At 72.1% G+C, this 55,833-nt stretch carries 58 protein-coding genes (1 of these 58 only partly in view); 37 read left to right on the top strand and 21 right to left on the bottom strand.

All coding sequences use genetic code 11. The annotated features are described in order from the left end of the window. The 8 genes from tpg to ABT354_RS34270 form a co-directional block, all read right to left on the bottom strand. Positions 1 to 263, bottom strand: partial view of a telomere-protecting terminal protein Tpg gene (tpg, locus tag ABT354_RS34305; protein ID WP_351501197.1) — the start only. 295 nt of this gene lie to the left of the window's left edge; 263 of the gene's 558 nt are visible here — the first part of the coding sequence; it begins with the start codon at positions 261 to 263; its stop codon lies off the left edge, out of view. 3 nt (positions 264 to 266) lie between these two features. Continuing rightward, positions 267 to 2,453 (bottom strand): telomere-associated protein Tap, encoded by a 2,187-nt coding sequence (tap, locus tag ABT354_RS34300; RefSeq protein WP_351501195.1) that lies wholly within the window; start codon positions 2,451 to 2,453, stop codon positions 267 to 269. 1,187 nt (positions 2,454 to 3,640) lie between these two features. Further along, entirely contained in the window at positions 3,641 to 3,895 is a 255-nt protein-coding gene (locus tag ABT354_RS34295) for a hypothetical protein (RefSeq protein WP_351501193.1), read from the bottom strand. After that, positions 3,892 to 4,236, bottom strand: a complete 345-nt coding sequence (locus ABT354_RS34290; RefSeq protein ID WP_351501191.1) for a hypothetical protein — start codon at positions 4,234 to 4,236, stop codon at positions 3,892 to 3,894. The genes ABT354_RS34295 and ABT354_RS34290 overlap by 4 nt, the downstream gene beginning before the upstream one ends. Positions 4,237 to 4,485: 249 nt before the next feature. Continuing rightward, positions 4,486 to 6,000, bottom strand: coding sequence for a hypothetical protein (locus ABT354_RS34285; RefSeq protein WP_351501189.1), 1,515 nt, complete (start codon positions 5,998 to 6,000; stop codon positions 4,486 to 4,488). 228 nt (positions 6,001 to 6,228) lie between these two features. Continuing rightward, positions 6,229 to 6,585, bottom strand: coding sequence for a hypothetical protein (locus tag ABT354_RS34280; RefSeq protein ID WP_351501187.1), 357 nt, complete (start codon positions 6,583 to 6,585; stop codon positions 6,229 to 6,231). Between the two features lie 140 nt (positions 6,586 to 6,725). Then, positions 6,726 to 7,316 carry a GNAT family N-acetyltransferase gene (locus ABT354_RS34275; RefSeq protein WP_351501185.1) on the bottom strand — a complete coding sequence of 197 codons (591 nt, stop codon included), beginning with the start codon at positions 7,314 to 7,316 and terminating at the stop codon, positions 6,726 to 6,728. A 10-nt stretch (positions 7,317 to 7,326) separates the two neighbouring features. After that, the gene (locus tag ABT354_RS34270) at positions 7,327 to 8,613 is read right to left on the bottom strand and encodes an NsdA family TPR-like regulatory protein (RefSeq protein ID WP_351501183.1); all 1,287 of its coding nucleotides are present in this window, start codon (positions 8,611 to 8,613) and stop codon (positions 7,327 to 7,329) included. A gap of 177 nt (positions 8,614 to 8,790) precedes the next feature. Between ABT354_RS34270 and ABT354_RS34265 the strand changes: the two genes are divergently transcribed. The 3 genes from ABT354_RS34265 to ABT354_RS34255 all read left to right on the top strand — a co-directional run bounded on the left by ABT354_RS34265 (position 8,791) and on the right by ABT354_RS34255 (position 10,266). Then, entirely contained in the window at positions 8,791 to 9,294 is a 504-nt protein-coding gene (locus ABT354_RS34265; protein ID WP_351501181.1) for a hypothetical protein, read from the top strand. Further along, positions 9,291 to 9,677, top strand: a complete 387-nt coding sequence (locus ABT354_RS34260; RefSeq protein WP_351501179.1) for a DUF6415 family natural product biosynthesis protein — start codon at positions 9,291 to 9,293, stop codon at positions 9,675 to 9,677. Before ABT354_RS34265 ends, ABT354_RS34260 begins: the two co-directional genes overlap by 4 nt. Before the next feature lie 130 nt (positions 9,678 to 9,807). Then, positions 9,808 to 10,266, top strand: a complete 459-nt coding sequence (locus ABT354_RS34255) for a hypothetical protein (protein ID WP_351501177.1) — start codon at positions 9,808 to 9,810, stop codon at positions 10,264 to 10,266. A gap of 7 nt (positions 10,267 to 10,273) precedes the next feature. Here ABT354_RS34255 and ABT354_RS34250 read toward each other — a convergent pair whose 3' ends face one another. The 7 genes from ABT354_RS34250 to ABT354_RS34220 form a co-directional block, all read right to left on the bottom strand. Beyond that, positions 10,274 to 10,615, bottom strand: a complete 342-nt coding sequence (locus ABT354_RS34250; RefSeq protein WP_351501176.1) for a hypothetical protein — start codon at positions 10,613 to 10,615, stop codon at positions 10,274 to 10,276. 139 nt (positions 10,616 to 10,754) lie between these two features. After that, a complete protein-coding gene (locus ABT354_RS34245) occupies positions 10,755 to 11,468 on the bottom strand; it encodes a DciA family protein (protein WP_351501174.1) in 714 nt (237 codons plus the stop codon). Continuing rightward, positions 11,465 to 13,663, bottom strand: a complete 2,199-nt coding sequence (locus ABT354_RS34240; protein ID WP_351501172.1) for a hypothetical protein — start codon at positions 13,661 to 13,663, stop codon at positions 11,465 to 11,467. The genes ABT354_RS34245 and ABT354_RS34240 overlap by 4 nt, the downstream gene beginning before the upstream one ends. A 1,041-nt stretch (positions 13,664 to 14,704) precedes the next feature. Continuing rightward, positions 14,705 to 15,172, bottom strand: coding sequence for a cytidine/deoxycytidylate deaminase family protein (locus ABT354_RS34235; RefSeq protein WP_351501169.1), 468 nt, complete (start codon positions 15,170 to 15,172; stop codon positions 14,705 to 14,707). Continuing rightward, positions 15,172 to 15,852: a RibD family protein gene (locus tag ABT354_RS34230; protein WP_351501167.1), complete on the bottom strand. Its 681-nt coding sequence runs from the start codon at positions 15,850 to 15,852 to the stop codon at positions 15,172 to 15,174. The genes ABT354_RS34235 and ABT354_RS34230 overlap by 1 nt, the downstream gene beginning before the upstream one ends. A gap of 4 nt (positions 15,853 to 15,856) precedes the next feature. Next, positions 15,857 to 17,290, bottom strand: a complete 1,434-nt coding sequence (locus ABT354_RS34225; RefSeq protein ID WP_351501165.1) for a helix-turn-helix domain-containing protein — start codon at positions 17,288 to 17,290, stop codon at positions 15,857 to 15,859. A 122-nt stretch (positions 17,291 to 17,412) separates the two neighbouring features. Continuing rightward, positions 17,413 to 18,732: a GNAT family N-acetyltransferase gene (locus ABT354_RS34220; protein ID WP_351501163.1), complete on the bottom strand. Its 1,320-nt coding sequence runs from the start codon at positions 18,730 to 18,732 to the stop codon at positions 17,413 to 17,415. A gap of 337 nt (positions 18,733 to 19,069) precedes the next feature. On the opposite strand from ABT354_RS34220, the gene ABT354_RS34215 reads away from it, so the two are divergent. The 28 genes from ABT354_RS34215 to ABT354_RS34080 all read left to right on the top strand — a co-directional run bounded on the left by ABT354_RS34215 (position 19,070) and on the right by ABT354_RS34080 (position 40,605). Next, positions 19,070 to 19,690, top strand: a complete 621-nt coding sequence (locus ABT354_RS34215; RefSeq protein WP_351501161.1) for a hypothetical protein — start codon at positions 19,070 to 19,072, stop codon at positions 19,688 to 19,690. Between the two features lie 84 nt (positions 19,691 to 19,774). Then, the gene (locus tag ABT354_RS34210; protein WP_351501159.1) at positions 19,775 to 20,119 is read left to right on the top strand and encodes a hypothetical protein; all 345 of its coding nucleotides are present in this window, start codon (positions 19,775 to 19,777) and stop codon (positions 20,117 to 20,119) included. A gap of 235 nt (positions 20,120 to 20,354) precedes the next feature. Then, positions 20,355 to 20,606: a hypothetical protein gene (locus ABT354_RS34205; protein ID WP_351501157.1), complete on the top strand. Its 252-nt coding sequence runs from the start codon at positions 20,355 to 20,357 to the stop codon at positions 20,604 to 20,606. Between the two features lie 455 nt (positions 20,607 to 21,061). After that, positions 21,062 to 21,235, top strand: a complete 174-nt coding sequence (locus tag ABT354_RS34200; protein WP_351501155.1) for a hypothetical protein — start codon at positions 21,062 to 21,064, stop codon at positions 21,233 to 21,235. 144 nt (positions 21,236 to 21,379) lie between these two features. Then, positions 21,380 to 21,634 carry a WhiB family transcriptional regulator gene (locus ABT354_RS34195; protein WP_351501153.1) on the top strand — a complete coding sequence of 85 codons (255 nt, stop codon included), beginning with the start codon at positions 21,380 to 21,382 and terminating at the stop codon, positions 21,632 to 21,634. A 113-nt stretch (positions 21,635 to 21,747) separates the two neighbouring features. Then, complete coding sequence (locus ABT354_RS34190; protein ID WP_351501151.1) at positions 21,748 to 21,942, top strand: hypothetical protein; 195 nt, start codon at positions 21,748 to 21,750, stop codon at positions 21,940 to 21,942. A gap of 103 nt (positions 21,943 to 22,045) precedes the next feature. Next, positions 22,046 to 22,297: a hypothetical protein gene (locus ABT354_RS34185; protein WP_351501149.1), complete on the top strand. Its 252-nt coding sequence runs from the start codon at positions 22,046 to 22,048 to the stop codon at positions 22,295 to 22,297. Between the two features lie 161 nt (positions 22,298 to 22,458). Beyond that, positions 22,459 to 23,223, top strand: coding sequence for a hypothetical protein (locus tag ABT354_RS34180; RefSeq protein WP_351501147.1), 765 nt, complete (start codon positions 22,459 to 22,461; stop codon positions 23,221 to 23,223). A gap of 92 nt (positions 23,224 to 23,315) precedes the next feature. After that, complete coding sequence (locus ABT354_RS34175) at positions 23,316 to 24,014, top strand: NUDIX domain-containing protein (protein ID WP_351501145.1); 699 nt, start codon at positions 23,316 to 23,318, stop codon at positions 24,012 to 24,014. 37 nt (positions 24,015 to 24,051) lie between these two features. Then, the gene (locus tag ABT354_RS34170) at positions 24,052 to 24,252 is read left to right on the top strand and encodes a hypothetical protein (RefSeq protein WP_351501143.1); all 201 of its coding nucleotides are present in this window, start codon (positions 24,052 to 24,054) and stop codon (positions 24,250 to 24,252) included. A gap of 209 nt (positions 24,253 to 24,461) precedes the next feature. Beyond that, positions 24,462 to 24,734 carry a hypothetical protein gene (locus ABT354_RS34165; protein ID WP_351501140.1) on the top strand — a complete coding sequence of 91 codons (273 nt, stop codon included), beginning with the start codon at positions 24,462 to 24,464 and terminating at the stop codon, positions 24,732 to 24,734. Next, positions 24,731 to 26,509 (top strand): DUF2637 domain-containing protein, encoded by a 1,779-nt coding sequence (locus tag ABT354_RS34160; RefSeq protein ID WP_351501138.1) that lies wholly within the window; start codon positions 24,731 to 24,733, stop codon positions 26,507 to 26,509. The genes ABT354_RS34165 and ABT354_RS34160 overlap by 4 nt, the downstream gene beginning before the upstream one ends. 364 nt (positions 26,510 to 26,873) lie before the next feature. After that, positions 26,874 to 29,042 (top strand): hypothetical protein, encoded by a 2,169-nt coding sequence (locus ABT354_RS34155; RefSeq protein WP_351501136.1) that lies wholly within the window; start codon positions 26,874 to 26,876, stop codon positions 29,040 to 29,042. A gap of 115 nt (positions 29,043 to 29,157) precedes the next feature. Beyond that, positions 29,158 to 31,662, top strand: coding sequence for a DNA translocase FtsK (locus tag ABT354_RS34150; protein WP_351501134.1), 2,505 nt, complete (start codon positions 29,158 to 29,160; stop codon positions 31,660 to 31,662). Positions 31,663 to 31,668: 6 nt separating this feature from the next. Then, positions 31,669 to 31,971: a hypothetical protein gene (locus ABT354_RS34145; RefSeq protein ID WP_351501131.1), complete on the top strand. Its 303-nt coding sequence runs from the start codon at positions 31,669 to 31,671 to the stop codon at positions 31,969 to 31,971. Between the two features lie 83 nt (positions 31,972 to 32,054). Further along, complete coding sequence (locus ABT354_RS34140; RefSeq protein WP_351501129.1) at positions 32,055 to 32,702, top strand: hypothetical protein; 648 nt, start codon at positions 32,055 to 32,057, stop codon at positions 32,700 to 32,702. Positions 32,703 to 32,801: 99 nt separating this feature from the next. Then, positions 32,802 to 33,509, top strand: a complete 708-nt coding sequence (locus ABT354_RS34135) for a hypothetical protein (RefSeq protein ID WP_351501127.1) — start codon at positions 32,802 to 32,804, stop codon at positions 33,507 to 33,509. A gap of 89 nt (positions 33,510 to 33,598) precedes the next feature. Next, complete coding sequence (locus ABT354_RS34130) at positions 33,599 to 34,228, top strand: DUF6919 domain-containing protein (RefSeq protein ID WP_351501125.1); 630 nt, start codon at positions 33,599 to 33,601, stop codon at positions 34,226 to 34,228. After that, on the top strand, positions 34,228 to 34,713 hold the full coding sequence (locus ABT354_RS34125; protein WP_351501123.1) for an RRQRL motif-containing zinc-binding protein: 486 nt from the start codon (positions 34,228 to 34,230) through the stop codon (positions 34,711 to 34,713). The genes ABT354_RS34130 and ABT354_RS34125 overlap by 1 nt, the downstream gene beginning before the upstream one ends. Continuing rightward, entirely contained in the window at positions 34,679 to 35,380 is a 702-nt protein-coding gene (locus tag ABT354_RS34120) for a hypothetical protein (protein WP_351501121.1), read from the top strand. The genes ABT354_RS34125 and ABT354_RS34120 overlap by 35 nt, the downstream gene beginning before the upstream one ends. A gap of 1 nt (position 35,381) precedes the next feature. Further along, positions 35,382 to 35,681 carry a hypothetical protein gene (locus ABT354_RS34115; RefSeq protein ID WP_351501119.1) on the top strand — a complete coding sequence of 100 codons (300 nt, stop codon included), beginning with the start codon at positions 35,382 to 35,384 and terminating at the stop codon, positions 35,679 to 35,681. A gap of 112 nt (positions 35,682 to 35,793) precedes the next feature. Beyond that, positions 35,794 to 36,375, top strand: coding sequence for a hypothetical protein (locus ABT354_RS34110; protein WP_351501116.1), 582 nt, complete (start codon positions 35,794 to 35,796; stop codon positions 36,373 to 36,375). Positions 36,376 to 36,482: 107 nt separating this feature from the next. After that, the gene (locus ABT354_RS34105; protein ID WP_351501114.1) at positions 36,483 to 37,253 is read left to right on the top strand and encodes a hypothetical protein; all 771 of its coding nucleotides are present in this window, start codon (positions 36,483 to 36,485) and stop codon (positions 37,251 to 37,253) included. A gap of 97 nt (positions 37,254 to 37,350) precedes the next feature. Further along, positions 37,351 to 38,214 carry an AAA family ATPase gene (locus tag ABT354_RS34100; RefSeq protein WP_351501112.1) on the top strand — a complete coding sequence of 288 codons (864 nt, stop codon included), beginning with the start codon at positions 37,351 to 37,353 and terminating at the stop codon, positions 38,212 to 38,214. Positions 38,215 to 38,266: 52 nt separating this feature from the next. Next, positions 38,267 to 38,974, top strand: coding sequence for a PP2C family serine/threonine-protein phosphatase (locus ABT354_RS34095; RefSeq protein WP_351501110.1), 708 nt, complete (start codon positions 38,267 to 38,269; stop codon positions 38,972 to 38,974). A 150-nt stretch (positions 38,975 to 39,124) separates the two neighbouring features. Then, the gene (locus ABT354_RS34090) at positions 39,125 to 39,790 is read left to right on the top strand and encodes a GGDEF domain-containing protein (protein WP_351501108.1); all 666 of its coding nucleotides are present in this window, start codon (positions 39,125 to 39,127) and stop codon (positions 39,788 to 39,790) included. Continuing rightward, positions 39,787 to 40,230 (top strand): ASCH domain-containing protein, encoded by a 444-nt coding sequence (locus ABT354_RS34085; RefSeq protein WP_351501106.1) that lies wholly within the window; start codon positions 39,787 to 39,789, stop codon positions 40,228 to 40,230. The genes ABT354_RS34090 and ABT354_RS34085 overlap by 4 nt, the downstream gene beginning before the upstream one ends. A gap of 60 nt (positions 40,231 to 40,290) precedes the next feature. Next, positions 40,291 to 40,605: a hypothetical protein gene (locus ABT354_RS34080; RefSeq protein ID WP_351501103.1), complete on the top strand. Its 315-nt coding sequence runs from the start codon at positions 40,291 to 40,293 to the stop codon at positions 40,603 to 40,605. Positions 40,606 to 40,679: 74 nt separating this feature from the next. On the opposite strand, the gene ABT354_RS34075 is transcribed toward ABT354_RS34080, so the two are convergent. From ABT354_RS34075 to ABT354_RS34065, 3 genes are all read right to left on the bottom strand, one after another. After that, positions 40,680 to 41,678, bottom strand: a complete 999-nt coding sequence (locus ABT354_RS34075) for a hypothetical protein (RefSeq protein WP_351501101.1) — start codon at positions 41,676 to 41,678, stop codon at positions 40,680 to 40,682. Then, entirely contained in the window at positions 41,675 to 42,316 is a 642-nt protein-coding gene (locus ABT354_RS34070; RefSeq protein ID WP_351501099.1) for a nucleotide-binding protein, read from the bottom strand. The genes ABT354_RS34075 and ABT354_RS34070 overlap by 4 nt, the downstream gene beginning before the upstream one ends. A gap of 258 nt (positions 42,317 to 42,574) precedes the next feature. After that, complete coding sequence (locus ABT354_RS34065; protein WP_351501097.1) at positions 42,575 to 42,880, bottom strand: hypothetical protein; 306 nt, start codon at positions 42,878 to 42,880, stop codon at positions 42,575 to 42,577. 346 nt (positions 42,881 to 43,226) lie between these two features. Between ABT354_RS34065 and mobF the strand changes: the two genes are divergently transcribed. The 5 genes from mobF to ABT354_RS34040 all read left to right on the top strand — a co-directional run bounded on the left by mobF (position 43,227) and on the right by ABT354_RS34040 (position 49,366). Beyond that, positions 43,227 to 45,182 carry a MobF family relaxase gene (gene mobF, locus ABT354_RS34060; RefSeq protein ID WP_351501095.1) on the top strand — a complete coding sequence of 652 codons (1,956 nt, stop codon included), beginning with the start codon at positions 43,227 to 43,229 and terminating at the stop codon, positions 45,180 to 45,182. Between the two features lie 140 nt (positions 45,183 to 45,322). Further along, positions 45,323 to 45,529 (top strand): hypothetical protein, encoded by a 207-nt coding sequence (locus tag ABT354_RS34055; RefSeq protein ID WP_351501093.1) that lies wholly within the window; start codon positions 45,323 to 45,325, stop codon positions 45,527 to 45,529. A 783-nt stretch (positions 45,530 to 46,312) separates the two neighbouring features. Further along, positions 46,313 to 46,738, top strand: coding sequence for a hypothetical protein (locus ABT354_RS34050; protein WP_351501091.1), 426 nt, complete (start codon positions 46,313 to 46,315; stop codon positions 46,736 to 46,738). 727 nt (positions 46,739 to 47,465) lie between these two features. After that, entirely contained in the window at positions 47,466 to 48,842 is a 1,377-nt protein-coding gene (locus ABT354_RS34045; protein WP_351501089.1) for a replication-relaxation family protein, read from the top strand. A gap of 74 nt (positions 48,843 to 48,916) precedes the next feature. Then, positions 48,917 to 49,366, top strand: a complete 450-nt coding sequence (locus ABT354_RS34040; RefSeq protein ID WP_351501087.1) for a hypothetical protein — start codon at positions 48,917 to 48,919, stop codon at positions 49,364 to 49,366. Between the two features lie 21 nt (positions 49,367 to 49,387). Here ABT354_RS34040 and ABT354_RS34035 read toward each other — a convergent pair whose 3' ends face one another. Next, a complete protein-coding gene (locus ABT354_RS34035) occupies positions 49,388 to 49,930 on the bottom strand; it encodes a hypothetical protein (RefSeq protein WP_351501084.1) in 543 nt (180 codons plus the stop codon). Positions 49,931 to 50,126: 196 nt separating this feature from the next. On the opposite strand from ABT354_RS34035, the gene ABT354_RS34030 reads away from it, so the two are divergent. Next, positions 50,127 to 52,052 carry a helicase HerA domain-containing protein gene (locus ABT354_RS34030; RefSeq protein WP_351501082.1) on the top strand — a complete coding sequence of 642 codons (1,926 nt, stop codon included), beginning with the start codon at positions 50,127 to 50,129 and terminating at the stop codon, positions 52,050 to 52,052. Between the two features lie 384 nt (positions 52,053 to 52,436). On the opposite strand, the gene ABT354_RS34025 is transcribed toward ABT354_RS34030, so the two are convergent. Together ABT354_RS34025 and ABT354_RS34020 are read right to left on the bottom strand one after the other, a co-directional pair. After that, a complete protein-coding gene (locus ABT354_RS34025) occupies positions 52,437 to 52,835 on the bottom strand; it encodes a hypothetical protein (protein ID WP_351501080.1) in 399 nt (132 codons plus the stop codon). Then, the gene (locus tag ABT354_RS34020; protein ID WP_351501078.1) at positions 52,835 to 55,252 is read right to left on the bottom strand and encodes a DEAD/DEAH box helicase; all 2,418 of its coding nucleotides are present in this window, start codon (positions 55,250 to 55,252) and stop codon (positions 52,835 to 52,837) included. Before ABT354_RS34020 ends, ABT354_RS34025 begins: the two co-directional genes overlap by 1 nt. Between the last annotated feature and the right edge of the window lie 581 nt (positions 55,253 to 55,833).

Here is a 55,833-nt window from a genome sequence, read left to right as displayed (position 1 = left end):
CGACGCTTGCGCACGCCGGGCTGCCAGCGGGACCGCACCGCGTCGTCGATCTTCGCGGCGACGTCGGCGCGGGCGTGCTTGCGGGCCCCGCGCCGGTAGCGGTTCACGGAGTCCGCGGTGACCCCGATCTCCGCCGCCACCGCCTTCGCGGATCCGTACTGCTTGAGCAGGTAGCCGATCTGGCCCTTCAACGTCTTGGGCGGCTCCTTGGTGAACGCCTCCCGGTCGGCACGCTCGATGGCGTCGTCGATCTCTCCGGCCACGGGTCACTCTCCTTCGTCGAGGACGGCGTCGCCGCCCTTGATGTGGCGGGCCGGGTTCAGCCCCTGCTCCATGAGGTCGACCGCCCAGGACATCTCCTGGACGCCTTCCAGCTTCGCCAGGCCCGGGGTCGGGCCGAGGCGGAACCCGCCCGGCTGCGGCTTCCCGGAGGCGGCGTAGGGGAGGAAGTCCAGCGGACTGGCGCCCGGGGAGGGGTAGACGACGCAGTCCGAGAGCACGGCGAGTGGGAACAGCCCGGTCATCCGGGACATGTTCAGCAGCTTGCGGTGCATGTTGACCCGGGCCTTGGAGATCACGGCGGCGCGGATGTCCGGGCGCCAGGTCGGCCGCATCATGGCCGGCCACGGCTCGCCCTCCTTGTAGTGCTTGCCCTGCGGGTTTTCGAACAGTTTTCCGATGCCGCCCTTGACCGTGCTCTTGATCGCGGTGAGGACGGCGGCCATCGCCGGGTCGACCTGCTTGTGCCGCTCCATCGCGGCGAGGAACTCGGTGTCGGTGAGGTCCTTGGTGACGCCGAGGTCGGCGAGGGTGTCGACGTAGGCGTTCTTGAGGCGGTCGTGCCACGGGTCGAGGTACGCGCCGGTCTCGCGGCGCAGGTACGCCTCGATCGGGGCGACGTTGTGGCCGAGCTCCTGGGCGTAGGCGACGGTGTGCGTCTGGTACCAGGCCGGGCCCGTCGGCCGGGTGCCGTCCGGGGTGAACGGCGAGGGCAGTCGCGGATCCAGCTCGATGTGGGACAGGTCCACCAGCCACGAGCCCGGGATCTTCGGATTGAACTTCGGGCCGACGAAGTGGTCCGGGGCCGACAGGCCGACCGTCAGCCTCGCGGCGGCCGCGAGGAACGCGGTGTTCAGGTCCAAGCCCACCGCGAAGGGCAGTAGGCACTCCTCATCGGTGAGCGTGTCCACCGACCTCACCCACTGGTACGCCTCCTCGCGGAGGAAGCCGCCCTTCCACCCGGAGTGGTAGATCGCGGGGTGCTCGGGCTGGCCCTCCGGCGGCGCCGGGTCCATCGGCTCCGTCCCCAAGCTGCCGGGGTTCGGCCCGCTCACCCAGTTCCCGGTCTCCTCATCGCGCACGGGCCGGGTCGGCGGGCGCAGCGCGGTCATCAGTTCCAGGCCGGAGACGGCGGTGGAGCCGCGGGGGGTGATGACGCGCTGGGCGTAGACGCCGAGGACGCGGGCGATGTCGGCCGGCTCCATCTGCGTGACGCCGGGCCAGGAGCGGGAGTCGAGAGCGTCCCAAGACAGGACCGCCAGCTGCACGCACTGCCGCTCGCGGCCCTGGGCCTTGCGGTAGATCCGCGCCCAGGGGCCGAATCCGCGCTGGGTGAGCTGCCAGCGCGCCTTCAACACCTGCTTGACGACCGGGTGGTCCTCTTCCAGACGCAGACCCCGCCGGTCCTCCAGGCGCTCGGGCAGCCCCAGCTTCACCGCGGCCGCCGCGGTGAGGACGATGAGAGGGTCGGAGTCCTTGCCGTACCGGTGCAGCTTCGGCGCGCCGAGGCCGGCCTCGCGCAGCGTCCACTCCACCAGCTCCACCACCGTGGTCGCCGGGCAGTCCAGCACCAGGCCGTCGACGCCGTACGCGGAGCCGTCGCCGTCAAGGACGGCGAGCGGACCGTGAGGGAACCGCGGATCGGCGGCCGGGCGCGCGGTGGCCTTCTTCGCCGGGCGCCGGGACGACGTCGCCGGACGGGCGGGACGCTCGGGCGCCGGCTTCACCGCAACACCGATGTCGGGCTCGGTCTCGTCCTCCTCAACGGTGGGCACGCGGGTGAACGTCTGCGGCACCTCGGGCCGCAGAGGCAGCGAGTCCAGGGCCGCTACGCGCTCCGGCGACATCCGCGCGGGCCCCTCCTCCGTCTGGGCGCTCTGCTTCTGGTCCCGGGCCCACCGGCCCAGCGGAACGTCCGGCCCGGGGGCCGGGTACTTCGCCGCCCACCCCTTCAGCAGTCGCTGGTACGCCTCCAGGCGCGGCGACTTCGGCTCGCTCCTGCCGTTCTCGTAGTTCTTCACCGTCTGCACGGTCGACTTCAGCGCGGTCGCGAGGCGGGCCTGGGTGATCCCGGCCGCCTCACGGAGGCGGGCGCGCTCCGCCGGGGGCGGGAGCTGCGGCTCCTCCTCCAGCAGCGCGTCGATGTTCGCGAACAGCTCTTCCTCGGATGCCATGTGCGGTCTCCTCTCGCGCTTCACCCTAGCACGATTTACCCTATCTTTTAGCTTGTTTTTTAACCCGCCCGGACTCTCTCGGGGGGTGGGGGTGGACATGCAAGAAGGCCGCCCGGCGGATGCCGGACGGCCTTCAGAGGCGTCTCAACCCTGGGTGTGTGGCCTGCCCCTTCCGGGAGCTACCAGGGACGAATCCAGGGTCTTCGTCGCCCAGTGTACCCATCTGGACACTGTCCCGCCGAGAGTCGCCGCTCACAGCTCACAGGAGCCAGCCGAAGCGCTTCCACCTGCGGAAACGCCGTGTGAGGCTCCTAGGTGCAGCCAGTCGTCACAGGCTGCTGCGGGACGCCGCGCGGCACACGGTCGTTGCTCCGAGCTGCCCGATTCGGCTCTCGCATTGGCCGAGATGTCTGTGCTGCGGGTTGTCAGCCGCGGGGTGGAAGGGCTCGCATGAGTGCGAGTCCGTCGATGAGTCTGCCGTCCTGGCTCATCAAGGGGGCCGTCTGGTCGCCACGCTCCCACTCCGCCTGGACTGCCTCGAGTTGCTGAGGGGAGATCGCCGCGCCAGGCGTCGGAGTGGTGATGACCGCGTACGGGATGCGGGTGCGGCGCCCTGGGGCGGCCTGCACTACCACCACGATTCCCCTCTGATTCGCGGCGAGGGGCTCGGAGCCGAACGCACGGTGATCAAGCTCGCCAGGCAGGGCCTCGCGTACGCGAACCGAGGCGCCTGGGTGCCGGTCGAACCACACCCGATCGGCTTCGGCTGCCCGATGTCCCACCGCGATGTTCCTGCGCGACGGGCCACCGGCCGCGGCTGCTTCCTCCCCCAAGCCGTAGACGCTGCGGCCCTCCCACACAGGGGTGGCCCGATTCTGGTTCTTCTTCTTTTTCCTCGTACGGCTGACTGCCACGTCACCACTTCCCTTCCCCGGACCCGCGCCAGGCCCGTCCAGCTGCTCAACGAGACGGGCGGGGTGTGTGCGGTGGGCCAAGCGGGGGAAGCAACCCGCCTCACCTCGTGGCCGAGCGCGCGGAAGCCCCGGACGAGGGCGTCGGACTTGGCGAGGTAGTCCCCGCGCCCCAGCACCGCCAGCCCGGCGGCCGTGTGCGCGCCGTCCGTCGCGACGGAACCACTCGCCCGAACAGCCGCACACGGGCGCGCCGTGTGTCCTCGTCGTCCATGGTCAGGGCCAGCCGAGGAGCCAGACCACCCGGACCTCGACCTGAGCGTTGATGACGCGGTATCCGATCGTGACCCCGGCGGAGGCCACGGCGAGTTTCCGCAGGGCGTCCGGTTGGGTGCCCTCCGGTGTGCCCACCGCGAGCGGGTTCGTGGACAGCTTCCCGCGCATCGCCTCGTGGACCGCGCGGCGCCGCTCCGGGACGAGGCCGGCCAGGGCGCGCTGGGCCTGGGGGGCCAGGACGACCTTGTATGTCATGCCGCCGCTCCCCCGTTCCGGCGTTCGTAGGTGTCGGGGTCGTAGTCGGCCATGACGACGTCGAGCGGGACGGCGTTGTCGATCCCGGCCTCGTCGTCGGCCACGGCCTGGACGATGTCGGGGTGGACCTTCGCCATCCACTCGACCCGGTAGGCGCTGATCACGTTCCGAACCGCGCGCAGCGGCTCGGCACCGTCCTGGTGGAACGGCGCGGCGTCCAGCTCGGCGACGAAGGCGGCCAGCACGTCGGGCCAGGGTGCAAGGGCGGTCTTCAGCTCACCCAGGCTCTGCGGGCCCTCGTCCGGGGCAAGCTCGTACGGTGAGCGGGTCGGATTGCTCATCTCGTTTCCTTCCGGGTCAGCAGTGGGCATCCGCTCAGTGTCGCCCTCGGACCACCGGGGACTGGCGTCCGTCACCCCATCGGATGACGGGCGGTCACCCCGGTTGCGGTTCCGCAGTCGCAGCGGCCGGACCTCGTCCTCGGCGAGGCCGGAGCGTCCCGGCGGCCGGGGCGCGGGCGCGGGCGCGGGCGCGGGCAAGCCGATGGGGGCGGCCCCGGTACCGGGGCCGCCCCCATCGGGTTCGCCGGTTCACCGGGTGCGTGGTGGCGTCATCCGGGCGTGGAGCAGGGTGCTGCGGGGGAGTTCGGTGCCCTGCTGGTGGTCCTCGTTGAACAGCGCGACCAGGCCCTTGGGCGCGTTCCAGTGCTCGCGCAGGTCGGGGGCGGCGCCGAGGTCGTCCAGGAGCAGGTTGATGACGGTGGCGGCCTCGCTGGGTCGGTCGCCGTATCCGTTGCCCCACCACAGGTGCTCGGACGGTGTGCAGGGGGCGGGGTGGAGGTGGCCGTCGCTGGTGGTGACCCACACGGTGTGGTGCAGGACGACCGAGGCGAGTTCGGCGTCGCCGGCCGGGAGGGACAGCGGGGCGTAGAACCGCCAGAGCTGCTTGCCGTCGTGGTCGGCGGTGCGCAGGACGGGCATGTCGGTGAGCGGGTCGATGAAGAACGCGTCCGCCTTCTTGCCCTGGGCGAGGACGGCGTGGGCGGCGGTCGGGTCGCACAGGGTGAGCCGGCGGGCCCACCGCTCGCTGACTGTGCCGGGGCGCACCGGCACCTCGGTGAGCGCGCCGAAGGGGAGCAGGGCCGGTTGGCGGCCGACGGCGACCTCGACCGCCGCGACGGCGTCGGGGTGGGTGCTGAGGGCGAGCTGGTGCCAGCCGGCCTCGAGGACCTGGCGGTCGCCGTCGGAGCGCAGGGGGTGGTGGCCGGTGTCGGGGACGGCCGCGATGACGACAGGGTTGCGCCGCTCGCCGTGACCTTCCCTTCCGAAGATCTCGTTGTCGTGCAGGGCGGCGTCGACCCGGTCGTTGCGGATGTCGTTGGCCATGTCCGTCGCGGCCAGGTGCGAGGTGACGTCGAAGGCGTCGTTGCCCACGACGCGCCGCAGGATCTTCTCCCTGTCGCTGGCCGGCACCTCCACGACGGCCGCGGGGGCGCCGGGCTCCCAGTTCCGGATCAGGTGCGGCAGGCGCAGCAGGTCGGGCCACCAGGGCAGGTCGTGCCCGGCCAGGGTCGCGACGTTGCCCCAGTCGGCCTCGTACTCGATGCCCGGGTGTGCGGTGTCGGCCGCGACCAGCGCCGGTCCGCGGAAGCTCATGTCCCCGTACAGGGCGCAGACGGTGACCACGTTGTCCGGGTTGGTGCCGTCGGCGATCTCGGTGGCGACGTCGGTTGCGGCCCTGCGGTCGTCGCAGTGCACGACCCTGATCGTTCCCAGGGCGGTGTGCCAGTCCTGCGCCGGGCCGCGCACCGTGTCCTTGTACCCGGACCACCGGCCGGACGGCAGTTCCTCGGGGAGCGGGCGCAGCAGCACGGCGCCGCGGCGGGCGAACTCCGGCGTCTGAGCCGCCCACCGGTAGACCTGGAACCCGTCCCAGACCTCCTCGGGCTCCTTCCTGCCGCCGAACCCGGCGAACGGATCGTGCGGCGGCTCGGTCGGCTGCGGGAAGTCGTCGTACTTCCGCACCAGCCGCCACAGCCCGAAGGAATTGACGCCCAGCAGCCGCTGGACCTCCGCCCCGGACAGATAGCTGTCGCTCACACCCATACCGCTGCTCCTCACGTCCTGGGGCCGCTTCGGCCCCAGGACAGATCATGGGACGCACCGGGAGGCGACGGTCGGAAAGCGGCTTTCCTGCCTGATTCCCCCCTCTCCATTGGCCGGGAAAGCACCCTCGCACCTCCCCTTCACGCGGGCCCGCCCGGCGATACCCCCGCGCGGCCGGGACCGCGGCCGCCGTCCCGGCCTCCCGCACCGCCCGGGGCGAAGGCGCCGTCAGCGGCGCTCGGGGACGGCGTAGAACAAGGGCTCCAGACCACTGGTCCTGGCCTTCACCTGACCGGCCGCGACGAGATCCCACATGCCGCGCCGTACCTCTTCCTCGCTCACTTCCATCCCCTGGTCGACAAGCCACTGGGCGATCCGTTCGGCGGTCTTCGCCCGGGTCTCCTTGCCCTGGAGGTAGGCGAGAGCCGGCTTGTGCCAGTCCGGGAAGCCACGTCCTCGCGGCGAACCGGGGCCCGCCGGGCCGAAGGTGTCGGCCAGGTGGAGCAGGGCGGCGATGATGCCCCGGGTGTCGCTGCTGCGCGTTGTCTCGAAGACCTCGATCGCCTCGCTGCGGAAATCAGCCATGTCCCCGTTTTCTCTGCGTAGTTGCTCGGTCACGGCAGGCTAGAGCCTGCGGACGGTGTGCGCCAGGGCCCCGCATCCCATCGCAACAGCAGGCCGGGGAGCACAACCTCTGGGCGGGAGCCGAGCACTCCGGGCCGTGATCACGGGCCGTGCTGCTGGGCGGGGTTGGGGGTGACGCGGAGCAGGAGGAGGTCGAATTCGGGGCCGTGGGGGGTGTTGCGGTAGGGGCCCGCGTAGGCGTAGCCGAGGCGGGTGTAGAGGTCGTGGCCGCGCTGGTTGGAGGGGAGGGCGAGGAGGGAGGACCAGGCGGGGGCGATGGCGGTGAGGAGTGCGGTGTGGAGGCGGGTGCCGATGCCGCGGGACTGCCAGGGGCGCCGGACGGCGAGTTCGCACAGTCCCATGAGGCGTTCGGTGCGGGCGCCTTCGGGGACCTGGTCGAGGAGGCCGGGGCCGAACCAGTACGCGGCGGTGCAGGGGAAGGCGTAGCCGAAGCCGACCGGGGTGCCGTCCGCAGAGGCGGTGGCGAGGGTGAAGCCGGGGTGTTTGAGGTGGCCGGTGATCTGGCGGTGGAGGGCGGGGACGGAGAGGTCCGCGGTGGCGGCGTCGGGGTTGTCGAGGAGTTCGGGGTGGGCGTCGGCCCAGATGTCGGCGAGGGTGTCGAGCAGGGGCGGGACCTGGCCCGGGCCGTAGGTGCGGATCATCACGTCGGTGGGGTGGGGCGGGGTGGTCACCGTCTTCTCCTCATCTGGCGCCGGCAGTGGTGCGGTATTCCTCCAGCCAGTCGGCGACCGCCGGGACGGCGGCGTGCCGCTGGAGGGCGCTCTCGACGTTGCGCAGCTGCTGGAGCAGCCGGTCGGAGCGCACCTCGGGGAGGTAGGTGAGGAGTCGTCCGGCTGCCTCGGCCGCGGCTTCGGGTTCGGGCCTGTTTCTCACGGCATGTTGGACGGCGATGTCGGCGGTGTACAGGGCGCGGTTGCGGGCGAAGGCGGTTCCGTGGAGGAGGACGGCCTGTTCGGCTCCGGCGGCGGCGCGTTCGTGCTGGCCGAGGTCGGCGCGGGCGAGGGCTTCGAGTCCGGCGAGTTCGGCGGGGGTGAAGAACTCCAGCCATCCCGGGTCGGCGTCGGCCGGGCCCTGGGCGTAGAGGCGGTGCGCAGTCACGACGGCCTGGTCCGTGGCCGGGGCGTCGCCGAGGAGGGCCCATCCGCCGGCCTCGCGCAGGGTGAACAGGGCTCGCATCCGCGGGGAGCCGTGGGTGCGGACGGCGTGCTGGGCGGCCTGGGCGGCCGTGACGGCTTCCCGGGGGCGGCCGGAGGCGCGGGCGAGGAGGGAGAGGCAGCCGAAGGCGTGTCCTTCCAGGGCCCGGTCGTCGGCGAGCCGGGCGGCGGCCAGGGCCTCGGCGTACAGGGTGCGGGCGTCGGCGGGGCGGCCGGAGTCGTAGGAGAGCCATCCGGCGGCGATGGCAAGGTGACCGGTGGCCGAACGCAGCCGCCGTCCGGTCTTGTCGGTGAGGGCGCCGTCCTTAAGCCACTGGTAGGCGGTGTGCAGGGCGCGGGCCGCGTCGCGGCGCAGGGCGGCGGAGCCGTGGTCGTGATCGTGGGCGTAGATCGTGGTGACCGCGTGGTCGAGGGCCCGTGCCTCGACCGTCCCGATCCGCCCCGGGGCTCCCCTCCGGGGAAGGAGATCGAGGGCGGGACCGTCCTCGGCGGCCGGGCCATCGTCCCGGTGGTCTGCGGTGTCCTTCGGTTCGCGGACGGCCGGCGGGGCGCCAGTGCAGGGTCGCCGGAAGCCGAGGGCTTCCGGGGCCCGGCCGCCGGTCAGCCGGGTGAGGATGCGGCGGTAGACCGCCCGGGGGAGCTGAACCTCGCCGTCCTCCCAGGCCGCCACCAGCCGGGAGGTGCAGCCGACGGTCTCGCCCATCTCCGCGCCGGTGGTGACGATGAGGCGGGCGAACTCCTGGCGGGACATCTGGAACTCCCTCTCGCGCACAGCGCGCAGCTGAGGGTTGGGGACGCGAGGGCGGTCGGCCATGTCCGGCTCCGTACGGCATCCGCGAGAGGACGGGAAGAGGGGGCGACCGTATCGCTCCCGCCCCTTGGCTGTGCCCGGTCTTGGCCGTACTTCACCCTGTCCGGGGCAGACTTGCATCGTTCTCGCATCGGCGGGACATCGCACTCGCCACCGCGCTGCTGGTTGCGTAGGAGCGGCATGTCCACCGATCCGGAGATCACCATGGCGAATGGTTCCGCCTCGTCCCGGCCGCCCGGCATCACGGCCTGGCACCGGCTCGCCGACCCCACCCCGCAGCGACTCGCGCTGTGGGCGCGGGGGGAGGACCGCACACGGTGGGAGGCGTGCGGCCGGGACTGGGACGCCGTCGCCGTCCACCCGATGGCGAACGGGCTCGACGTCCTGGACGCCATGGGACTCCACCTGGACGACGGCTACCCGGTGCTCGGGGACCGCATCGGCGACGTGCTCTACGTCCTGGTCCCGCCCGGCACTGCGCACACGGCCGCCGGCCTCCCCGGCGTACGGGTACTCGGCGCGGGCCACCAACTGCTGATGCCCACCACCGGCCACGGCACCGCGGCCGCGCACTGGATCAGCCCACCGCCCGAGGCCCAGCCGGACTTCGTTCCGTCCGGCCGGTTCACCGCCCGTCTCCGTGCCGCGTTCGCCCCCGACCACGAGAAAGCCGCCACCTCATGACGTACACCGTCCTGCACGACCCCGACGGCCTGATCGAAGCGACACTGCCGCTCGACCGCGCGCCCTACGAATGCCTGGTGACCGCAGTCCTGGCCTGGCCGGACACCGGCGCTCTCCTCGAACGGGACGCCGAGCAGATTGCCCTCCAGCTCACCGGGCACGCCCACGCGGTCGCCGCCGACGTCAAACGCCGCGCCGCCGCCCTGCCCCGGGACGACGGGCGAGGGGCCCTCGCCGACGTCGTCCTCGCCGCAGCCCGCGAAAGCCTGGCCACGCCGCCGGACGGCACGGTACGCGACGTCCAGGACCGGGCCCGGACCGTACGGGAGCTGTACGGCCGCCTCGACCGGCTGCTCGACGCCCACCCGGCAGACATCCGATAGAGCGATGTTCGGACCTTGAGCGTGGAGAACAGGGTGGCCCCTGTCCGCATGGCCCTTCTGGGCGATCGGCGGACCGGGCGGTGTGCGGCCGGTACGGTGCCGGGTGAGACGTCGACGGCAGGGGGAGAGTGTGGCGAAGGTTCGAGACCGTGGCGAGGTGCTGGGCTTCGGGGTGCCGGCCGCGCTCTTCCTGGCCGGGGTCGCCTATCTCGGGATCACCAACGGCCACCGGTTCATCGCCAACGACTTCTTCGCGCTCATGTACTGCCTGGCCGGCGTCGGCTTCGCGGCGGTCCCGCTGCTGTCGTGGCGCCGGGGCGGAGGCCGGTACGCCGACCCGGGCTTCGTACGCTCGGCGTGGTTCCCGTGGCTGTTCACGACCATGCAGGGCGTCGCCTACAGCTCCCCACGCAGCGACGCGAACGTCTTCCTGCTGGTCTTCGGCTGGGGCATGTTCATCTACGCCGGGATGGTCGCCCTGTACTTCCTCGCCCGCGCGCTCTGGGGCACCGACGACGACGAGACCGGCGAGCCCGTGCCCGACGAGGCAGCCCGGCCGGATCTCCGCGAGCCGAAGGCCGGCGCCTGAGCTCTGCTCAGTCCGCCGCCCGGCGTTCGTCGTCCAGGTGGGCCATGGCGTAGCCGTGTTCGTCGGGATGACGGGCCAGGCGGGCCATCACCCACGCGGTCCGGGCATCCATCCCCTCGCCGAACTCGGCGGCCAGGCGCCGCGCCTGCCATGTCGTGCGCGGGGCGAGCACCCACCGCGTGAGCGGGAACCGGACCCGGCCAACGCCACGTCTCGTCCGGCCTGCCCCGTCAGGGGAGTCCTCGTCAGGGAAGTCGGGAGTGATCGGGTCGGGCACGATCGCGAGTGTGGCGACGGCCACCGCGATCGAAGCGGCGATCAGGCCCGAGATCACCGAAACGGACGGCACCGCAGGACCTCGGTTGACGACCCTTCGCGCAACCGTACCGCCCGCCACAAGCCACTGACCACCGGCGTTCCAGCGCCTGGTCCGGCCGGTACGTGTGAGAAGCCCAGACCCTGCCGATGGGGTCGGCGGGGTCCGGGCTTCAGGGGATGTGGGTCAGTGGCTGTTGAAGAACCGTTGTCTGGGCGGCGGCCTCCGTGAACGCCTCCTCCGGCTCGCGACGACGGACGAGAGCCCGGTTCTGGCGTTCCGCGGCGGCTCGGATGCGCAGGTCCATGTCGTTGTCGCGGACGCGCCGGTGCTCGTGGTGCGCGGCGAGCGCGCGGTGGTAGCCGGCCGACGCGGTCTCGCGGGTACGCGGCGGCCCAGTGGGTGCTGGGGCCCGGACCGGTGCCGGTTCGGCGGCCGGTGCCGGGTCGGTGGTGACCGGGCCGGGGGCGAGCACGCGGACCGTGCGCACCGCCTGCTTGCCCGCCGCCCGGTTGGCGGTGGCAATGATCCGGGCCGTCTCCATGCGGGCCTTCGTCGCCCAGGCCGCGGAGTCCGGGCGCAGCGTCAGCTCGCCGGTGTCCGGCTCGTACCCGACCGCCGCGACGTGCCCGACGAGGTCGGGGGCGATGACCGCCCACCGCTCCCGCAGCGCGCCGCCAGCGGCCGGGAGCGCCCAGGCCCGCTCGGTGACCAGTGCGCCGATCGCCGCCCCGAGGCCCATCGGCTCGCGCCCGTCGCGCCGCACCGCTGTACCGGTCCGCGGCTTCCTCTTCGCCTTCGGGCCGCTGCCGTTCTTCCGGGCCTGCTCCATCGCGGCCCGCAGCGCGACCCGGGCCAGGTCGACCCCGGACACCTCCCCGCTCACGCCTGCCCCCAGGTGGTGTGGAGGGCCAGGTGCCGGGTGCCCGAAAGGCGCTGCGCTTCGTCGACCAACCGGTTGCTGAACAGGCGCCTTGCCGACGGTTCGCCGTACTGGTCGATGTGGTCGAAGACGACGGTGTGGTCCTTCATCGCGCGCACCCGCCAGTCGCGGACCTGCTCGCGGGTCAGGTCCTCGAGGACGAGCTCCTGGTCCTGGTCGACGTCGTCGACGTCCGGGGTGGGCGCGGCGGCCGGACGGGGCGCGGGCAGGACGACGACCGGGGCCGCCGGCGCGGCCGGGACGACGTCCTCGGGTTGCGCGGCCGCCGCGGCTTCGGCGCGGGCCTGAGCTGCGGCGGCCTTCCGGGCGCGGTGCTGCTCCCACTCGTATGCCTTCGCCCACGCCCTGGCCGTCACGTCCTGGTGCAGCTGCTGCTCGGTCGCGGCCCGCCGCTCCGTCTCGGAGGCGCCGGGCATCGCGGCGTCGACGGCGGCCGCGACCGCACGGCGCTGGTCGCGGCGGTCGGCCTGCTTCTCCGCGCAGCGCGGGCAGTCCTGGCCGGAGTCGAGCAGCACGCGGTCGTCGCACCGCACGTCGCCGCACTGCTGACGCTGGGGCAGGGCCAGGCCGATCAGCCAGCCCGCCGGGTCCGAGATCGGCTTGCCCAACCGCATCTGGGTCTCCAGGTGCCGGGCGAGCCGGTCGGCGAGGACCTGCGGAGCGTCCGTACGGCCGGCGAACCCGACCACCCGCTCCAGCTCGCTACGGACGGCGGCTTCCACCAGGCGGCGGGCGGCGGGACGCTCCAGGCGCGCCCAGACCAGGTCGACCGGAGCCAGGACGGCCCGCAGATCGAGCGGCGGCAGAGCCACCCTCCCTCGCTGCTGCCCGCGCTGACCTCCGCCGTCCACGACCCGCACCGGAGCACCGGCCACAGGCCCGCGGCCGCCGTTCCCGACCTTGCCGACCGGGGACTTCTCCTGCTGTTCCCCGCGCAGCGGGCCGCCGTCCTCGCGCACGCACGCACGGTCCGGCAGATCACCGGACCCACCACGGCCTTCGCCGGAAAAGCCACCAGAGAGAGCGGGGGGAGAGACGGGAGTAACCAGGTGAGGGTGGTCAGTGTGAAGGGCTGCCGCAACGTCGGGGTCTGCAACATCCGCAACATCCGTCACCGGCACGCCGTTGACCTGCGACTCTTCGGGCAGCTCGGGCGCCTCACCAGCCCCTGCCGCAATGTCGGGGTCTGAAAATTCGGGCTCCGGGGTCTGCGCGAGGTCCTCCTGGACGTCGTCGGCGACCGTACGGCCGTGCGCGGCGGCGACCGCCGGGACCATCAGCCGCGACCGGTTCCGCAGGCCCGAGCCCGTCTTCAGACGCACCCGCAGCACCAGCTCCTGGTCCTCCAGGCGCTCCAGCACCCGCTCGCCCGCCGACGCGGTGCACCCGAGCAGCCGGGCCACCGTCGCCGCCGCGCGGCCGCGCTTGGTGTCCACGGTCCCGCCGCACTGCCGCACCCGCCCGTTCTCCCGGGCCTCCAGCACCAGCAGCAGCAGCGCGAGGCGGTCGGTTGCCGCGCCGCGGCCGGTACGCGTACCGATCAGCCCGGCCGGAGTGACCCGGCCGTCCCGGTGCGTCCAGCCCGGACCCATCACGGCCTCCAACAGCCGCCACAGCGTCGCGAACTCCTTCTTCTCCAGCGCCAGCGGATGCCCGACCACGTCCTGCGCCGCCCACAGCGGCAGCACCCGGCACTCCAGACCGTCGTCCTGACCGAACTCGCCCTCCGCCGTCTCCACCGAGACCACGCCCGAGCGGCGCAGCACCGGCAGCACCTCGGAGGCCGTGTACGACGCGGACGCCCCGATCCACCGGCCCAGCTCGGAGGTACGGATCTCCACCACACCGGTCTCCGACGGCGTCCGCGACGCCAGCACCAGCACCGCCAGGCGCACCGCGTCCGACGCCCCGGCCAGGCCGGCCGTGTCCAGCAGCATCCGCACCGCGCCACCCAGACGGGCGCGCGCGTCCGACCCGAGCGACAGCGGATGACCCGCCGCCCGCTCCGGGACCGGCCCGGCCGGCACGGACCGCAGCCGACGCCGCGAGCTCCCGCCCGGCGGGACGCCGACGGAGTTGTCGACGACGTCCCAGAAGTCGTGGTCCACCGCGGCGGCCAACGCCGCGCCCGCGCTCACAGGGACATCCCCGAGGTCAGGCGGTCAGCCGACCGAGCGTAAACGGTGTGACAGTTGGGGGGTGTGATGTATGTCACATTCCCGCCAGGGGGGACACCACAACCTGCGGTAATCACCCCAGAGGGGGTACTGACCTGGTCGTGGTCGACCTGACAAGACCTGCGGTGCTCGTGCACTATGGCGATACCAGCCTTCATATGGATCAACGCGGACGGCCCCCTGGCAGGGGCTCGACTCGATGGCTCGTGTGATGGGCGAAGGCCAGCGGCGGATCTCCTTCCTCTCGGTGGTTTTCGAACTGGTGTTTCGAAGCCCTTGGCGGGGCCTCGGAACGGTCAAGCCACTTCGGTGGTGAAGCGGCACTTCGGTGTTGCGGCGGTACTTCGGTACTGCGACCGCGAAGCCCCTTGGCGGGGGCCCGCGGGCACTGCTGGACCTGGAAGGCCCTTGTGGTCCTGGCTAGGGACCGGTTTTGCAAATGGCCCTGATAAGGGGCCGGGACAAAATGAGCGGCTTGATAAGCCGCGGCTCAGGACCGGCTGGAACCGGGATCTGAGCGGACCGCTCTGGTGGCTAGAGCCAGGCGGTAGACGGGCCGCGCGGGGCCGAAGGGGATGGCTAGTCCACTTCTTCTTGGCGCGCGCGGCCGATGGCCGGCTAGGTCATCCCAACCCCCTGAATCCGGAGGCTGGCGTCAGCATGCCCAGGCGCGTACCTGATGGCGTGATCGCGATAAAGGAACGGCGTAGCTGCGCGTGGAGTTCCGCAGACGCGGGTACTCTTCATCTCGCGATCACCTCCTTTCCAGGTGTCGCCCAACGAGGCGTTGCCCCGTTCGAGGCCCCGTGGACCATGCCCGGTCCCGGGGTTCTCGTCGTTGTGGATCACGTCTGAGATCACCCTAACCCCCTGTGATGACACAGACGGGGGTCGAAAACGCATCCAGCCCGAGAAGTCGCGAATGCCCGAGGAATCGCGCGCCTTTGCCGGAGAACTCGTTGCCGGGGTGGGTTACCCAGTGGGTAGGTCGCTGAGTTCGCATCAGGTCAACCCGTCCAGGTGCGCGTTGACCTGCTTCGCGGCCGCCGCCAGTTCGTGCAGCTCCACGACCACGACCCCTGCCTCCATCAGCTGCTCGTAGCCGACGCAGTCGTCGACGAACAGCGACGGCTCCCGCCACGCGATGACCACCCGCGGAATCCCCGCGCCCAAGATGCGCTGCGCGCACGGCGTACGCGGCGAGTGCCGCTGGGAGCAGGGCTCCAGCGTGCTGTAGATCGTCGCCCCGGCAAGGCGCGGGTCCCCCGCGGACAGTTTCCCGAGCGCGGCCTCTTCCGCGTGCTCGTGCGGATCGGCCTCCCGGGAGTAACCGGCCGCGATCTCGACGCCGTCCGCGTCGATGATGAGCGCGCCGACCGAGTAGGCACCCGCGGCTGGCGGGCACATCTCCGCAAGGCGGATCGCGCGCCGCATCCACTGCATGTCCTGCCACCGGTCGGGCGCGTACATCAGGCGCGCCCCTTCGGGGCGTAGCGGACGAGGACGACGTCCTCGATCGCGCGGACCTCGAGGACCTGCATCCGCGCGGTCGACCCGCCCGGGTAGTCGGCGGCCCCGAGGAACCTGGCGGCCTCCGGTTGACCGACCAGCAGCGGCGCGATGGCGAGATGGACTTCGTCGGCGAGGTCCTGAGCCATGAGCTGGGTGTGGATCGTGCCGCCACCCTCCACCATCAGCTGCCGGACACCGCGGCGCCCGAGCTCATCGAGGACCAGGCCCCAGTCGAGGTCCTGCCCGACGCTGACGACGTCGGCGAGGTCCCCGAGCGTCGCGCGGACCTTCTCCACCGCGCTGTCCACGGTGATCACGAGCTTCTGGCCGCCGTGGTGCCAGAATTTCAGGTCGGCGGAGAGGTCACCGCTCGCGGTGACGGTGACCTTGAGGGGGTACTCCGACTTGCAGTCGGCGATGCGCTGAGCACGGCGTTCGTCGCTGTTGACCAGCAGGCGCGGGTTGTCCCGGCGCATGGTGTTCGCGCCGATCAGGATCGCGTCGGACTCCGCGCGGACCTGGTCGACGCGGTCGAAGTCCGGGGCGTTGGACAGGCGCAGCCGCTCGGGGCTGGTGTCGTCCAGGTAGCCGTCGACCGACATGGCGGCGGACAGCACGACGTACGGGCGGGCAGTCATCTGCTCAGGCTTCCGTTTCTGTCTCGTGGGCGAGGGTGGAGTCGAAGGCGCCGCGGAACTCGGCCACGGGGGCCTCGCGCTGCCAGGGGATCAGGGCCGTGTCGAGCCGGGCGAGCTCGTTGGTGATCCGGCCGGAGCCGGTGTCGGCCGCGACGGTCAGCGCGTGCATGCCCACCGTCGCGGCCCGCTCCGGATCGCGGGCGCCGGCCAGGGCCACGGCCTGCCGCGCCATGTAGACGCCGCGGTCGCGGTGGTAGTCGCCGGGCATCAGCCGGATGGCGTCGGCGAAGGCATCGGCCGCCTCGCCGTGCTTGCCGAGGGCCTCCAGGCCCTGCGCGCGGTGCACCTCCACGTACGAGGCGTTCAGCCACACGCCCCACGGGGTGGGATCGGAGCCGATGCCGTCCAAGGCGTTACGCACGGAGTCGATGGCCCGCTCGCTGCCGTCGGCGTCACCGCGAAGAGCGTGTCCGTACGCCTCGTAGGTGCGGGCGACGGCGGCGAGCCGGCTGCGGGGCCGGGCCATGCGCTGGGCGGCCTCCGCCAGGTCGACGACTTCGACCAAGTCGGCTGTATCACCGGCCAGTTGAGCCTTGCGGGCCATGACGTAGGTGGTCAGGTCGGTGTCGCCGACCGTGTACGACCACTGCATGGCCCTGTCGAGCCAGTACGACGCGGCGTCCGGGTTGCCCAGGTCCTGGTGGAGCCAGGACAGGAACTCCCCGTACTGCGTCTGGAGCTCCATCAGGTCGCGCCGGTCGGCGCCCTTCGCCTCCCGGCGCAGCTCCTGGATGACGTCGATGTAGTCGCGCGTCGCCTTGAGGGCGTGGCGCGGCCCGAGCAGGTTGTCGCCGTCGATCAGCAGACGGCGGGTGCGCCGCAGGTGCTCCACCGGTGTCGAGCCGTACGCCGACGCGGCCCGCGCCCTGCGGACCAGGCTCGGCACGCCGTCCGAATCCGCGGCCGCCGGCGAACCGGCGCCGACCGCCGCAGCGGCTCCCAACCCCACGCCCGCGCGCAGCAGTGCACGCCGTTCCAGAGCCACCCAGACCACCGACCCATCACGTAGACGACACGGGACCGAGATCCCCTCACCGTCCGACGCTGCCTGGTCCGCTGCGGCCAACGCCAGGTCCACCGCCGACTTGGCCACATGAACGGGCGGATTGGCCACATGGCCACGCTCGTCACCGATCCGCTCCCACAGGCGCAGCAGCATCCCGCTGGCACCCAGGGCACCGTCCAGGAGTGCCGCCTGGTTACGGTCGGCCATGCGCTCCGCTCGCTCGAATCGCCCCAGGTGAGCGTGGTCGATGCGGGCCCGCTTCGCGAGCTCCCGGAGGCTGAGGCCCCGCGAATTCCGCAGCTCGCGCAGCTGGTAACCCCAGTTATGCAAGGGCGACACCCAGGGCGTCAGCTCCCTTGGCTTCTGCGCCATCCCCGCCCCAATCCTGTGGCTGATGTGGCCAGCTGATCCGGCCACATGTCAGATGTGGAACTGATCGGTCCCGGGGGCTAGAACCGAAGCAACGGTTTCGAGCCCAGCCAAGGGGGTGTTGCTCAGTGAGTGCTGTCGGGCAGTTCGGTCTTCAGTTCAGGGCCTGTTCCGCGGCTGTAGTTGGCGGCACGCTGGAACAGGGCGCCGCTGCTGCGCTCTGCGGCGTCAACGGTTCTGACGTGCACGAATCCACGGTCGCTGTAGTACCGCTGAAGGTCGTCGTTGGTGCGCCACGCGTCCAGGCGCAGCAGCTGCTTGCCCTGCCGGAGCGCTTCCTTTCCCGCCCAGTCGAGCATGGCCGAGCCAAGGTCCATGCCCGCGACGTCGCGACGCACGACCATGCGGTGCACGTAGAGGGCAGGGTCGCCGGCCTCGGCGGCGGACCAGAAGTCGGGGTCGGCGTGCTCATCGACGGTGATGGTCGCGACTGGCGCCCCGTCCGCTTCGACGATCCAGCACTCGCCGGCCGCGATGTTGGCTTCGATGCGTTCCTTGCGGGGCGGGTACTGCCACTGGTCGATGCCTCGTCCGTTGAGCCACGTGGCGGCGTGTTCCCACAGGTCGATGACCGTGCGCAGGTCTGTGCCGACGGCGGGACGGATCGTCATGGCCTCCTCCACCTTGGGCCGACTGCGCTCGTAGGTGATGACGTGCCGGTCGCCGGGCAGGACGTTGAGCACCACGCGGACGGGCTTTCCGTCCTGCGTGAAGCCGGTGCACAGGTGGACCGCGACGGGTGTTCCGGGACCGAGCTGCAGCCGGTCGGCCTCTTCGGGTGTCGGCATGCGGACGTGCAGCTCGTCGAGGGCGCGCACCTGCTCGTGCCCGAGCTCCGTCAGAACGACGTTCGCGCCGCGCGCGATGTCGTCCGGGTTCATGATCTCGCTGTTCTGAACCAGGGAGAGAGGGAAGTGGCTGTCGTTCGTGTTGTACGGGATGCCGTCCACGAAGCGGACGCGCCGCCGGACAACGACCAGCTCGCCCTCGCGCATCTGAAGGCGCTCGCGGACATGCCGCGACGGGGTCTCCACCTTGACCTCGATGTGCTGGCTGGCCTCCCGGCCTTCCTCGGACATCTGGGTCAGGAACTGGTCCATCTCCGGCGACAGTGGACGCTTGCGGAACTCGCCCTGCGGCCGGTACACCATCGGCCGCCGACTGCGGACGAAGTACCCGCGAGGGCGGTCGCTGATGATGAGACCTTCGTTGACCAGGACTTTCAGACCCTGTACGGCGGTCGAGCGGGTGGTGTCCCACTCGGAAGCGATGTCTGCTTCGGTCGGCAGTCGGTCACCCGGGCCCAAGGTCCCGTCGGTGATCTGAGCGCGGAGTTTGTCCGCGATGCGTTGGTAGAGGGCCCGTGCCCTGCCGCTGACTGCCATAGGAGATGTCTACATGCCCGCGAATGACTAGTCAATGTAGGCATCGGGCTTGACCTGGCGTCGCGCACCGTGCATGCTTCATTGCGTCGGGCATTGAGTAGTCAATCTAAGTCGACTACCTGAAGCCCGTTTGACCAGCACTACCGCAGTGGTCGCCACCTCGGTGGCCCCGGAGTTTCAGAGGCAGTTCTAACTCCTCCGGGTCCGTGACTTCTGCGTGCACGTCGCAGCGCAGATGCGCTGTCTGTCAGTCAGGACGCCGGTTCGCTGAGCGTCCTGACGGGCGGAGAGAGCACCCGCGACGCATCCCTGTCACTCCGTACGTGAGGAGTTCCCCATGCCCACAGCACTCCGCGAAGTCGAGACCACCGCTCGCGAGCGGCGCCGCCGGACCCGCACTCGGGCCGTCAGCAGCCTCGATACCCTGTCCGTCTCCAGCCTCAAGCCGCACGAGTACGACCTCCGCCCCACCTGCCTGTCGCTGGTCTGTCCGAGCTGCCGGACCTGGGTTCCGATCCACGTGGCCGCGACCTCGAAGGCGAAGGCGAAGCTGGTTGCGCACCACATGGACAAGGCCGGCACCGAGAACCCGCGACGCTGCCTCGGCAGCCACCGCACGGTCGTCCTGGACGTGAAGGTCGCCCGTTGGGCACAGACCTTGGAGGAAGGGGTCTCCGAGACCAACGGCGTCCGATCGAACCGCGTCACGCGCAAGCCGAAGACCGCGGTCACCCCGGCCGTCGGCCAGCTCGCCGCGCAGAAGCGTGCCGGGATGCCGGAGGACGAGTCGGGCGACGGCCGGCCGTTGTGGCTGCTGCGCGAGATGAAGTGGATCTCGACCGAGCCGTCGGTCCGCGACACCGACACCCGCCGCGCTGAGCAGCCTGCCGGTGACGCGCCGCTGAGTGCGCCGCCGGTCCCGCTCCGGACGCTCCGCCCCGAGCGCCGCGCGAGCTGACCAACCCTCCGTACCGCACCACGGCCCCCGGGAGATCGCTCCCGGGGGCTGCTTCCGCATGCCCTGTTACCCGAGGAGATCCTGATGCGTACCACTCTGACCAGCCTCTACTCCCGCTACTCCGCCCGGCTCGCCGCCGCCGCGGCCGAGCAGCTCGCCGAGATGGCCGCCGACCCGGTACGCGACGCGGACGACGTCACCCAGGACGTGTGGCTGGCCGCCGCGCAGCTGCGGGTGCTGCCCGAGCCGGAGTTCGCGTGGCCGGTCCTCACCAGGCTGCTCGACCAGGCGCTCGGACACCTGGAGACCTCCCGGGGCCGGGAACTCCCCTCCGGGATGGAGCCGTCCGCGGTTCGGGGTCTCCCGCCCGCTCCGCTGGAGCCGCTCCCGTCGGCGGCGGTGTGGGCGTCGACCGCGACGGCGGCCTGAGCTGCTCGGTGACGATCGACCACGGCCGCCCCCACTCCGATCTCCCGGGGTGGGGACGGCCGTGGCTGCTCGTACGGCAGTCGGCTCGAATCCGCAGAACACAAGGAAGAGGAGGAGCGCCGTGCGCTTCATCTACTTGCTCGGCATGGCCACCCCGCTCATCGTGATCGCCGCGCTGCTGGTCCGCTGACCCGTCCGAGTGCCCATCACCCGTTCGCCGTCCAGGAGGAACACGATGACTGACCAGCCCTCTGACCTGCCCACCATGACCGGCCCCGAGGCGTACTCCCGCGCGGTCGAGCACGCCAACCGTGCAGCCGCGTACGCGGAGGGCGGCTCGTCTGCCTCCGCCCAGACCCACGCTGCCGTGGCGCAGGCGTACGCCGCGATCGCCAAGGCCGAGGCCGCCGCCCGCGCCGGTGCTCCCGGCCGGGCCGTGATCCCCGCGGGCGGCTGGGCCGCCCACACCCACCCGGACAGCCACTGACCCGGACGATCGACCACGGCCGCCCCCACCCCGCGACACCGGGTGGGGGCGGCCGTGGCTGCTCGTACGGCAGTCAGAACACAAGGAGACGGCCCCGGGGATTAGGGCCCCGGGGCCGTCGAGGACCTGAAGTGGAGGCCCTGTTGAACACCTTCAGCATCGCACGTCTGGCCGCCGACGGAGACTCCGACCCGATCATGGACGAGGCGCTGCGCCGCGTCCGGCAGGGCGGAAAGCCGTGAGCGCCTGCCCGCCGTGCGGCGGGAAGGGCGGGAAGACCGAGGACACCAGCTCCGGCGGGGTGTTCCGCAAGTCCTGGAAGCGCTGCGACTCCTGCAACGGAACGGGGTCCCGGTGAACACGATCGCGATCACCCTGGGCCTGACCGACGCGGAGCGCGCGGCGCTGTCGAAGAAGCTCGCCGAGCAGAACAAGCGTTCCGAACAGAACCGCCGATGAGCAACAGCAGCAGCGTGTACGAGCGGTACATGGCCGCCGCCCGCGTGCACCGTGAGCACGCCGCCACCTGCGCCGTCTGCACCGGTGACCGCCGGTGCCCGGCCGGGGAGCGGCTGTTCCGGCTGTTCAGCGGGCTGCAGGACCAGTACCTCCACCGCCGCCGAGGCTGACGCGGCGGGCGCGCTGGAAGGTCAGCCCGCCGACCGGGAAACCCGGTCGGCGGGCCGGTGATCACCAGCCCTCCCCCGTCTCCCCTTCTTCTGCCGCCTGCGCGCGGCCCCCATCCCATCTCTCCCGGACGAGAGGACCACGCCATGGACTGGCGTCACAACGCGGTCTGCCGCGAAGAGGACCCCGAGCTGTTCTTCCCCATCGGCACCACCGGCCCGGCGATCTTGCAGATTGAAGAGGCTCGTGCAGTCTGCAACAGGTGCCCGTCGAGGGACGCCTGCCTCCAGTGGGCGCTGGAGTCGGGACAGACCGACGGCGTCTGGGGCGGCATGAGCGAGGACGAGCGCCGCGCGATGAAGCGCCGCGCCGCCCGCCAGCGCGCCCGGAACGCGGCCTGACGGTCTGCCGGCTGCCTCCTGCGCCCATCCCCCACCCCGGTACCCCCGGGGCTGGGGGATGGGCGCGGTCGCGGGGAGCCGGACAGCCCGGACCACCCACGAAGGGATCCACCATGGCCACTTTGGACAGCTTCTCCCGCGACCTCGGCAACGTCATCGGCGAGGCCACCGAGCACGCGGTCGCCAAGACCCAGGCCAACGCCCTGGTCCAGGCCGCCGCCACCGGCGGTGCCGACGCCGTCGCGGCCGTCGCCCAGACCATGTCGACCGAGGAGCTCCAGCGCGCCCAGGCGTACCTGCAGCGCTGACGGCCTGACGGTTGCCTCCCCCGCCCGTACCGGCACCGCCGGGGACGGGCGGGGTGCGGGGAGCCGGACAGCCCGGATCCGCAACAGGAAGGTAGGGCCGTTCATGTTCCGTCGGCTGCGCGACACCGTCACCGAGGTCCAGGGCCACCGCCGGCTCACCCGAGGCATCAACGAGGCCATCGAGTCCGGCGACCAAGAGGCGCGGGCCGCCTTCACCTCCGGCACCGGGACCCTGGCCGCCGCGCTGACCCGCCGCGGCCGCGAGACCCGCGGCGCCGAGATCTACGACTACGGCACCCAGGTCGCCGCCGCCGGCGGCGGGCCCGAGCGGGTCCACCGCCTGGCCCGCGACTGACCCGGCCCGCCCGCACGGCGGGAGCGGATCACCGATTCCTGTCCGCCCCCCTGCACCACGGGACGACCGGCCGCCCGCACGACGGGCAGCTGGCCTTCTTCATGCTCCGGCCCGGGGAAGAGTGCCCAGGGCCCGGCCCTCCCAGAAGAGAGGACGACCGCATGTCCCGCACCATCGCGCTGACCCACGCGCTCGACGAATCCGGCCTCACGCCGAGCCCGGACCGTTCCGCCCCGGCCGGGCCGGACGCCCCCGCGCCCGCCGCCGACATCAGCCAGTACCACCACCCGCACTTCCTGCGGGCCGAACCCGGCCCCCGCGACACCACGGTCTACTCCTTCACCGCGTTCACCGGCCGGGAGTGCGAACCGCGGACCCCGCTCGCCATGTACGAGGACCGGGCGCTTGACCGCGGGCAGCTGGAGGCGATTCGCACTCAGTACGAGGTGGCCCGGATCCTGTGGTCCAAGGCCCGGCTCCGGGACCGCGCGGTGCCCGTCCTGCGCACCGCGGCGCCGCTGTGGGCGGCATGGGAGACCGCGCACACGGCGCTGACCAACACCTTCGGCGCGTTCTGGGAGACGCCGGACGGTATGTGGCGCGCGCAGCTGCTGCGCCTGGGCGACGCCGAGACCGCTGCCCTCGACGCGGCCCGCGCGTGGGACGCGGTCGCCGGGAAGCTCGCCGTCCTGGCCGAGGACCAGGCCGCCGTCGCCGGGTACGACCACGAACTGGCCCTGACCACGGTCGCCTCGGAGATCGGCATCGACGCGAGCGCCTGGCTCATCGAGTCGGTGAACGAGTACGGCGACGGCGTCTGGAGCGTCGACACCCCCCTCGTCCACCAGGCCCGCACGGAGATCGCCGTGCAGCGCGGCCGTCTCCTCGACGTTGCCGCCCTCGCCGGGGACCGCGAGCCGGTCTGACAGCTGCCTCCCCCGCCCGTCCGGCACCACGCCGGGACGGACGGGGCGCGGGGAGCCGGACAGCCCGGACCGCCAACCACCCCGGAGGAAACATGACCGAGACCGCGCCGGAGACGATCTTCTACACCGCCGACGTGGTGTGCGTCCGCGGCGACGACGTGTTGCTGATCGAGCGTGGCTGGCCGCCCCATCAGGGCAAGCTCGCTTTGCCGGGTGGGCACGTCGACGAGGGCGAGACGTCCCGGGAAGCTGCCGTCCGCGAGCTGCTGGAGGAGACCGGGGTGAAGGTCCCGGTGGACGACCTGGTCCTGGTCGGCGTCTACGACGCGCCCGGCCGGGATCCCCGCGGTCGCTATGTCAGCGTCGCTTACCTGGCCCGCGTCCCCGCCGACACCATCGCCCGCGCCGGCACCGACGCCACCGCCGTGCGCTGGGCGCCGCTGAACGACCCCGGCGACGACCTCGCGTTCGACCACGGCCTGATCCTCCGGGACGCCGGACGGCAGCTGGGTGACCGGGACCGGGTCCTGGAGCAGCTCCTCGCCGAGGTGCGGGAGCTGCGACCTGAGCCGTGGCCCGAGGGCGTCTTCGCCCGCTACACCACCCTGGCTGGCGCGCCAGTCGACCTGTTCCGGGCCGCCGACGGCTGGGCGCAGTGGCGGTGCGCCGCCTGCCCGGCCACGAGCGTCGGCGCCTACACCGGCCCCTTCAACGACCCGTTCGGTGACACCGAGATCCACCGCCAGGCCCAGGACCACGCGGCCCGGTGCCGCGCTCTCCCCAAGCCCTGACACCCGCCCCGCCCCGCTGTTCGAAGGAGTTCATTCCATGGCCGGGATATTCGCCCGCCTGACCAGCCCGCTGCGCCACATCGACGCCGACCCGGACCAGCTGGTCCGGGAGGCGTACCAGCTGTTGAAGGACGCCGAGAGCAACCAGGGCCTGTGGCCCGCGATGTCGGCGTACAGCGATATGGCGAGCGTGAAGATCCAGCTCGCCCAGTACCTCAAGCAGCACCACGGGCGCTGACCACGCCGCGGCCCCGCCGGACCCGTTCCGGCGGGGCCGGCGGTTCTCCCGCCCCGTCACCACCTGTGTGGTCGTGACGGAGCCGGAGAGCCGGAGATGGCTCGGCAAAGAAAAGAGGCCCCGGCTAGGGGGCCTCTCCTCAATCTTTGTTCCCGCGACCGCTGACAAGGAGCGAATCGCATGCTCAACGCTACCAGCGGGGGTGCCCCGTGAGCACCGCCGCCACCACCCTCGATCTCGACAAGTCCGCCGCCGAGGCGTACGCGGAGCGCAGCCCGCTGCCCGCCCTGATGGCCACGGTCATCGCGCTGGCCGCCGCCGTCCTGGCGCTGCTGGACCTGTTCGCCAACGGCCTGTGGCCCACCGTCCTGCACCTGACGGTCGCCCTCGCCGTGTTCGGCGTGGTCCGGCTGTGCGTCGGACTGGCCCTGGATCCCCTCTTCCTGACCGAATCGCACGACGACCCGGAGAGCAGCCCATGAGCGCCCCCGTCGACATCCGCAAGCCCGACCCGGCCCCGGCCGCCGACGAGCCGCGCCCCTGGTTCGCCGACCCCGGCCCGGCCGGCCACCCCCACCCGGACCATGGCGACCCTGTGCCGGAGTCCGGCTCCGAGCCGGACACCCCGGAGCCCGCGCCCGCCCCGCAGGACGAGGACGAGGCCGGGGACGACCCGCGCACGATGAGGGCACTCGCCGTCATCGCCGGGGTCGGCGGCCTGGTGCTCGCCGGGATTGGGTTCACCGGCTCCTACACCACGCTGAAGAACCTCGCGATGGGCAAGGGGTTCGGTGACTTCTCGTACGCGTTCCCGATCGGGATCGACGCCGGGATCCTGGTGCTCCTGGCGCTTGACCTCTACATGATGCGCAAGCGGATGCCGCTGCCGATCCTGCGCTGGACGGCCCACGCCCTGACCGCGGCCACCGTGGCGTTCAACGCCGCCGCCCCGCCCGGCCCGGTGATGGACGACCCGCTCGCCGCCTCGATGCACGGCGTGATCCCGGTCCTGTTCATCGTCGCCGTGGAGGCCGCCCGCCACTACATCGGCCGGATGGCCGACCTCCTGGCCGGCGAGACGCCGCTCGGATCGGTGCCGCTCGCCCGCTGGCTGCTCGCCCCGCTGTCCACCGCCGGCCTCTCCCGCCGGATGCGGCTCTACCACCTCCCCTATACGGAGGCCGTTTCCCAGCACCAGCAGATCAGGATCTATCGGGAGGGTCTGCGCCAGAAGTACGGCACGAAGGAGTGGCGTTCAAAGGCGACGGCGAACGAACTGCTGCCGTTCAAGCTGGCCCCGTTCGGGTTCAGCGTGGAGCGCTCCCTGGGAGTGCCCCTGCTGGAGGAGACCAAGAGGCTGAAGCGGGACGCGGACGCGGCCGTTCAAAGGGCGGAGGCCGAGATTCAGAAGGTCGCCGCCGGTGTTCAGATCGGGACCGCGAAGATTCAGGCGGAGGTCGACAAGATCCGCGCCGAGGGCCAGCTGAAGATCGCCAAAGCCGAAGCGGAACGCGAGGCTCAGGCCGAGATTCAACGGGCCGAGGCCGATGCTCAACTCCGCGAGTCCGAGCGGGTCCACGCGCTCAAGCTCAAGGAGGACGAGGCCGCGGCCCGCGTCCAGGACCTCGCGGACGAGGCCGAGAAGCGCCGTATCCTGGCCCGGATCGAGCGGGAGAAGGCGCAGTCCGCCTGGGGACTGGAGCAGCAGCAGATGACCGCTCAGGCCACCGAGGCCGAGCGCCGTATCGCCGCCGACGCCTCCGCCCGCGCCCGCCGCGACGAGATCGCCCGCCAGGCCGGTCTCGTCGAGGAGGAGCAGCGCCTGGCCGCCGCCGAAGCCGCGGCGAACAAGGCCCTGGCCGAGGCCGCCGACCACGAGCGGATCACGGCCGAGCACCGCGCCCGGGAGGCGGAAGCCGACAGGCTGGCGCAGCTGGACCGCGAGGAGACCGCCGCCTCGCTCGCCCGGGAGGAGAAGGCGAAGGAGGAGGCCGCCGGGCACCAGGCACGTATCAAGGAGTTCGAGGCCCGGGCAGTCCAGGCCGCGGCCCTGGCCCGCATGAATCAGACCGACTGGGACACCCAGCGGGTCGTCGCCATGATCCGGGCCCGGGGTGAGAGCGCGGTCACCGTCCGCGTCATCGCCGACGAGCTGGGCACCTCCACCGGCACCGCCCAGGACCGCAAGAACCGCGCCGTCGAGCTTCTTGGGAAGGAGGGCGGCGACGGTTCGGTCCCGGAGCAGTCCGCCGCCTGAAACGGAATCGCCCGTCCCCTTCGCTGGAGCACTGCTCCTGGCCCTCACGGTCGCCCCCGCGCCCCCCTGCCCCGGCATCACACCCCGGGACACAGGTGGTGCGGGGCCGGCCGTGGCCGCCAGGCCCCCGGCACGACCCGTACCCGACCGGCAATCGCCGCTCCCTGCCCTCAATTCCCCCTGACCGCCCCCCTTGATTCAGCTACGGACTGTAGCGGCGAGGCGAGGCGAGGCCAGGCGAGGCGAGCCGGAACACCCCCAACCCCCGCCTCGGACGGCTCCGACACGGGTGGAAGGGGGGTCTGGTGCTCGCCTGGCCTCGCCTCGCCTCGCCTCGCCGCTACGGTCAGTGAGGAGAGCCGTCGTGGCAGACACCGCGACCCTTGACCCCCAGCAGACCCCCGGCACCCCTGCGGCCGACACCTCGGCCGCTGGCACCACCGTGGTCCAGGCCGCCCCGGACCCGGCCCCCGCGCCCGTTCCGGAGCCCCCGGCGCCGCGCCGCGGCCGGACCCGCGCGGTTCCGCTCCTTGTCCACGGAACGAACGCAACCGGAACGACCCTGGGCGCGGCCTACACCGCCGCCGGGGTTCCCGGCCTCGCCGCCGCCGCGGGCGTCGGGGCGGCGGTCGGGCTCGCCGCGCTGGCCGGCCGGAGGAAGAAGAACGCTGCCGCCGCCCGCAGGGCGGCCCGGGACGCCGCCCGCAACCGGTCCGGCTCCGCCACCGGCGGCGGCACGGGGCAGTCCGGGCGGTCCGGCCGGGGCGGCGGCCTCCTCGGCACCGGACGCGTCAGCGGATCATCCGGGCGCGGCAGTCGCGGCGGCGCCGGATCATCCGGTGGCAGCTCGGGAGGCCGGATGAACAACCGCTCCGGCGGGTTGAACGGCCGGGCCGGAGGGTTGAACGGCCGCTCTCCCGGAGCGTCCGGGACGGGCCGGGGAGCCTCCGGCAGGGGCGGAATCGCGCCCGGCTCCCCGGGCTCGCCGGGTGGTCCGCGTGGCGGTCTGAACAAGAACGGCGGCAGGTTGAACACCCCGGGCGGCAGGCTGAACAAGAACAGCGGCGGCATGAACGGCACCGGTCCGGGCCGCCCCGGAGGCTCCCGTGGCGGGCGGAACGGGGGCGGGTCGCCGAACGGCGGCCGTCACCGCAAGAACGGAACCGGTGGAACCAACGGGAGTGGCGGGGCCTGGCAGGGCGTCAAGAGCGCGCTCGGCAAGCTCCGCCGCCGCGACTTGAACAACGGCGGCGGCACGGCGAACACCACCGCCCCGAAGACGCCCGGCCCCGCCACAACCCAGAAGACCTCGAAGACGCCGAAGACGCCGAAGACGGGCGGCCGCTCGCGGGTCTCCCGCATCTTGAACACCGCGCGGTCCTGGATGAACAGGCTGCGCCGCACCAAGAAGGCGAAGGCGGCGGCGAAGGGCGGCTCCGGATCCGGCACTGCGGCCGGGAAGGTGCCGGGCCGGGTCTACCGGTGGCGGCGGCTGGTGCTCCGCAAGACCGGGCACTGGGCCCGCTGCGCCGGCGCCGGGCTCCTCGCCGGGCTCGCCGGGCTGGCCACCCTCCCCCTCGGCATCCTCTGGGGGACCTGGAGGCTGGTCACCAAGCACCGGGACCCCTTGCACGGCTTCCTCTTCCCCGTCCGGATCGCCGGGCGGATCTGGCGCCGTTTCTTCCGCCGCTCCCGGGCCCGGCACGACGCCGACGCTCGCGCCGAGCAGCTCAACCTCACCGTCAACGACCCCCGGAAGGACACCGACACATCCATGGGTTCCAGCCTCGACACCAGCAGCGCCGTCCTCGACGGCAAGAACAGCAAGTTCGCCCTCGCCATGTCCGCGAGCCACGCCTCCTACGCCGGATACCGGCCCCTTTCGATGATGGAGGTCGCGGCCGAGTACGCCGGCCTGCCCAACGCCCTGCGCTCGGCCGCCGCCACCGTCCGGGACATGGCCGTCGCCTCGGACCGCAGGTACCCGTGCAGCAAGCGGGCCCTGGTGAAGCTGGCCGAGGCCGCGCAGCGCACCGCGAACGCCGCCGTCCGCGCCGACGACATGGTCGTCCTCTTCCGTACGGCCCACGCGTTCGACATCGAGCGGATCCTCCACCCGCGGACGGGCGAGTGGATGTGGAACGTCACCCCGAACGGCGCCGCCGTCCCGGAGGGGGCGATGTTCATGCCGGGCCGGATCGAGTCCGGATGCGTCCTGATGTCCGCGCTGTACCGGACGTTCGAGCCGGTCCACATGATGCAGGTCGGCGCCGAGTACGAGGGCATGAGCCTGGGGCTGGCGTCGCTGGCCGACTCGGTGTCCCTCCTGCACACCCGCACCCGCGACGTCTACCCCGTCGACGACCGGGTGACCGACGAGCTCGGCACGATCACCGCCACGCTCCGCGCGGCGGCCGACGACGCGGCGATGGCCGCGAAGCTCTTCGCCCACGACCACCGCCGCGAGATCAGCCACAACGTGAACCCGCGCAAGGGACGGTCGTCCGAGGAGATGTGGAACACCCCCCGCTGACCCCGCTCCCCCTTGCACCACCTGGTGGCCGCCCGTGGAACACGGGCGGCCACCGCCCTTTTCTCTCCCGCTCTGCCTTCCTCATCACCCCCTATTTCTATGGATGGAGTTCGTCATGTCGCGTCAGTGGGACTGGTCGCCGCCCACCGGTCACCCCGCCTTTCTCGGATACGCCGGTGAGACCGCAGCGACCGCGGTGATGCTGGCCCCGCTGACCGGGATGCCCTGGCAGGCCGCCGCCGTCACCCTCGCCGGAGCCGCCACCGCCGGAGCCGCCTGGGACATCAGGCAGTCCACCACCACCGGCACCCTCACCACCCGGGCCCTGACCTGGCTCACCGCCGGGGCCTGGACCTCCTGGGCACTCGCCGCAGCTCCCCTGACCATGACCGGCTGGGCGTCCGGCCTCGGCGTCGCCGCCGTCGGCCTCGCCCTCAACGCCAGTGTCAACCGCACCGAGGAGACCCGCTCCGAGCGCAAGGCCCTGATGCTGCTGCGCCGGGAGTCGGTCGGAATCCTCAAGGACTGGGAGGACCGGCTGGAGCGGGTCGCCCGGATCGAGGGCTGCCACGGCAAGGACGTGCGGCACTGGCCCGGGAAGGTCGGCTACACCGTCGAGATGGACCTCCCGCCGGGCGGCACCACCGCCGACGACCTGGCCGGGTACGGGCCCAAGTGCGCGGCGGACATGCGCCTCCCGGACGGATGCGGCGTCGAGATCGCCCCGGGCGCCAACCGGGGCACCATTCTGATCGACGTCACCCTCGAAGACGTCGTCTCCCAGGACCTCCCCTACCCGGACGACTACAGCGACCTCACCCTGACCGAGCGGTTCCCGTTCGGACTGCACCGCGACGGCCAGCCCGCCCTGGGGTCGCTGTGCAACGACTGCGGTGTCCTCGTCGGCGAGACCGACGCCGGGAAGACCAACACGCTGCGCGTCGTCACCGCCCAGCTCGCCCGGATGCCGGACGCGCTGATCTGGGCGATCGACATCACCGGCGGCGGCGTCGCACTCCCCTGGATCACCCCCTGGGCCACCGAGGGAATCGCCACGGCGCCGGTGGTGGACTGGATCGCCCACGACCTCGCCGAGGCCAAGCTGATGCTGACGATGGCCGGGGAGATCATCGCCGCCCGCAAGGCCGGCTACCAGAAGCTCATGCGGGAGAAGAAGTCCGACAACAAGCTCCCCATCACCGGCGACATCCCCGGCATCGTCATCATCTGCGACGAGACCGCCTCCCTCCCCCACGACGTCAAGGAACTCCTCGACAAGGTCATCAACGAGGGCCGCGCGATGCGGGTCCGCACCCTGACCTGCGGGCTGCGCGGCACCCAGGACGTCATCACCGCCGCGATGAAGCTCCAGGCGAAGTGGCGGGTCGGCATGACCGTGAGCGACGCGGAAGAACTCGCCTACCTCTTCCCCGGGTACATCAAGCTCGACCCGAAGGACGCGCCGGTCGCCGGGTCCGGCTGGACCCTGCACACCCGCCTCGGACCGAAGAAGCCGGCCGCCTTCAAGGCGTGGTACATCACGGACGAGATCACCGACAAGGTGTGCGCCGCGACCTCCGCCCGCCGCCCCGCCCTCGACCCCCTCTCCGCCAACGTCCAGTCCGGCGCGCTGTATCCGCAGCGCTGGGCCCGCGCCCTGCCCGTCCTCTACCAGGGCCAGACCCTCACCGAGTCCGCGCAGCACGCCGTCGACAACGCCGGAGAGCTGATCGACACCACCACCGCCATCACCCCCGCACCCGCCTCCACTTCCTTCCCGGACGAGGGCTCGGTGCCGTCCGGGTACGAGGGGTTCGGCAGCTCTGCGGCCGAGCTGTTCGCCGCCGTCGACGCCGCCCTCGCCGGAGCGGACACCGGACCGGGCGCGGTCCCCGCCGACCCGGACCCGGCGGACCCGGACCCGGAGCCTGTGCGGGCCGTTCCGCAGAACGTCGTTCCGCTCCAGCCCCGTCCCACCGACCCGCGTGAGACAGGACTGGAGCTCCTGACCGCCGCGGGCACAACCGGCTGCACCCCGAAGGAACTCCACACCGCGCTGCGCAAAGCGCTCGGCGACGACGGTGTCCCCGCGGAGCGGACCGTTCGCGGCTGGATGGCGAAGTGGGCCGAGGAAGGCAAGGTCGTCGCGGACACCAGCGGCCAGTACACCCGCTACATCTCCCGCACCGCCGCCCAGCAGGCCACATCACCGGCCCCACCTGCGGCACAGGTTCCGGACACGGCGGCATCAGACCCGGCGGCACCGGCCGGCCCGGACGGCCCCGTGCCGGACGCCCAGCCGCGTCCCGGCCTGCCGGAGGGAGAGGACGGACTCCTCGTCCTCCAGGCCGCCGAACTCGTCATCGCCACGCAGTTCGCCACCGCGCCGATGCTCCAGCGCAAGCTCCGCATCGGCTGGGCACTGGCTGGGCAGGTCCTCGACGTCCTGCACCAGCTCGCCATCGTCGGCCCCGCCCACGGCAGCCAGGCACGAGACGTCCTCGTCCTGCCCGGCCACCAGGTCGACGCCCTCGCCCGGCTCGCACGCGAACTGGGCATCAGCCACGCCGACATGACCGCGGCCGGACTCACGTCCCACGCCACCGACCCGAAGGAGTAGCGCCCCGTGGAAACACCGGACGAGGAGATCGCTCGCCTGGAGGCCGAGCGGCACTCCTACAGCGAGACCTTCCGGAACACGGCCGAGACCGACACGGTCACCCGGACCCACCTCCAGGAGGAGATGGACGCCCGCACCGCCCGCATCCGCGAGCTGCAGAACTACGAGCCCTTCGGGTTCTTCGCCCGCTGGGCTCTGCGCACACTCGCCCTCGCAGCCGGGTGGGGCGCCGTGGAAGTCGACTGGCTGTGGGCCCGGATCGCCCTCGGCATCCTCGCCGCCGCCCTCGCCCTCTACAGCCTCGCCTGACCAACCACCACACCCCCCGCCCCCCAGGGCCCGTCCGGCACACGCCGGACGGGCCCTTCCGCATCCCCACCGAGGAGCCCCCTGTGAACACCACCACCCACCCCGCCCCGGAGCCCGCCACCCTCACCGTGCCGCTCACCTCCCCCGGCCCGCCCGCTTCCACCGCCCACCTCGCGGGTCTCCCGGAAGAGGACTTGCGCCGGATCTGGGCCTTGTTCCCCGGCTCTCACCCTCACGCCACCACAACGGCGCAGCAGCCCGCCCACGACACGGCCCTGCTCCTCGCCGACGACGCCTACCTCGCCCGCGTCCACGACCTGGTCCGCCGCGAGCAAGTTCTCGCGCCTGCCGGGGCGCAGCGCGAGCAGCTCCTCACCCCGATCCCTGTCCCGGTGTCGGCGCCCGTCCGGCTGCTCCCCGCTGCGGTCTCTGATCCGGTCATGCCGCAGCAGCGGGTGCCGGCCTTCGTGTGGAAGTACAGCGCGCTGGCGCTGTCCACCGGCGGAGGCGTCGCGCTCGCCGGGATCGGAGTCGGCGCCGCCGCCCCGGGGCTCGTCGCTCTCGAAGGCGTTCTCGCCGCCGCCGGACAGGCCGTGATGAGCGTCGCCGCCCTGATCCTCCTCATCGGCCTGGCCCTCGCCGGTCGCGGCACCACCCGCGGCGGCGGCGCGGCCGGGACGACGGTGAACATCCGCCGCGCTGTCTTCCGCCGCAACCGATTCCACGGCTGATCCGGACCGCCCGCCTCGCCCCCGAACCGCACCCGTGGCGGTCGGGGGCGGGACAGGCCGCCCGGCCCCACCCCGAACCCGCGAAGGAGCAGCCACACCTTGGCAACCAACGACCTCGACCTCGACCTCAACACGACCACCGACCCAACCCCCGCCCGGAAGCAGACGGAGACCCGGTTCGCCGAGGCGCGCGCCTGGTGGAAGGCGGCATGGAACACCGGCGGGGTCCTCCACGGCCTGTGGGAGGACCTGCGCCTGGCCCCGCAGCTCGGATGGCACTCTGTCGCCCCCTGGATCAAGGCACTGATCCTGGTGGTCGGCTTCTCGTTCGTCACCGTGCTGTTCGCCGATGCCACCGGGGTTCTGCTTGACGGGCTGGACCGGCTCCTCACCACGTCCTCGGGCCCGGCGGCCGACCGTGCCACCACGGGAATCTGGGCGGCCATCGACACCCCCGTCCGCTCCTACCTCACGGCCCACACCCAGGGCCTGCCGGTCGACGCCTCCACCGCGTACGCCCTCTGGCAGATCACGGGCCTGGTCGGCCTGGTCGGCGGGTTCCTCCGCATCACCGCCGCCCGCACCCTCTGGGTCACCTGGGCCGCGGCCAGTATCGCCATGATCTGGCAGGCCGCGCCGGACACCGGCCGCACCGTCGCCACCGGCATCGCCGTCCTCGCCTGGATCCTCGCCAGCGCCATCGCCCTGCGCGGCCTCACCCTGCGCCCCGTCACCCGCCGAGGCCGGCCCGCCCACCGGCCGGCCCCGGTGGCCGACACCGGCGTACAGGCGCACCACACCCGCTGACCCGCCGATCTGCCTGGTCCTCGCCCCCGGAACTCCCCGGGAGCGAGGACCGGGCAGGCCGACCGGCCACCCAAGCGAAGGGACAACCCGTGAAGATCCGACTGCCCTGGACGTCTCGCGCGCCCCGGTCCCGCTGGACCAAGGCCCGCACCCTCACCGATCTCGGCAACCTCACCGCGGCCTGGCTGGAGGGCGAGATCGTCCACCACCCCGGCTACCAGGGCGGCGGCCCCGACCCGGAGACCACCCCGCTCGTCCCGGTTCTCGCCCACCTCAACCGGCTGGGCTTCGTCACCGCGAACTCCCAGCCCGGCCACGCCCCGACCACCGGCTGGGACGGTGCCACCTACGTCCAGCGCGCCGCCGTCGACGGCTGGACCGACGACCCCGAAATCCGCACCGCGTTCATCCAGCTCGCCCGCGGCCACGACCTCCACGTCGTGCTCCACGACCCCGGCCCCCGGACCGATCGCATGCGCATCCCGGCCACCCTCCGCAACGGCGAACCGGTCACCTGGTTCGGGCACCCCTACCGGCCCGAGGACATCAACCACGCCTGGCCCGGCACCCACCCCGCCGCACGAAGCGCCCTCACCCGCGCCTCCCACATCACCCTCACCGACACCACCTGGGGCCCCTCCCCCCGCCTCTGGGACGCCCTCCGAAACGCCCTCGACGACACTGTCGCCAACTGGCTCCACGGCACCCGGAGCAGGTGATGAACGGCCAGGACGAGGACTTGGTCGATGTCGACCCGTACGACCCCGGTGGCGACGGTGCCCTCCCGGTCTTCCGGTGGAAGCAGGCCGGCCATGCGAATCTGGCGACCCGCCGCCAGCTGCGGGACCTTGGCCTGCGCCCCGGCGGTCAGGAGCCCGTCGCGCGCATCGAATGCCGCAGCGGCCGGCGCTTCGCGTGGCTGTACCGGCTCGACCTGGCGAAGCCGAAGTTCCCGATGACGCTCGCGAAGGAAGCCGCGCTCGACAGGGCGATGGCCGCGCGGCAGACCTGCCCCGGCCCCTGCGGGCGGCGCTATTTCCACTGCCTCCCCCTCAAGACCCTGGGGTCCTGCGCGGAGTGCTTCGACGGCACGCCCGCCGACCCCGCCTCCTACACCACCGCTCCACCTGCACCACCACAACCACCCGGCTCGCTCAGAGGACATCGTCATGCTCCGGATTATCAGCACCACCCGGCTCGCTGAGCTGAACAACCTCGCCTCCGCGTTCCCCACGGTCCAGAGCAAGTCCGACCGCCTGGAGAAGGAACTGGAGACGGCGCAGCGCCGCACCACGGAGCTCACCGCGAACGCGGAGCAGGCCGACGCCCGCTTCCGCCAGGAGCTCGCCGACCTCACCCAGCGGGCCGATGCCCGCGTCGCCGAAGCCAGGGCCTCGGCCCAACGCGCCGAGCAGCAGGCCGCCGCCCTGATCGGCGGGGCCGCGAAGCGGGCGGACGACATCGAGCGCCGGGCCGACCAGAAAGTGCGGGAGCTGAACGCACAGATCGAGCAGCTCAAGGCCAAGCTGCCCCACCCGGTGCCCAACCCGGAAGGCGTTGTCGCCCGGTACCAGAACCTGGTCGGCGCGTTCATCGACCTGACCATGTCCGCGACCGAGGACACCACCACGACCTCCGACTACGACTACTACTCCTCCAAGTGCGTCGACCTGAAGCTGGACCTCCTCTGCTCCGGCTGCGGTTACCGCGAGGAGGGAACCCGCGAGCAGGTCTATGACTCCCCCGAGGCCCGCACCAGCTTCCTGGACGGCCTCTACGACGGTGCCAAGCTCAAGCGCTGGGCGCAGGAGCACGCGGAGACGTGCCGGGCCGTCGCCCTCCCCTCCAGCCCTGCCACGCCGTCCCGCTGACGTGGCCATCCGCTGCCTGCGCTCCGCCTTGCTGCTCGCCGCCGTCGTCGCCGTCCCGCTCACCGCGGCGGCGGTCGCGGTCGCGGTGCTGAGGGCGAGCCACCTCAAGGTCTGTGTTGACCGGCACCGCATCGAGATCACCGCCCGGCCCCGCCGCTCCTGCCCCGACTGCCGGGGCGCGGGCGGCCGGTGGACCGACGGCCCGTTCCCGGAGATGGAGGCGTGCGACTGCTGGGCCGACCGGCACGAGCTCCACGTCCGGCTCCTGCCCGTCCCGCCCTGGGACGAGCCCCCGTTCTGAAGCAGTCCCGCCCCGGCCACAGGCCGGAGCGGGACTGCCGGGTGACCGCAGCATCGGCAAGAGGCCGGCCACCCACTCCCCTTCACCCTTTCGAGATCAGGAGAAGACCAGCATGCCCCGAAACCCGCTGACCATCGAACGCCTGGCCCTCTTCGGCACCCTGCTGACCCTCTTCGGCGAACTCCACCCCGCCTGCGACCACTGGGTCCAGGGCAGCAAGACCGCCTCCCGGAAGCGGTTGTACGGCGACGACCTGGTCCACGCCGACGGCTCCCCCGCCACCGAGGACTCCACCCGCCCGACCATGACCACCACCACCCTCGGCAGGCGCGCGGTCGCCTGCCACGTCGCCTCCTACACCGCCGTCCAGCTCGCCGCGACCGTCGCGATCACCCGCGCCTTCGGCTACCGCGTCACCCCGGCCGCGCTGCTCGCCGGCGCGGCCATCAACGCCTCGACGCACGCCGCGATCGACCGCGGAGCCGTTCTGCTGTGGCTGGCGAAGAAGACCGGCAAGACCGGCTACATCGAGCACTGCAAGACGGTCCGCCTCGACGACGACGGCAACGCCACCGCCGAGCTCACCGGACCGGGCAGCGCATGGATGGAGCTGGACGCCGCCCTCCACCGAGCTGTCGGCATCGGCGCCGCCGCCGTCACCACCTGGCTCACCACCCGCCCCGGCCGCCGGTGACCCGCACCCGCCTGGAACGCGTCCGCGCGGCGGCCGGCATGCACACCTCGACCAGAACCCGGTTATCCAGCGGCTCCGGCCGCCCCCACCCCTTCATGGAGGACCGCATGGCCCGCAGGCCCGTCACCTGGTACATCGCCACCCCCGCCGACGGCATCATCGAGGTGTCCCGCGCGGCGGGGACCCCGGTGAACCTCGCCGCCAGCGTCGGCCAGGTCGTCGACCACCCCCAGCCCTGCACCAACCTGTGGTTCGACGAGAGCCCCTTCTCCTACTTCCGCATGGTCAAGCGCGTCGGGGAGGCGCTGGAGGACACGGGCATCTGGCCCATCACCTGGCCCGTGCGGCTGTGGACCGTGGAGCCGATCGGGGAGACCGGCAACTGGGGCGGGCGCTACTACCCCTACCGGCTGCTCTCCCACCAGATCCGTGTCATCGAGGAGACCGACGCCCACCCCGCACTCGGCCCCGCCGGCCGTGAGGTCCTGTGCGTCGTCCAGCAGGAGATCCCCGAGCGGGCCGCGCGCTGGGCCGCGGACTGGGACGCCGACCCCGAGGGCATGCGCGACCGGAAGTGGGACTGGGAGCAGTGCGGCGGCCCCACCTGCGGCAGCGGCCGGTGGGCGGACTCCGTCGCCATGGCGACCTCGCACGCCCGCCGCGAGTCGGCCGCCCAGACCTGGATCGAGCACCTCGCGCGCAACGCCGTCGACCAGGCCCTCGCCAACACCGGTGCCAGCATGATGGCGCACTGCTACGCCTACAGCCGCGCCACCGGCCACGCGGTCGCCGCCCAGCACCAGACCCGCTTCGAGCCGTACGTCCTGGAGGCGCTGCGCGGCACCGGCCTCGACTCCCCCGCCGCCGTGGCTGTCTGACGGGCTCTCCGTGCCGCCCCGGCCCCCGTGTTCGACGGGGGCCGGGGCGGTTGCGGTGGCCCCTCAGTAACCGCCCGCCGACACCACCTGGAGAACGATGAGCCCGCACACCGCCACCACCGCCGCTCTCGCCCGGCACCGCCTGCCCCAGCCGGGCCTCTACGTCACCGTCGGCGCGGCCGGCAGCGGCAAGTCCTCGATCGCCGCCGCCTTCCCCCGCGCGTGGAGGCTCTCGCTCGACGACTGCCGCGAACGGGTCTGCGGCGACGCCGGGGACCAGAGCTCGACCCCGGACGCGCTCCGAATCTTCGACGCGATCCTCAACGGAAGGCTCGCCCGCCGGTTGCCGACCATCGTCGACAACACGAACGTCCACACCACCCACCGGATCAGCCTCATCGACCGCGCCCACGCCCACAAGCTTCCCATCGTCGCCATCGTCGCCCGCACCCCGCTCGCCCAATGCCTGGCCCGCCAGGCACCACGGCCCGCCTCCCGCCAGGTGCCCGCCGACGTCATCACCCGACAGCACCAGGACACCCCCAGCCGCGAGACGCTGCTGAGCGAGGGCTTCGACCAGGTCCGCGACGCCGACCAGCTCGACCTCCTGCGCATGGCGCTGGAACGCGCTGCCACCGCCGCTCCCGACCCGTACGACACGGTCCGCGCCACCTTCGGCTCCGAGCTTGCCGACCTCTTCACCTTCACCACCGCCGACTACTCCGCCGGAGTCCTCGCCGTCGCCGGACGAGAACTCGTCATCCGACGCTCCGACGACGGAGACCCGTTCGACCACCACTGGCAGGCCCGGCTCGACATGTGCCCGGACGGCTGCGGCGGTACCCGCTGGGTCAAGGTCAACGACCCCACCGACCTCCTCGACGTCCACCAGGGCGGCGAACCGGACGAAGCCGTCTGCGACCTCTGCGACGCCGTCGTCATGACCGGCAGCCCCTGGTGAACCGCCGCCGCTCCCCCGGTCCCACACACGCCATTCCCGCCTGAGGAGACTCATGTCCGAGATCCGCATCGCGACCGCGACCCGCAAGGGAACCGACCGCAACAACGCCGACCGCTGGGCCACGTTCACCAGCTCTACCGGCCGGACCGCCGTGTGCGTCGTCGACATGATCGGCCACGCCAAGACCGCGCCGAAGACCGGCGAGCTGATGGCCGAGACCGCGGTCCGGATCGGCGTCCAGCGCGGCGCGCTCGCCGGACTCCTCGCCGCCGGAGCCCTCGTCGCCGACGACGGGGCCGGCCCCAAGCCCGTGCCCGACGGCGTCGCCGTCCTGGCCGTCATCCACCCCGGCCGCGACACCCGCCTGACCTGGGTCGGCGACTGCGACGCCATGGAATGGAACGGCCGCCGACTGCGCACCCTGACCGACCCGCACACCATGGGCGCGTTCCTGCGGCGCAACGGCGACAAGACCCGCGCCCGACTCCACAACAACTGGGTCCGCACGTCGCTGGCGCTCGCGACACCGACCTCGGTCGCCCAAGGCGAGACCACGGCCCCGGGCGGCACACGGGTCCTCCTGCTGATGTCCGACGGCATCACCGACCAGGTCAAGCGCCGCACGATCAAGCACCTGACGAAGCGGTACGTCACCCGCCCGAAGAAGCTCGCGAAGGCGCTCGTGGCCGCCGCCGAGAACCGCCCCTCCGGACGCCGCGACGACGCCACCGTCATCGTCGTCACCGGCACCAGCGACTGACCAGCCGCACCGAACCCGCCCCGCGCCCTCCCGCCGGCCAGTGAGCGCCGGCACCAAGCGACACGCAAAGAGGCGCACCCACCGCCTGCAGAGCTCCGGGTGCGCCTCTTCTCAATCCCCGCCCCCAAAGGGGCGAGAACGGAGACCATCATGCCCGCCCCCGCCGCCTTACGGCAGTCCCCCGCCGCCCTGGTGACCGCCGCCGTCGTCCCGCTCGCCCTGGCCGTCGCCGACGGCATCCGGCTGCGCCGCCGCCTGGCCGCCGCCGGCCGGGACCGGCTCACCGGCGCCCTGCGCCGCGAGAGCTGGACCCCCCGGGCACAGAGGCTCCTCGACCGCCACCCCGACCAGGCCCTCCTCCTGATCTGCGACCTCGACCACTTCAAGCAGATCAACGACACCTGTGGCCACGGAGTCGGCGACCAAGTTCTCGCCGAGACCACCGCCCGCCTCACCGACTGGGCAGGCGCCCGCGGACTCGTCGGCCGTCTCGGCGGAGACGAGTTCGTCGCCATCACCCTCATCGAACCCCGCCACCGCCAGCTCCGCCTCGACCACCTGATCCGGCTCCTCGCCGAACCGGTCACCACCGACACCGGACCGGTCGACGTCGCCGCCTCTATCGGCGCCGCCTCCGCTGCCACGACCGAAACGACGGGCCTCTCCGAGCTTCAAAGGGCCGCCGACGCCGCGCTTTACGACGGCAAGCACAGCGGCAACGCGGTCCTCGCCGGACCGCGGCACGCCACGATGCCGTCCATCAACGGCCGTCGGATCGGACGGCCGGGTACCGGCATCCGGGGGCGGGCCGCGTGAACCAGGCCGCCTATACCGACCCGGACAGCTGGATCCGGGGCATCACGGTCCGCCAGCCCTGGGCCAGCTGCATCCTCGCCGGGAAGAACCCCGAGAACAGGCCCGCCAACTGGCCCTGGAGGGGCTGGGTACTCCTCCACGCGGGGAAGCAACTGGACCGCCCTGCCCTGCGCGACCCGCTGGTGGCCACCGCGATCCGCGGCCGCGAACTCCACCTCGGCGCGGTCATCGGCATCGCCCGGCTCACCGACTGCCACCCCGACCGGGGCCCCGAGCACTGCACCAGCCCGTGGGCGCAGCGCGACGTCCACCACCTGGTCCTCGCCGACGTCCACGAACTGCCGCTGCCCGTCCCCGCGACGGGTGCGCTCTCGGCCTGGAAACCGACGCAGGACCTCGTGGACCAAGTCCTCCAACAACTGCCCGGCCTGCGGCCGTGAACCCGCCGTGCAGCAGGAAGCCGCTGTGACCACCCCTGACCTCGCCACCCGGAGGCTCCCTTGAGCAGTACCCCGCACCACGACGTCGGCCAGGCCCTCGCCTACCCCGAACCGTCGGCCGCGCCGCTCTGGGTCGGCACCTACCACGGCTCCCACGATGGGGAACGCGCCGTCGTCACCACCACCCGGGACGGCACACAGTCGACCACCTACGGCCTGGAGTGCACCTGCGGCTTCTCCCAGCGCCACAGCGACCCCGTCACCCTGGACCGTGCCGCCTGGCGGCACACCCACCCCACCCTCTGGGACCGCTGGAAGCGGAAGGCCCGTGGGTTGCGCCGCTCCGCCCGAGCCCAACGCACGACCGTCGCCTGAGACCCGACCAACAAGAAGGCCCGTACCCCCCCGCGAACGCGGGGGGGTACGGGCCTTCTTGCGTTTGGGGGTGCCTACACGTCCGGGAAGTTCTCAGCCGCGCGCGCCATGTGGTCGCGCAACTGGCCGGCCAGCTTCTCTGCCTTCGCCTGATCGACCTTTGCGGCTTTCTGGTAGGCGGCGGCCATGCCCTTGGTCTTCCGGGCGAAGACCCGGGCCGCGTCCACGTACTCGCGGAACGCCTGGAGTGGATCGGTGGCGGCCTCCTTCGCCGCCTCCTCCTTCTCCTTCTGCTCCTTGGCCAGCGCGCGAACCCGTTCGGTCAGCTCCTCCTCCGTCAGCTCCTCCTCAGCCTTGCGAGGGAGCTGGTGGACGATGCCGCTGATGGTCTTCTGGCTGACCTGGTCCTTACCGGTCACTTCAGCCACCGCCCGGTACGCGTCGGCTGCTGCGCTAGCGCCGTAGTCCTCCCGCACATAGGTGAGCGCCTCTGCTGCGCGCTGGCTGATCACGAGAGGCTTCGGGCCCTCCGGGGCGTCATTGGAGTCCCGCACTTCCGCCGAGTCCCGCATGCGGGACTGATCGTTCGATTCCAGTTCGATTCGCGGGGGAGAGGCCAGCAGAGCGGCCACTTCTGCACCCGAGATCTGACGGTAGGCGTTCGAGGTGGACATGCGCGCGACATCGCCGATGAACGCCTCCGCCGTCTCGTAGTCGCGGCGCCACAACCGCCCGCGAAGCGCGATGTTCAGGGCCTTGGCCGCCACCCACCACGCCTGCTGGTATTGAAGGAAGCTGCGCTGGCACAGCTCCCATCGCTCCTCTTCGTCCTCGCTCAGAGGCCCAGTCGCTTCCGGCGTGTCGACCACGTCGGGAAGTTCTTCAAGGCGGAGCATCGGCTGAGGCCGGCCCTGCGCGATGACCAGTTCCTCCTGAGGGGTCGGCGCACCTGATGCCCCTGCGTCTCCTGACCCCTCGGCCGGGCTGTCCGTCACGACCGGACCGCCACCCTCTGCTGCCCGCCGGGCCTTGCGCTGCCGACGCAGCTCTGCCGGATCTACCGTCTTGCTCACTTCTTGATCAGCCCCCGCTGCTCCATCTCCGTCACCAGTTCATCGAAGTGCGAGCCGGACGCCTTGATCGGAACGCCCTCGCCGGTGCTGGCGTACTTCTGGATCGCGGGGATCTCCGTCGTGAAGACCTTCCAGCCGTCCTCGGTCAGAGTCTTCCGGATCCCCCTTGGCGCGACCGTGCTCCCCGGCTGGACTCGGCACAGCAGCACCCAGGTCTCCGGCGGCTTCTTGTCCGCCCGCTTCGGAGCGATCTGGTTGATGTACATGTCCATCGGCATCTCGTCCATCCGTTCGAGGTCGCTGTTCGTCGCAGCGCACGCCACGATGGCGAGGTCGGCGACCCGCAGAACACTCCAGCCAATGCCGGAGTGGTTCTCAAGATGTCCGCAGTCCACCGCCGCCACAGTGCCTTCGGGGGTCTTCTCCGGGGCACGTTCGTGGAAGCGGCTGGACGCCTCCTTGTGGACCTCGAAGGGATAGCTCCCCTCTGGGCGTGCATCCCACCAGCGATAGAGCTGCTCGGATTCGTCGGCATCGAACCCCGCAACGGGATAGCCGCGCTCATGGAGGGCATGCAGCAACCACGCTGTGATGGTGGTCTTCCCCGTCGACCGGGGCGAGATGGTGGCGATGAACATGCTCGGCACCCTACTGGGCGGACCATGGTCGTTTTCGCCGCTCCAGCGCGTGCGTACCCGAGCAGATCCGCTCTAGGGGCCGACTGCTCCGCCGATAAGATCCCCAACTGCTGCGCAGCGCAATTGCGATCAAGTTGTGGCGACCGGACGACAGCATCACTTTCACGCGTGAAAGTGATGGCGAGCGCTTCATTGGAAGCGCTCTTGTACGAGTCACAGTCGGACGCTCGCGCGCCAACCGGTACGTGCACCAGAGGGTCAGGGGCCGGTGAGGATGCTGTGGGTGCCGATGCGTCGCCAGATCACGTGGGGTGTGCCCTGACGGACCGGTTCCCCGTACTGCCAGGTGGCGCGCCCGGCGGGTCCGGTGCCCGCGGACCAGGTGAGCTCGTAGATGCCGGGGAACCCGCTGACCTGCTTGACGCGGAGGCCGGGACGGAAGTGCCCGTCGGCGCGCAGGTCGTGGACGAAGGCGGTCACGGCCCTGCGGAAGCGGCGGCGCTGGTCGGGGGTGAGGCGGTCCAGGTCGTTGTTGAAGCGGGTCATCGTCTCGTACGTGGGCACCCTGGTCTCCTTCGGGTAGCACGACGAAGCCCCCGGCGGGCTGCCGGGGGCTGAGGGGTCGGTGACGTGGTTCAGGGGATGCGGCTTCTCTGGCCGTCGGTGGGGGAACGGCTCCTTGATGTGCGCTCGGTGACCGGTGGAGTCGTCAGCTGTCCGTTTTCGTGGCGCGTGAGGCGTGTGGGGTGTGTGCGCCTGGGTGGCTGCGCAGCATTTACATGGCCCGGCCGGCAGGTGCGGGGGAGTCGTCGGCTCCCGCCCCGCGGGATCGACGGTGAAGTTCCGGTGAACCCTCCCGCCCCACGGGATCGGGCTTTTTCGCAGGTCAGGGCCGGTGTGTGCTGGGGTGATGCTGAGTGTCGCGAAGGTTCAGAGGCGTAACGCCTGGCGCTACTACATACGCGGGGTGGCGTTCGGGGACGGCCGCCGTCCGGTCGGCCAGTCGTTGATGGACGCGCAGGAGATGGCCGGGCTCCCGCCGGGACGGTGGTGGGGGCGCGGTCTGGCCGCGCTCGGGCTGAGCGAGGGCGGCCAGGTGTCGGAGCGGCAGCTGGAGCTCGTCTTCGGAGAAGCCCGGCACCCGGACGCCGACCGGATCGAGCAGCGCCTCCTGGACGACGGCGCCGACGCGGCCACCGCGCGACGGGCGACCGTGCTGGGGCAGCCGGTCGAGGAGATCGAGGCCCGCAAGCAAATGCCGCTGCTCGCTCTGGACTTCACCTTCCGGCCGCAGGCGTCCCTGATCGTGTTGTGGGTGCTGGGCGACGCCCATACGCGCCGGGTCATCGAGCGGGCGCACGAGCAGGCCGTCGCCGCGGCGCTGCACTGGATCGAGGACGAAGTAGCCGAGACCCGGTGGTCCTCCGGCCGCGGCCGCGCGAAGAGACCCGCGTTGGTGGTCGCCGCGTTCCGGCACTACGACAACCGCGACGGCTTCCCGCTCCTTCACACCCACTGCCTGGTCCTCAACCGCGTCCAGCGCCCAGGCGCCGACGGTGAACCGGTCTGGGGCGCTCTGGACACCTACCGCCTCTACCAGAACGTGGTGGCCGCCGGGACGCTCTACACCCTCACCATGACCACGGAGGTCTGCGAGGAGCTCGGCCTGGCGACCGTGCCGAGGGAGGTGACACCCGGGCTGCGCTCCGTCATGGAGATCGCCGGTGTCGACGCCGAGATCATCGACTGGTCCTCCACCCGCCGTCAGCGGATCGAGGACGCCCTGGAGGTGCTCACCGACCAGTACGTGAAGGACCACGGGCGGCTGCCCGGGGAGAAGGCCCGGCACGGCCTCGGCTGGCAGGCAGCCCAGGACACCCGCCCCCAGAAGAAGACCCCGCGCCCCTTGAAGCAGCTCCTCGCGTGGTGGAAGGCGTCCGCGCTCCTCCGCTTCGGCAAGCAGATGGTCGACGGGCTCCTTGAGCGCTGCCGGGCTGCGGGTGCGGCGATCCGGGCCCGGGTGGACCCCGCCGTGGACATGGCGCTCGCCGCCGTCGACGTCGCTGCGGTCGTCTTCACCGTGCGCGAGAAGTTCTCCCGGCGCCACGTCCTGGCCGAAGCCCGCCGGCACCTGCTGGAGACACTGCGCGGCCGGGCGTTCCCGCCGGGTCTGGACGACTCCATCGCCGACCGGGCCCTGCTCCGCTACTCCCGCCGTCACACAGTCACCAAGCCCGGCCGCGAAGCGCCGGCGGCGGACCGGATGACCTACACCGCCGACTTCCCGGTACCCGACCGGTGGTGGATCGCCGACGCCGAAGGCACACCGCCGCGGGAATCGTCCCGATACGAACGCGCCCGCCTCGCCAGCCTCGCCGTACAGGGCGCGATCCGCGACGCCCGTATCCGGGCCGACACCGCCACCGAGGCGACGACCACGACCTTGGCCTCCTCCGCACCCGCCGACTCCCGAGACCTCGACGAGGGCGAGCACGACCAGGCCCCGCCGCACGCCGTCGACCACCCCGGCCGGGACGCCGCGCTCACTGCGGCGCAGCGGTCCGCCGCCGTCCACGCCCACCTCCAGGCCGCGATGCCGCAGGAATACGTAGAGGGCCGGACGACCGATCCGGAGACCTGGACGACCTCCCCGGAACGCCTCGCCGCCCTCGCCAAGCTGACCGCCACCACCGAGGCCCGCAACCGCGCTCTCGCCGAAGCGGACGCCCACCACCGCGCACCGGCCGACGGGGAACTCCCTGGCCCGGCCGCCGACCCGGCCACTCCGAGCGGCCAGCGCCGCCAGGAGCACGAGCAGCAGCGCCAGCAGCCCGACCCCGGCCAGGGTCAGGGCCTCCGGCCGTGACGCGCCGTGCGGCCCGCACGGCGGGACGGACGGTGAAGTCGCGGTGCCGGGCGCCGGGACGCGACCGGCCGCCCACCCCGACGTCACCCGGGAGCGGGGGAGAGTGCCGGGAACCGCCCCCCTCGATCACGGAGGCCCTGATGGTTGCCCCGACCCCACCCCCGTCGCGTCTTTCGCCGGAACAGCGCGAGCGCCTGGAGCAGCTCGCCGACGCCATCCGGCTGCGCGCGGCGCTGTACCAGGCGCCGAAGTCGGCACCCGCCCGGCGCCGCTCCCGCGGCGCACGGCAGTACCCCGGTGGCCGGCCGAACCCGTGGCGTGCCGGGCGGGGCCGCCGCCGGGGGTGAGTGGACACGATGGACTCCACCGCCCGCCCGTACGGAGTGGAGACCACCGTGACGGTCCACTCGGTGGACTCCACCCGGTGGGGGAGCGCGGAACAGCCCGGCATCCGGTGCGCTCGGTGCGGTTGACCAGGCGCACCGGCACATGCGACGGCAGTGCCGCGCACGCCACCCACCGCACCGCCGCGCCGCATCCTGCGCGGGAGAGTGGACGCCACTCCCGTCCGCTCCACCCGGTGCGCGTACAGAGGGTGACGGCGCATCGGATGGAGCGCACTCGATGCACCCCCCTTGACCAGGTGCGCCGCCGGATTTCACTCAGTCCATCGAGTGGAAATCAACCCTTGACCACCCACGCCATTCCGCACAGTCTTCGACGTTCTCCCTTGACAGAGTCCTCCGGCACTCTGGAGGCGACCCGTACCGGGCCTCTGGTGCGCGGTGGCGGGAGGGGAGATCTCTCCCTCCCGCCACCGCGCACCGTCACCGTCCGTAGGGGCGGTGCGGGGTACGGACGATGCCGCGCATCGCCGCACCGCGGTGCGTTCCACCGGGTGGAACCGTGCGGCGACGTCCGCACCGAGTGGAGAGTGGAGGCCACCGCGAAGCGCACCAGGTGTGGGTGGAGTCCACTCGGTGCGCTCCACGGGTGGGGGAGTGCGTTCCATCGTCCGCACCTCGGCGCACCGTGCGCGCCCCGGTCCGCACCCGCGCGCCATCGCCCCCGGGACGGCCGGTGCGCGTGGCGCGGGCCGTCTGCCGACGTCGGCTTCTACGATCCCGGGCGTGGGACAGACCCCGGCACAGAAGGCCGCCAAGGCGGCACGCGGGCAGCAGCCGAAGAAGCGGCCCGGCAAGGCGCAGCGCGAGGCGATCAAACGGGCGCAGGCGGCGAAGAAGGCGGGCGGCGGGAAGCCGGCCGCGAAGAAAACGGCCGCGAAGAAGGCGGTGCCGTTGCCGCGCGGGTTGCTGCGGGCCGCGTACGGCGGTACCTGCCCGGCCTGCTTCAAGGACTACGGCAAGGGCGAGGTCATCACGAAGGTGACCGGAGGCTGGGGACACCCCGGCTGCGCGCCTCGGAAGTTGTCGGCGGCGGAGCGGGAGTTCGCCCGGAACAAGGCCCGGATCGAGGCCGGCGAGACGTTCCGGGGCCAGAAGCCGTCGGACTGGCGGCTCGGTTCTTCGCCGTCCAGCACCCGCCCTGCCCGCTGAACCAGGCGGCGTGGGGCGGTGTGGAGCTGGTCACGGACGAACCCTGCGGTCAAGGGGTGGTCAAGGGGTAAAACGGACACTGCGGGCCGGGTGAGGGGAGCGCGGACAAGGGGTGATCGAGCAGGGTGGCCGTCGGCACCGCGCGGGACGGACGTGCGCGGTGCGGATGAACACTGCTGCTCTGTCCCGGCCCGGCCGGGAGGAACGAGGACCCCGTGCCCACACCCGACCCCGACCCCGCCCGGACTCCCGCCCTCACCCGGACTCTCTCTCCTGTCCTCAAGCCTGTGCGTGTGGCTGTGTCCGGTCCGGGCCCGGCCGCTCCTTCCCACTGCTGTGGCCGCCGGGCACGACGGAGCCCCGCCGATCGCGAACCCGCCGACCGTGCACCCGGTGTCCGGTCCGGGGTGTCGGTGCCCGGCCCGCGGCGGGCGGCGGCATGTCCTGGTGGGCTCCTGGCGCCGCCGCTCGCGTTCCCACTGCCGAAGCCACTTCCGTGCCCGGCGCCCACCCGTCCGGTATTTCCCCTTGTCAGCGCCGGTTTCCGGGCCGCCCCCGGTTTGTCACAACCCTCTTCTCTCCCCTCTGACCTGAGTTGGTTGTCGGTGGGGAGGGAGATCATCGGGTGCGGGGGCCCGGTCCCGTCCGCGGCCGGGGCCCGGCGCCCGGCCGGTAGCCGGCCGGGTGGTGCGCCTGGTGGGGCGCGCGTACGGGGAGGGTGGGTCTGATGGCGGGCAGGCGCAAGGCGAACGAGGCGGGGTCGTCGAACGGTCTGCGGGGCGATGTGCTGTCCGTGCTCGGGGTGCTCAAGGTCGCGACCGCCGACCAGATACAGCGTCTCGCCGCGCCGCATCTGACCTACCGGCACACGGACAAGCCGACCCCGGCGAAGCGGAAGGAAGCCCGGACCGCCTCCCACCGGGGCGCGGCGAACGATCTGCGGCGTCACGGCCTGGCCGTCGACGGCGGCCGGACCCGCGGCAACGAGGAGGTCCGCATCCTCACCGTGGCCGGGCTGGCCGCCGCCGCGATCGACCTGGACCGTGAGCCGGAGGAGATGGGTGGCATACCCAAGGGCGCGGGCCGCTCCGGGGCCTCGCACCCGATGACGGTGAACGAGACGGTCATCGCCCTGATACGCCCGAAGCCCGACCTCGACCTGGTCGCCGGGGAGCCGGCCGAAGCGGTCGCCGCCGCGCGGGCCGCCGTCGACGCCCCGGACGGGATCGGCACCCTCACCTCCTACGCCACCGAGGTCGCCCTCCCGGTGAAGGGCACCTGGAAGAACCCCGCCATCGGCAGCGCCCGCGCTGACATCGTCCTCGTCGCACCGGACGACGATGTGCCGCTGCTGTTCATCGAGGCCGACAACTGCACCGAGGAAGCGGCCCTCATCGCCGCGAAGTTCGACAAGTACCTGCGGTTCTTCCACCGGCAGGAGAAGGACACCGACGACACTGTGAAGCCGATGTGGCGCACCCGCTGGTCCGCACCCCCGTGGGACGAGTACGAGCGGGTGCACCCGCCGGTCCTGCTCGTCTTCCACCAGGTCGGCAAGCGCTCCGCGAAGAATCAGATGGAAAGGGTCGCAGACCTGACCCGCTCCCACTGGCAGGGCTGCTGGTACGAGGAGCGCGGCTACCACTCCTACGACGGCTGTATCCCGATCGTGGCGACCACCCTGGAGCGGCTGCGTGAGCATGGGCCGGCAGGGCCCGCGTTCTGGCGCTACGGCCGCGACCGCCTGGAGCCGCTGCTGGACGCGATCGGCAACCCGCGCCGGGACGCCTACCTCGCCCGCCGCCGCCAGGCCGCCCGCGAGGAGGGGGAGCGCCGTGCCGAGCGCGAGGCGGCGGAGCGGGAGGCGCTGCGGCCGGTGTGCACCACCTGCGGAGCGAAGTTCACCGACGACCGCTGGCAGTCGGTCCGGTCGTCCTGGCGGAGCGAGACGGACGGGCTGTGCGGACCGTGCGAGACCGAGCACTTCGCCCGGCTCGAAGCCGAACGCGTCGCACGGCGCGAGGCGGAGGAAGCCGCGGCGCGGGAGGCGGCCGAAGCGGAGGCGAGGAAGAACCGCCGCAGGTTCCGCCGGCCGGGGAAATAGACGACGGACCGTCTCGGGCCACCGATCTCGGCCGGTGGCCCGGCCCGGAAGGCGACGTGGGGAACCGGGGCGGGATGGGCGCGAAGGCGGCGATCAATTCCGCTGCGATCGTCGTTGAGCCGGGTATGGGACTGAACGAGCAGGCGGCGCCCGGGGTTGAGCAGCGGGCCGAGTCGGTGGTGGTGAGCGCCTGTCATCTCGCCGACGTCGTCGCGCCCACGGCCTGGAACGCTGCGGCGGCCGAGGACGCGCTCGACGCGATCGACGTCCTGGCCGCCGCGCTGTCCCAGATCAGCCCGGAGACCGCCGGCGCGCTCGCCGCGGTGGCGGCGGCCACTGAGGACGCGCGCCGCCGGCTCGGCCTCCCCACCGACGCCGACGCCGCTGCGCCCGGCGAGGCGGCCGTGCCCGCCGCCGCGGCTGGTACCGGGCAACAGGCCGCGCCCGGGAAGCCGGCCCGGCCCCGGGTGCGGCGGCGGCGCGGGCTCGGGCCCGGATTCCAGGGCATCCTCCCCCCGCCCTGAACCGCTCCCCCCCCCGTTGTCCTAGAGGGCGCTGAGTTCGTCGACGATGGCCCGCAGCACTCCGTCCCCGGCCTGCGCGGTGGTGGGGTTCACGGGCACCACGACGCCGACGACCAGGTGCTGCGGGGCGCCGGCCCCGGTGAGGAGGGCGGGGGCGGGCTCGGCGGTGACGATCCGCAGCATGTCGTGGTCGGGGGAGCCTTCGACGCGGTAGCCGTCGGGGAGGCGGGACAGCCAGGCGTGGTCGACCGCGACCGGCTGCCCGCCGACCGCGCCGATCCGCACACCGCCCGTGGACCAGTTCGACCACGCCACCGGCTCCCAGCCCGGCCCCGGGGCGGGGAGCACGTCGGTGAGGTCGGGGTGATCGTCACCGAGATGCACCGGGAAGGTGTGCTTGCGGATCCGCCACCGCCCGTCCTTGTGCACCACGTCCGGGTCGAGGCCGTCGATCAGCCGCATGTCCAGAGCGACACGGCCGTCCGTGATCCGGTCCCCGTGGACCCACACCGCGTCCTTGTCGACCACCCAGTCACACAGCCGCTCCCGCGCCACCGAACCCATACGTTCTCCCTGCTCAAACCCAACGATTCCCCTCACCGTAACCGCCGTCGTCCCGCTCGCTCCGACTGGCTTTTTTATCCACAAGTGCCCCGTTAATCGACAGAATCTATGCACAGGTCCGCTGTTTTACGGTCGTGTCCGCTTCTGGGTGTTGGGTGCCCGGAACACCCAGCACGGCTGAGAGGGCACGACGACTATGGGGCAGAGCAAGTTCGACCGGCAGGTGGAGGAGACCGCCGAAGCGCTGGCGTTCGGGATCGGCCGGTTCCTGTCCGGCCGCCCCATGGACGGGGTACGGAAGACCAACGCGACGTTCTGGCGCCCGGGTACCCGGGTCCTGCCGAAGGCCGAGGCCCCGGTGCGCCGCTCCGCCTACCGGCCCGGCTGGCAACGCGCCGCCCTCCGCCTCTCCGGACTGGCTGCGACGGGGTCGGCCGGGTACTGGGCCCTGGGAGAGGAGGAGAGGCGGGATACCACCCTCACCACCGTCCGGGGCCTCATCGACGACCCGGCGCCGCTCGCCGCCGCCGTCCAGACGGGCGGTATCACCGCGGTCTCCGCCGCTGCCGTCGGCGGGGCCGTCTACGGGCTGGCCACCCGCAGGCGCCGGGAGTTCACCCGCGAGTGGCTGATCCCCCTGCACGAGGCGATCTCCGTACCGCTCGGGATATCGGAGCTGACCGACCCCCGCCGCTACCTCCACGTCCCCAGGAACTTCTCCGACGACGACGCCGAGATACGCATCGACGTCCCCACCCACATGCGGTTCAACGAGGACCTGGTCGCCGACCTCGTCAAGAAGAAGCTCGCCCTGGAGAACGTCTCCTTCACCTGGCGCCGCGCCGGGGCGGACACTCACCTCACCGTGAAGAAGCGCCAGGCCCCGCCCAAGATGCTGCGGCTGTCGGACCCGGGGGTGCGGGAGATCCTGGCGAAGATGCCCGAGTCCGCCCCGCTCATCGGTCTCGGATCCGGTCGCAGGAAGGTCTCCGTCGATCTGGACGCCGACTCCCCGCACGTCCTGATCTCCGCGGGCACCGGCGGCGGCAAGTCGACCATCCTGCGCACCATCTGCTGCCAGTTCATCCACAACGGCGCGCACGCCTACGTCCTGGACTTCAAGCGGATCTCCCACACCTGGGCGCGCGGCGTGCCCGGCGTCACCTACTGCCGCGACATCGCCGACATCCACGACGCCCTGATCCGGCTCGCGCAGGAAGGCCGGCGCCGCCTCGCCCTCGCGGAGCAGTTCGAGGACGACGTCCTGGAGCGCGAGCCGTGGCGGGTCGGCCCGAGGCTGGTGATCCTCCTCGAAGAGGTCAACGCCACCATGACGCAGCTCAAGTGGTACTGGGCGAAGATCCGGGAGTCCGGCGACCCGAAGACGTCCCCGGCCATCGACGCGCTCGGCCAGATCCTCTTCATGGGGCGCCAGGTCCGCCTCCACGTCCTCCTGGTCGCGCAGTCCGCTACCGCCCGCGCCATCGGCGGCCCCGAGATGCGCGAGAACTTCGCCACCCGCATCCTCGTCCGCTACACCCTCAACGCCTGGCGCATGCTCGTCCCCGAAGTCAGCCCCATCCCCATGCCGAGCGACCACAAAGGCCGCGTCCAGGTCGTCACCCGCGGCCGGGCCCAGGAGACGCAGGTGCTGAACCTGTCTAACGCGGAGGCCCGCGAGTGGGCGATGTCCGGCACCCGCACCGAGAGGACGACCGGCAGCCTGGCCCCGCGCCCGCCGCACACCCCGGCGCCCACGACCGCCGGTCCCCTCGCCGACGACCCGAGCACACTCCCGGCCGCGCCCGCACCGCTCACCCCGGCCGCTGTGCCCGGCCCCGTTGCAGTCGACACCTCTTCGGGGGCGCCGACGGCGAAGCCGGCCCCGCCCGCGCCCCCCGGCGTGGAACCGGGTGATGTCGCGGTCGGACTGCGTACCGCTCAGCAGAACCATCTGCCCGGGATCACGCTCGCGGCCCTGCGCTGGGCCCGCGCCAACGACCCCGACTTCCCACCTACGGTCGGCAAGCGGGGAGCCGAGTTCCTCTACCACCCCGGCGATCTCAAGAAGTGGGCCCGCAACCGACCCCGCGGCACGGCTGACACCGATGAACTCGGCTGATCCTGGCAGGGGCCGTTGAGCGAGCCTTCGGGGTGCGTGCGAAGACCCGCTCGGCACCCGCCCGGAACACGACGCGAACCCCCTTCGACGGCACCGTAGTTCGCACAAGGGGGACCCGGCCCAAGATCCCAGTGTCTACACGGACACCCGCGCGATACCAGGTCTCCGACCTGGGGAATCGCGCACATGTTCGTGTAGACACTGGGGTGCCCGGTCGCTGACCCCGGGTAACGGAAGACCCCGGAACGGCCAACGCGCCCCGGGGTCCTGCGAGTCCAGCATCACGGCGCCGCCAGCGCCCCTACGACAGCACCGCGCAGGGGCCGTCACGCCGCCTGCTCCTGCACCGCCCACACCAGTCCGGAAGCACCGGATCGTGCTCTCTCACCAGTCGTCGGGCGCGCTGCCCACCCACGCGATCGGCCGGCCCTCGCTGGTGCGGCCCCAGTGCGGTTCTTCCATCGAGGTCTCGTGGCCGTCGGGCAGGACGCAGATCCGCCCCCAGTGGCCGTGCTTGCCCCCGCAGAGCCCGGCGAGCCCGTCCGCGTCGCCCGCCGCGACGGCCTGGTCGTAGCGGTCCTGGAACGGCTGCAGACGGGTCTGAAGCTCCATGCCGAACTCCGCCTCCGCCGCCTCCACCCGCTCCCGTGCCGCCTGCACCTCCGGGTCGGACATCACCGCCGAGATGAAGTCCTCCGCCTCCGCGAAGGCCCTGGTGCGCGCGTGCCGCCGCACGGCGTCCCGCACCCGCTGCTCCCCGGCCTCCTGGTCGCTCGCGCTCATCACGCTGCTCCTTCCGCGGCCGCCCATTCCAGCCCGAGACCGGCGAGCGCGGCGAGTTTGTCGGCGGTGAGCTTGGCCCGGCGGCTCTTGCTGTTGGAGAGGAACACCCCGAGCTTCACCGCCGTCCCGTCCTCCAGCACCTCTGTGTGGCCCCTGGGGACCTTCACAGACCCTTCCCGGGCCTTGTACTGGGCCAGGGCCGCAATGCCCCTCTCGAAGGCGCTCACGGGCGTCGTGGACGGCCCGGCGGGCAACTCCGGCTCCGGCTCCGCCGCCGCTGCGGGCGCGGGAGGCGTGACGCCGATGGCCTCCAGGCGCTCACGCTGCCCCTCCTTCAAGGCCGCCCACACCTCGGGCTTCCGCTGCCGGTCCAGCCACTTCCCCACGTCCATCCCATGGACGGTGAACCCGGGCATCACCTCCGCCCCCTCCTCCTCGCGCACCAGCTCGCGCAGCGCGGCGAAGTGCCGCTGCCAGTCCGCCGGCCACTCGGGGTTCCAGTCCTCGTCCACGGCCAGCAGCGCGGCCTCCCACTCCGGCCGCCCCTCAAGGGCGCCGGGGCGGCGGAGGTTGGACAGCCACTGCCCCACCGGCCGGTCCAGCACCGTGGCGGCCCGGGGCGCGCACAGCGTCCAGTGCTCCTCGTAGTACACCCGGGCCGCCGCCAGGTTCTCCTGGAACCGCTCATCCGCCACCGACCACACCATGCCGAGCCGCTCCAGCCGCCGGGCGCGCTGGCCGGTCATCTGCCCGGCCGCATAGGCCCGTCGCTGCTCCGCCACCCACTGCCCAAGCGGTGTCGCACCCTCGCGGTGTTCGTACGGAACACGGGCGTGCCCCTCGCGCTCGGCGTACTCCTTGAGCTTCGCCCAGCCGCGCGCCCAGTCCTGCCGCTCGGTGTCGATCACATTGAAGCTGACCCAGTCAGCGACCATCACCGGATCACGAGGAGCCGCAAAACGCAGCAGCAACCGCGTTTCTTCCTCGTTATCACCGGGCGCGGCACCAATGTATTCGGAGGGCTGCACGTCAGCCTTCTGAGGTTCCTGCGGGATCGCCAGCAATTCGACGGCTTCTTCGTCGTGAGCCCGCAAACCCTCAAGGACTTTCACCAACGGCTTGTACGAACCGGAAGTGAACATGTCCTCCGGCTCCTCGTCCGGCTGGAGGAATACCGGCACGATCAAAGAGGCGAGCTTTCCCTCTCCGGGCTTCTGCCGCAGCGCGCGCCCGATCGCCTGCACGATGTCGTGCGGCGCCCCCTTCGGATCCAGCAGGGCCACCGAGTCCACGGCCCGGATGTCCACACCCTCGCCCAGGACACGGCAGTTCGACAGGACCGCACGCCGGGCGGTGGTCCCGAACTTGCCCAGCACCTCCCGCCGGCGCTCCGGGACATGCTCACCCATCAGCCAGTCAGCCCAGATCTCCGACGGGTACTTCTCCGGCTGGTCCGCGTGCAGGCGCTTCGCCACCCGCTGAAGGCCCTCCGCATACGCGGCGGCCTCTATCGTCCGGTGGTGGAACGTGATGCACGTCTGGAGCTGGTGCTGCTCCATGGTGTGCAGCAGCGCGGCCTGGAGCGCCCCGAGGCGCTCCCCGCGGACCTTCTCGGTGTGCCGCTCCTCGCCCATCAGCCGCTCCGGGGTGACGACCGGGTCCTTCAGCTCCAGGACGATGATCTGGTACCGCGCCAGCAGCTTCCGCGACACCGCCGCCGCCAAGCTGAGCTTGTACAGCACCGGCCCGAAGACCTTCTCGTCGTCCATCGAGGCCGCCATCTCCTCCGGCAGCGCGTCCCGCACCCCCTCCGCGACCTCCCAGTGCTCAGGCCGCTCCTGCCAGATCCGCGGCGTCGCGGTGAGGTACAGCCGCCGGTGCGCCGGGATCTTCGTCTGGTCGTGGATATCCGCCCACGCCTTCCCCATCGACCCACTGGTCCGGTGCGCCTCGTCGACCACCGCCAGGTCCACCGGCGCGAGCTTCTGCCCGTAGGCGCCCTCGAACGCCTCCACCAGCACGGGCAGGGAGGAGTAGGTGGCGAAGATGGTCACCGGCCCCTCCTTGTGCCACAGGGCCAGCTGTACGGGGTTGGTGGTGCACCGCACCCCCATGTGCCAGAGCTCGGGGTCGTCCAGGGGCGAGCACACCATGACCGCCGGCGCCTTGGGCCCGGCGCCGTTCCACGCCTTCACGGTCTGCGCCAGGAGATCCAGGGTCGGCACCACGACGAGAACGCGGCCCTTGGGCACAATCTTTTTCGCGGAGGCCGCCGCGATGATGGTCTTCCCCGTTCCGCACGCGGCGTGCACCTGCCCGCGCAACCCATTCCAGGGAATGCCGCCCGGCGGAATATCGAGGCCGCGCACGATAGCGGCTACGGCCTCAATCTGGTGTTCACGCAGTTTCACGGCCATTCCCGTGGTTCTCCTCTTCGCGAAATGCAGCGCGTTATAGGAATAAGAGTCCGGCGCGGTGAGTGGCGGGCCGGTGGGGTGGTGTCTGGTACCAGACTCTACACAGTCAGTACCCCTGATGCATCGCCAGCGCGACAGCTTCCCCCTGCAGGCTGATACTTGGCCGAATCTCGCCCCGCACATACGATCCATAGGGTATGTTGGCGGGGTATCGGTGAACGTGAGCGGCCGGTTTCGAGGGTGGTGAGAGGCCAGGGTGGAGCGGAGCGGAGCCCGTCACTGCGGTGAAGCCGGCACTCGATCGGGCCGACGATCCGTCATCCTCACTGCGGGGGTGGTGGGTAGGAACCCCAAGCCCTACACAGGGCTGCACGCGATGCACCTCCCCTCGTAGCCAGCCTGGGTGATCGCGCTTGCGCGGTCGCCTCCAATTCGCGCTTGCGCGAATTGCATTCCGTCCGGAATTCCGTTCACGGAATTCCATTCCGGCGCTTGCGCCGGAATCCGAATTGCGCTTGCGCAATTCGCGCTCTATGCCCCGGCTTGCCGGGGCATATCCCGCTCCGCGGGCGCATATGGGG

The organism is Streptomyces sp. NPDC000594, assembly GCF_040299965.1.
In the GTDB taxonomy this organism is placed as follows: Bacteria; Actinomycetota; Actinomycetes; order Streptomycetales; family Streptomycetaceae; genus Streptomyces.
Note: the sequence above shows the minus strand (reverse complement) of the source record. Positions and strands in the feature narration are given on the sequence as shown.

Excerpts from the sequence above, each read along its gene's own strand:
- ABT354_RS34100 (WP_351501112.1), top strand. The coding sequence starts at position 37,351 with ATGAGCCCGCACACCGCCACCACCGCCGCTCTCGCCCGGCACCGCCTG.
- ABT354_RS34190 (WP_351501151.1), top strand. The coding sequence starts at position 21,748 with ATGGCCACTTTGGACAGCTTCTCCCGCGACCTCGGCAACGTCATCGGC.
- ABT354_RS34125 (WP_351501123.1), top strand. The coding sequence starts at position 34,228 with ATGAACGGCCAGGACGAGGACTTGGTCGATGTCGACCCGTACGACCCC.
- ABT354_RS34150 (WP_351501134.1), top strand. The coding sequence starts at position 29,158 with ATGTCGCGTCAGTGGGACTGGTCGCCGCCCACCGGTCACCCCGCCTTT.
- ABT354_RS34055 (WP_351501093.1), top strand. The coding sequence starts at position 45,323 with ATGGTTGCCCCGACCCCACCCCCGTCGCGTCTTTCGCCGGAACAGCGC.
- ABT354_RS34285 (WP_351501189.1), bottom strand. The coding sequence starts at position 6,000 with ATGGGTGTGAGCGACAGCTATCTGTCCGGGGCGGAGGTCCAGCGGCTG.
- ABT354_RS34030 (WP_351501082.1), top strand. The coding sequence starts at position 50,127 with ATGGGGCAGAGCAAGTTCGACCGGCAGGTGGAGGAGACCGCCGAAGCG.
- ABT354_RS34290 (WP_351501191.1), bottom strand. The coding sequence starts at position 4,236 with ATGAGCAATCCGACCCGCTCACCGTACGAGCTTGCCCCGGACGAGGGC.
- ABT354_RS34040 (WP_351501087.1), top strand. The coding sequence starts at position 48,917 with ATGGGCGCGAAGGCGGCGATCAATTCCGCTGCGATCGTCGTTGAGCCG.
- ABT354_RS34230 (WP_351501167.1), bottom strand. The coding sequence starts at position 15,852 with ATGACTGCCCGCCCGTACGTCGTGCTGTCCGCCGCCATGTCGGTCGAC.
- ABT354_RS34215 (WP_351501161.1), top strand. The coding sequence starts at position 19,070 with ATGCCCACAGCACTCCGCGAAGTCGAGACCACCGCTCGCGAGCGGCGC.
- ABT354_RS34225 (WP_351501165.1), bottom strand. The coding sequence starts at position 17,290 with ATGGCGCAGAAGCCAAGGGAGCTGACGCCCTGGGTGTCGCCCTTGCAT.
- ABT354_RS34090 (WP_351501108.1), top strand. The coding sequence starts at position 39,125 with ATGCCCGCCCCCGCCGCCTTACGGCAGTCCCCCGCCGCCCTGGTGACC.
- ABT354_RS34195 (WP_351501153.1), top strand. The coding sequence starts at position 21,380 with ATGGACTGGCGTCACAACGCGGTCTGCCGCGAAGAGGACCCCGAGCTG.
- ABT354_RS34035 (WP_351501084.1), bottom strand. The coding sequence starts at position 49,930 with ATGGGTTCGGTGGCGCGGGAGCGGCTGTGTGACTGGGTGGTCGACAAG.
- ABT354_RS34025 (WP_351501080.1), bottom strand. The coding sequence starts at position 52,835 with ATGAGCGCGAGCGACCAGGAGGCCGGGGAGCAGCGGGTGCGGGACGCC.
- ABT354_RS34295 (WP_351501193.1), bottom strand. The coding sequence starts at position 3,895 with ATGACATACAAGGTCGTCCTGGCCCCCCAGGCCCAGCGCGCCCTGGCC.
- ABT354_RS34020 (WP_351501078.1), bottom strand. The coding sequence starts at position 55,252 with ATGGCCGTGAAACTGCGTGAACACCAGATTGAGGCCGTAGCCGCTATC.
- ABT354_RS34110 (WP_351501116.1), top strand. The coding sequence starts at position 35,794 with ATGCCCCGAAACCCGCTGACCATCGAACGCCTGGCCCTCTTCGGCACC.
- ABT354_RS34095 (WP_351501110.1), top strand. The coding sequence starts at position 38,267 with ATGTCCGAGATCCGCATCGCGACCGCGACCCGCAAGGGAACCGACCGC.
- ABT354_RS34160 (WP_351501138.1), top strand. The coding sequence starts at position 24,731 with ATGAGCGCCCCCGTCGACATCCGCAAGCCCGACCCGGCCCCGGCCGCC.
- ABT354_RS34265 (WP_351501181.1), top strand. The coding sequence starts at position 8,791 with ATGTCCACCGATCCGGAGATCACCATGGCGAATGGTTCCGCCTCGTCC.
- ABT354_RS34105 (WP_351501114.1), top strand. The coding sequence starts at position 36,483 with ATGGCCCGCAGGCCCGTCACCTGGTACATCGCCACCCCCGCCGACGGC.
- ABT354_RS34280 (WP_351501187.1), bottom strand. The coding sequence starts at position 6,585 with ATGGCTGATTTCCGCAGCGAGGCGATCGAGGTCTTCGAGACAACGCGC.
- ABT354_RS34260 (WP_351501179.1), top strand. The coding sequence starts at position 9,291 with ATGACGTACACCGTCCTGCACGACCCCGACGGCCTGATCGAAGCGACA.
- ABT354_RS34175 (WP_351501145.1), top strand. The coding sequence starts at position 23,316 with ATGACCGAGACCGCGCCGGAGACGATCTTCTACACCGCCGACGTGGTG.
- ABT354_RS34220 (WP_351501163.1), bottom strand. The coding sequence starts at position 18,732 with ATGGCAGTCAGCGGCAGGGCACGGGCCCTCTACCAACGCATCGCGGAC.
- ABT354_RS34270 (WP_351501183.1), bottom strand. The coding sequence starts at position 8,613 with ATGGCCGACCGCCCTCGCGTCCCCAACCCTCAGCTGCGCGCTGTGCGC.
- ABT354_RS34045 (WP_351501089.1), top strand. The coding sequence starts at position 47,466 with ATGGCGGGCAGGCGCAAGGCGAACGAGGCGGGGTCGTCGAACGGTCTG.
- ABT354_RS34205 (WP_351501157.1), top strand. The coding sequence starts at position 20,355 with ATGACTGACCAGCCCTCTGACCTGCCCACCATGACCGGCCCCGAGGCG.
- ABT354_RS34200 (WP_351501155.1), top strand. The coding sequence starts at position 21,062 with ATGAGCAACAGCAGCAGCGTGTACGAGCGGTACATGGCCGCCGCCCGC.
- tap (WP_351501195.1), bottom strand. The coding sequence starts at position 2,453 with ATGGCATCCGAGGAAGAGCTGTTCGCGAACATCGACGCGCTGCTGGAG.
- ABT354_RS34070 (WP_351501099.1), bottom strand. The coding sequence starts at position 42,316 with ATGTTCATCGCCACCATCTCGCCCCGGTCGACGGGGAAGACCACCATC.
- ABT354_RS34120 (WP_351501121.1), top strand. The coding sequence starts at position 34,679 with ATGCTCCGGATTATCAGCACCACCCGGCTCGCTGAGCTGAACAACCTC.
- ABT354_RS34210 (WP_351501159.1), top strand. The coding sequence starts at position 19,775 with ATGCGTACCACTCTGACCAGCCTCTACTCCCGCTACTCCGCCCGGCTC.
- ABT354_RS34170 (WP_351501143.1), top strand. The coding sequence starts at position 24,052 with ATGGCCGGGATATTCGCCCGCCTGACCAGCCCGCTGCGCCACATCGAC.
- mobF (WP_351501095.1), top strand. The coding sequence starts at position 43,227 with ATGCTGAGTGTCGCGAAGGTTCAGAGGCGTAACGCCTGGCGCTACTAC.
- ABT354_RS34235 (WP_351501169.1), bottom strand. The coding sequence starts at position 15,172 with ATGTACGCGCCCGACCGGTGGCAGGACATGCAGTGGATGCGGCGCGCG.
- ABT354_RS34185 (WP_351501149.1), top strand. The coding sequence starts at position 22,046 with ATGTTCCGTCGGCTGCGCGACACCGTCACCGAGGTCCAGGGCCACCGC.
- ABT354_RS34180 (WP_351501147.1), top strand. The coding sequence starts at position 22,459 with ATGTCCCGCACCATCGCGCTGACCCACGCGCTCGACGAATCCGGCCTC.